The organism is Epilithonimonas sp. JDS (assembly GCF_021261315.1).
In the GTDB taxonomy this organism is placed as follows: domain Bacteria; phylum Bacteroidota; class Bacteroidia; order Flavobacteriales; family Weeksellaceae; genus Epilithonimonas.
In genome coordinates this window covers 57,672-115,342 of record NZ_JAJSAX010000008.1, presented here as the reverse complement: position 1 = coordinate 115,342, position 57,671 = coordinate 57,672, and the positions used below count along the sequence as shown (strand labels likewise).

Here is a 57,671-nt window from a genome sequence, read left to right as displayed (position 1 = left end):
TCAGTCAATTAATTCCGGCTGAAAATATTTATGTCGTTACCAATCAGGAATATGTAGAGCTTTCGCAACAGCAGTTACCTGATGTTCCGGTAAGCAATATTGTTGGGGAACCGGCAATGAAAAATACATCAGCCTGTAATCTATATATGGCAAAAAAAATTGAGGATGTAAATCCCAATGCCAACATAATCGTAATGCCTGCTGACCATTTGATCCTGAAAGAAAACGCATTTCTGCAGAAAGTGGAATTAGGTTTTAAACTTACTTCAGAAAACGACTTTTTAATTACATTAGGAATTACACCAACGAGACCGGACACAGGCTATGGATACATCCAGTTTATAAAAGAAAACAATGAAGATTTTTCCAAAGTAAAAACTTTTACAGAAAAGCCCAACTTAGAGATTGCAAAGAGTTTTATGGAATCTGGTGATTTTCTTTGGAACGCAGGTATTTTTATATGGAATGTTAAAAGTATTTTGAAGGCATTCAAAAAGTATCTACCGGAAATGACCAACCAATTCAACAGTTGCGAATATAATTGTGATGCTGAAAAGGAATGTATTAACCTGATCTATCCCATCATCAATAAAATATCAATAGATAATGGAATTCTTGAAAGAGCCAATAACGTCTATGTAATTCCTGCCAATCTCGGTTGGAGCGATCTTGGAACCTGGACTTCCGTGTATGCAAATGCCGATAAAAATGATGATAACAACGCCATTAGTTCTAAAAACGTTTTAACTTATAACTCAAAAGGTAACGTCATCAGGATTAAAAATCAGAATAAAGCAGCGGTAATTGATGGTCTTAAAAACTATATCATTGTAGACACAGAAAAGGCTTTGCTCATTTGCCCAAGAGACAATGACCAGTTGATCAAAGATTATGTTTTGGATCTTAAAAACCTGAAAAAGGGCGAACGATTTATGTAATGTGATTTATTTCGTAAAAAATATTTAACTCTTTGGTTTTCATCAAAGAGTTTTTTTATTTTTGATGAAACAAAACACAAATGCTTGTCAAAATTTACGGTGCTGCCATTCACGGCGTTTCTGCGCAAATTATTACGATAGAAGTTAATGTAGATCAAGGCGTTGGTTACCATTTGGTTGGGTTGCCGGATAACGCCATCAAGGAAAGCAGTTACAGGATTTCTGCGGCGCTGAAGAATTCCGGTTTCAAAATTCCGGGGAAGAAAATTACTATTAATATGGCTCCTGCAGATCTTCGGAAAGAAGGTGCAGCTTATGATCTGAGTCTGGCTTTAGGCATTCTCGCCGCTTCAGATTTGATTAAATATGAAACACTCAGCGATTACATCATTATGGGCGAACTGTCTCTGGATGGGAGTTTACAGCCCATTAGAGGTGTTTTGCCAATCGCTATTAAGGCGAGAGAAGATGGTTTCAAAGGCATCATCCTTCCAAAAAAGAATGCAAGAGAAGCAGCGATCGTAAATCAACTCGACGTTTATGGCATTGATAATATCAAGGAAATTATTGATTTTTTTAACGATGATGTTGCGTTGGAAAAGTTTGAGATCGATACAAGAAAGGAATTTCAGGATAAGATCGATCATTTCCCTTTCGATTTTGATGAGGTGAAAGGGCAGGAAGCTGCTAAACGCGCAATGGAAGTTGCCGCAGCGGGCGGTCATAATATTATTTTGATAGGCTCTCCTGGAAGTGGAAAAACAATGCTTGCAAAACGATTGCCGAGTATTTTGCCGACACTCAGTCTCAAAGAATCGTTGGAAACTACTAAGATTCATTCCGTTGCCGGAAAGATGGGAGCGGAGACATCATTAATCACAATACGGCCTTTTCGAGCGCCGCACCACACAATTTCGGACGTCGCTCTAGTTGGCGGCGGTAGTTATCCTCAACCTGGCGAAATTTCCTTAGCCCACAATGGCGTTTTATTTCTTGATGAAATGCCGGAATTTAAAAGGACTGTTTTGGAAGTGATGAGACAACCGCTCGAAGACAGAGTCGTTACCATTTCACGAGCCAAATTCACAATAGAATATCCGGCAAGTTTTATGCTCGTTGCCAGTATGAACCCAAGTCCCAGCGGCTACTTCCCCGATGATCCGAATAATACGTCATCCACCGTTGAAATGCAAAGGTATATGAACAAACTTTCCGGACCGCTTCTCGACAGGATTGACATTCATATCGAAGTTTCAAAGGTCGAATATGAACAGCTGACCGAAAAGAAAAAAGGCGAAAGCAGCGCCAGCATCCGAGCCCGTGTGAATAAGGCAAGAGATATTCAAAATGAGAGATACAAAGATTCCGACATCAGTTATAACGCCCAAATGGGATCTAAAGAGATGGAAAAATTTTGCGAGCTGGATGAGTATTCTCAATTATTAATCAAAGCGGCAATGCTGAAACTAAATCTTTCGGCAAGAGCCTACAGCAGAATTTTGAAAGTTGCAAGAACGATTGCAGATTTGGAAAATTCTGAGAATATACAAGGCGATCATATCTCTGAAGCCATCCAATATAGAAGTCTGGATCGTGATTTTTGGAATGTTTAGGAATTATAAGACCATATAACTTAAAATATTTATTCCTTTAAATTAAAAAAATCCAACAGTAATAATTTACTTTTTGTGAACTCTAATTTTAAATCAAAACTCCGTTTTTAGAATCAATTGGTTCCGGAAGGTCATCATGTTCGCCAATGATTTGAAGAAGATCGATCTCAATGGTTCGGCATATCGAAAGCATAGGAATATCAAACATTAATCCCCCAAAAGGGTTTTCAGAGTAATCGCCGACGAGTTCCATTATAATGTAAATCCACCCGACAATTACACAAAACGGAATACAAGTCCAGATTCCCCAATCTCCCAATTTGCTGAATTCGCTTACCAAACCTAAAGGTAAAAGAATAATGAAAATAACAATAAAAATAAATCCTGAATTTGCAAACTGTCGCGGAGAAGGGAATTTCTTTATTCTTTCCGCCTGTCCTTGATAATCATAAAAATCGTTTTGACAGGTTTGAAGTTGCATGTGTTCAAAATCTGTAATGACATTGTGTTTTTTCAAATAACTGAGATCTTTTGCCTGTCTTGAGATCAGGTAGGTAGCAAAGTTTTTATATTTTTCCTGCAATTCAAATTCGTCATCTGAAAGATATCTCTTCTGAAAAAGTGGTGTTCTGGTATAATCCGGAAATCCAGCTTTTATAAGTCTGTGTCTTTTGAAATTAATACTCCCAAAATGTCTTTCTAGACTCATGTGTTCCCATTCTGTGGGGATTAGAAGCTGATCTCTCAATGTATATAACCATGCGATATGACGATAAACTATTTGTTTTTTTAAATCTTTTATATAATGCATTTCTCCTTTTTCAGTATCGAATGCAATGAGCATGGAGGTAAAAGATCTGCTGGAGTTTACAATCGCTCCCCATATTTTCCTAGCTTCCCAAAGTCTGTCATAAGCCTGATTGCTTTTGAAACCAACAAAAAAAGCGACCGCAGTACCTACCAAAGTCAGCGGAACCAAAGGAATTGTCATCCACTGCCATTCAAAAAAGTAATAGATCGCAGCTACGAAAGTGCACCATGCAGTTAGCCAAACAAGATGCAATCCCGCAAGATTTGCAATCTGTTTGTAATTGAAATATTTTGTTGTAATCATTGAATAGAGAAATTAAGTAAACGAAGTTATCAAAAACCATACACAAAACTCTAAAAATTAGTTACTCCTTAAAATTTCCTTTACTAATTTTTTGCGCATTTGGAGGCGTTTCCTTTTCTCTTTGTCTTTTTAGAAGTACATTTTAGAAATTAAAATAATCCGCTTTCAGTTGGATTCTCAAAGTAAGCATCGATCTCTAATTTTCCAGATTTTGCTGCGGCAACAGCCAATTGATCGCAGATTTCATTTTCCGGATGTCCAGCGTGACCTTTGATCCAGTGGAATTTTGGATTGTGAAGTTGATATAATTTGTAAAATGCTTTCCAGAGATCAGGGTTTTTCACATTTTTCCAGCCACGTTTGATCCAGCCGTAGATCCATTTTTGGTTGATGGCATCCGCAACATATTTGCTGTCGGTGAAGATGTGGACTTCATTATCAGAAGTTCTTAGATTGCCTAATGCCACGATTACCGCCATCAATTCCATTCGGTTGTTGGTTGTTTTTCGGAATCCTTTGGAGTAGGTTTTCTGGTATTTTTTTTCAGGGACGCGCATAAGGATTCCGTAACCGCCTGGTCCGGGATTTCCACTGCAGGCGCCGTCTGTGTAGATTTCGACTTTTAAACTCAAAACAGAAACTTAAAATGGCATATCATCGTCATCATCATTCATCGCAGAACCGGAAACCTGATTGTTGTTCGGAAGTCCGAAAGCAGAATGCGGATCGCTTGTAATCGTGATTCTATCAAAACCTGAAGGCTCATCTTTCTGCCCGAAATTGGAAGGCGTGTATTCGTAATTGGTTCCAAGATCGGCAAACTTACCAATGTTCTTGTGGAAAGCTAAACGAACGTCTGCAGTTGCGCCATTTCTATGTTTTGCGATGATGATTTCAGCTTGGTTTTCAGTGCTCGTTTCAGCACCTTCTTCGTCATTGTCCCAAACGCCAATCTTGTAATATTCTGGTCGGAAGATGAAGGAAACGATATCTGCATCCTGCTCGATCGCTCCAGATTCACGGAGATCGGAAAGCATCGGTCGTTTTCCTGGTCTTGTTTCCACACTTCTGGAAAGCTGGGAAAGTGCAATTACCGGAACGTTAAGTTCTTTTGCAATCGCCTTTAGAGATCGGGAGATCATCGCAATTTCCTGCTCACGATTTCCCGCGCCTTTTCCCGAACTTGCTGTCATCAGCTGAAGGTAATCGACCATAATGATTTTCACGCCGTGCTGCATTACCAATCGTCGGCATTTTGCACGGAAATCGAAGATGGAAAGGGAAGGTGTTTCGTCAATATAAAGTGGCGCATTTTCCAAGGCAGAAACGTTCGTAAACAATCTTTGCCATTCTTCATCGGCCATTTGTCCTTTTCTCAATTTCTCGGAAGAGATTCCAGTTTCGGAAGAAATCATTCTTGTGATCAACTGGACGGATGCCATCTCCAAAGAGAACAATGCCATTGGAATGTTATGGTCCACGCAGATATTTCTTGCCATCGAAAGGATGAAAGCTGTTTTTCCCATCGCCGGTCTTGCGGCGATGATGATAAGGTCAGAATTTTGCCAGCCTCCAGTTTCTTTGTCCAAAGCAGTAAATCCAGATGGAACTCCAGACAATCCTTCTTTATCTTTCAAAGATTTGATTTTTTCAATCGCTTCTTTTACCAATGAATTGGCTGTGTCAAAACCTTTTTTGATGGTTCCGTTTGTAATTTCGAAGAATGATTGTTCAGCTTTATCCAGTAATTCGAAAACGTCGGTGGTTTCTTTGTAAGAGCTGTCGATCACGTTGGCGGATACATTGATCAATGACCTTAAGATAAATTTTTCCAAGATCACACGCACGTGATATTCGATGTGGGCAGATGAGCTTACACCCATCGTCAAGTCAATAATGTAATGATCGCCACCGCCAAGACTTAGTTTTTCAGTTCTTTTAAGTTCCTGAATAACAGTCATTAAATCAATAGGCGAGTTGCTTTCGTACAATTTCAAGATCGCCGCAAATATGGTTTGATGTCTTGGGTCGTAGAAAACGTCTGCGGTCAATAAGTCTATGGAATGGTCGAGCCCTTTTCTGTCAATTAGAAAAGTTCCGATCACTATTTTTTCAAAATCCAATGCATTCGGCGGCATTTTGCCATCCGAAATAGAGAGTTCCTTTGCAAAATTACCGTGAATCAAACTCGATAATGTATCCTTCTGTGCCATTGTACAAAGATATAATTTTTGAAAGTTTTATCAATTTTAGTTATGTGCAAACAACTAACATTTTGTGGACTCAAATGTTAATAAATCAAAATAATTTGTAACATTTCTACGAAAAAGTGAACTTAATAGACAGAAACATTAGCAAATTCTAAATTCCTTAAATTTAACCAAATTAATTCTCTCATGCTGCAACGGTTTATCAAATTAGAATTCAAAAGTTTTTTCCGGTCCAGTTCTTTGGCGGCCAATATTGTGATTAAGATTTTCCAGCTTTTGGGAATGCTGTATTTTTTGGCGATGTTTGTAGGGATTGCTTTTCTTGCCTACTATTTGCCAAAGAAAGAATTGCACATCGATCCGGTTTCATTTATCAGTAAGTATTTGATTTATTGGTTGGTCGCTGATCTTTTCTTAAGATATTTTTTCCAGCAAATGCCAACTCAGAATATAAAACCATTTCTGACGATGAACATCAGGAAAAGTACGCTTGTGAATTATATGATCGGCAAGACTTTCTCCTCATTCTTCAGCTGGGGCGGACTTTTCATCTACATTCCGCTTTTGGTGATCTTACTTTATAATGGACACTCTGTTGCAGGAAGCTTTGCTTGGATTTTCGCCATTATCATTCTAAGTTTCTGCAGCAATTTCCTTAATATTCTCTTGAATGGGAAAGATGCGGTGGTCTGGATTATCGGAGCCATTTTGATTGCTTTTGCAGGCTTGGATTATTACAAGATCATTTCATTATCCTCATTTTCAGAATTTATCTTTACGAAGTTTTACAATCATTGGTGGACGATTGTTATTCCTATATTAATAATGTTAGTCGGATTCTTCATCGTCAAAAAATTCATCAAAGAAAATTTCTATCTGGACAAAGGTTTGGAAATGAAACAAGAAGTAGGGAAGACAGAAAGTATTCAATTTCTCAATAAATACGGCGTTCTCGGAACATTTATCAACAACGATATCCGAATGATCAAACGTAGCAAAGCCGCAAAATCCATTGCTTTGGGAAGTTTCCTTTTTTTGTTCTACGGATTGCTCCTCTTTAGTTCTCCGGCTTACAAAACTGCTTATATGCAGCTGTTTATGGGTCTATTCGTAACGGGCGGTTTTCTGTTTATGTTTGGACAAAGAGTGCCGTCATTCGACAGTTCCTATTACCCGCTGATGATGACTTTGAATGTGCCTTACAAAGAATATCTGAAAGCCAAATGGTGGCTCATGATAAGTGCCGTGGGCATAAGTATGATTTTGGCAGTTGGCTATGTGTTTGTGAGTTGGGAATTATATTTCACTTTTCTTGCTGGCGGACTTTACAATATCGGCGTCAATTCGCAGATTGTTCTGCTTTCTGGCGCATTTAACAAAAATCCTATTGACTTAAATGCGAGAGGAAAATCTTTCGGTAAGAAAAACAATTTCAGTTTCAAAAGCATCTTAATGATTCTGCCTCAAATGGTTTTACCAATGGCGGTTTTCGGTGCTACAAAATATTTCTTAGGAACAGCTGCTGCAGTTGCCAGTTTGGCTGCTTTGGGATTGATCGGTTTTCTTTTCAGGGAAAAATTCTTTGATTTCATTGTCAAACTTTATAAGAAAGAAAAATATTCCACCATCAAAGCTTTCAAAGGAAATTAAAAAAACTAATACCTAAATCCTAATCTCTAATATCTCAATAAAAATGATCACAATAAATAACCTGTCCAAAGTCTACGAAAACAAAAAAGTCCTTAGCATCGAAACTCTTGATTTCCAAAAAGGCCAAACCATCGGTCTCGTCGGGAACAACGGCGCAGGAAAAACGACTCTATTCAGTTTGATCCTTGACTTGATCGAACCCACTTCCGGTTTTGTTAGCATCGACCAGGAAAAAGTCAACGAATCCGAAAACTGGAAAAACAAAGTCGGCGCTTTCATCGACGAAACTTTTCTGATCGGCTACTTGACTCCCGAAGAATATTTCTATTTCCTTGGCAAACTCAGAGGCCAAACCAAGATCCAAGTCGACGAATTCCTCAAAAACTTCAACGATTTCTTCAACGGCGAAATTCTGAACGCCAAAAAATATATCCGCGATCTTTCCAAAGGAAATATGAAAAAAGTTGGGATCATCGGCGCATTGATCGGAACACCTCAGATCATTATTCTCGATGAGCCTTTTGCAAATCTTGATCCTTCAACCCAAATCAAACTTAAAAATCTGATTAGAGATTGGTCAAAGAATTCCGATTCCACGTTTCTGATTTCCAGTCACGATTTGGCTCACACGACTGAGGTTTGCGAAAGGATCGTAGTCATCAACAAAGGCGAATTGGTAAGAGATATCGAAACTTCTCCTGAAACACTCAGAGATTTGGAGCAATATTTTGCTGACCAAGTCTCAGTTATTTAAAGACGAAAATCAATAAATAAAATAAAAAATGCCTCAGAAATCTCTGAGGCATTTTTTCTAACTTCTAATATCTAAAGTCTAGTTTCTTATTTCAAGCTTCCAACCATATCTTCTGGTTTCACCCATTCGTCAAATTGTTCTGCGGTCAAAAGTCCAAGGTTTACGGCTTCCTCTTTCAAAGTCGTTCCGTTTTTGTGAGCAGTTTTAGCAATTTTCGCCGCATTTTCGTAGCCGATGTGCGTGTTAAGCGCTGTCACCAACATCAAAGATTTGTCAACCAATTCCTTGATTCTCGGTTCATTCGGCTCGATTCCAACCGCACAATGGTCATTGAATGAGATCATCGCATCCGCCAACAACTGTGCAGATTGCAAGAAATTGTAAGCCATCACTGGTTTGAAAACATTCAGTTCATAATTCCCTTGTGTTCCAGCGAAAGAAATTGTAGTATCGTTTCCAAGAACTTGCGCGCAAACCATTGTAATTGCTTCATTTTGAGTAGGGTTCACTTTTCCTGGCATAATAGAAGAACCTGGTTCGTTCTCTGGAATGTGGATCTCGCCAATTCCAGATCTTGGTCCAGAAGCCAACAGTCTAATGTCCTGAGCAATTTTGTATAGAGAAACTGCCAATTGCTTCAAAGCACCGTGAGATTCCACGATTCCGTCGTGCGCTGCCAAAGCCTCAAATTTATTCGGGGCCGTTACAAAAGGAAGTCCAGTGAAGTCCGCGATATATTTAGCCACCAAAACATCATAACCTTTCGGCGTGTTCAGTCCAGTTCCAACTGCAGTTCCACCAAGAGCCAACTCTTTTAAGTGGTCCAAAGTATTGTTGATCGCTTTTTTCGCATAATCCAATTGAGCAACGTAGCCAGAGAATTCCTGACCCAAAGTCAAAGGCGTCGCGTCCATCAAATGCGTTCTTCCGATTTTCACGATATTCTGGAATTTCTTCGCTTTCTCGTCCAGCGTATTTCTCAATTTTTCCAAGGCAGGCAAAGTCTCTTTCACCACTTTCGTGTAAGCAGCGATGTGCATTGCTGTTGGATAAGTGTCGTTGGAAGACTGGGATTTGTTCACATCGTCATTCGGGTGAACCAAAGTTTTCTCACCAAGATTTCCGCCGTTCAAAACGTGAGATCGGTTGGCAACCACTTCGTTCACGTTCATATTGGATTGTGTTCCAGAACCCGTTTGCCAGATGACAAGTGGGAACTCATCATACAATTTCCCTTCCAGGATCTCGTCACAAACTTTCCCGATCAGGTCTCTTTTTTCTTGGTCAAGAACGCCTAACTCCGCATTGGTAAACGCCGCCGCTTTTTTCAGGTAAGCAAATGCATCTATGATCTCGCGAGGCATACTTCCTTCCGGCCCGATTTTGAAATTATTTCTGGAACGCTCCGTCTGTGCACCCCAAAATTTCTCTGCAGGCACTTGCACGTCGCCCATTGTGTCTTTTTCGATTCTGAAACTCATTATTTTATATTTATTTATTTTTTTAGGAGCTGTTTCCTGCTATCCGCTATTACTCCTCGCGCCAACGCCTTTACCATCGCTTGCTGTGGGGTAACCGCTACTATCGGGGCTAGGGGATTTGCCTTTTTTATTTAACTTTTCCCACCAACTTAACATTGATTTTTACAACCTTACGAAATTACTAAAAACTAAAAGTTCAGCAAAATGAAAAAAATCAAGTCAGAAATTTTGTGAGTTTTGGTAAAATCATCTACTTTTGCTAAAAATATATAGCATTATGATGTTATCAGCATTCTGGCCGGTTTACCAATTCCTTTGGACAATCTATTTCTTCACAATGATGATTTGTGGATTTTGGTGTATTTTGATGTTCTTCGGATTCATCGTACCACTTTGGTTAACAGAAGGTGTAGCGGAATATTTTGGGAAGATCAACAAGAACTTCGACCCAGAAAAGATCAGATACAAAAAGCTTTATGAGCAGGAAGGTGTAGAGGTGATCTACCAAAGACCTGCAGGTGAAAAACCAGTGAGCCACGGTCACCACCATTAATATGGCAATTTTCTTTTCGTGAGAGATTGCACTCAAAGCGAAACAATATATATTAAATCCATTCTTTTTTGAGAGTGGATTTTTCTTTTTAACCACAAAGGCACAAAAGAATTTCACAAAGAGCACAGGTAGATGTTCAATATTTTAAATTAGCTTAGCGAGCGTTGTGCAAAAACTTTGTGTCTTTGTGGTTTACAAAAATCATAGTAAAATCAAACTCTCTTTCTTGAATCTCGAGTCATTATTCTTGCCTCTTTTTTCTTGATTCTTAATTCCGTATCTTTGCACATTAAAAATTTAATATGTCCAAGTCATTAATTCCAAAACTGGAAGCGATAAAACAACGATATAATGAGGTCGCGGATCTTATCATCCAACCAGATGTGATCACTGACCAAAAAAGATATTCCACACTCAACAAAGAATACAGCGATCTGGGAAAGATCGTGAAAGTATTTGATGAATATAAAGGTGCCCTAGACACGATTGCAGAATCCGATGAGATCATTGCCGACGGTTCTGACAAAGAATTCGTGGAAATGGCGAAACAGGAGAAGTATGAAGCGATGGATAAGTTGCCTGAATATGAGGAGCAGCTTAAATTCCTATTGATCCCGAAAGATCCAACCGATGACAAAAACGTAATCGTGGAACTTCGTGCCGGAACAGGTGGCGATGAAGCCGCGATATTCGTGGAAGATGTTTACAGAGCTTACGCCATGTATTTCAAAACGAAAGGTTGGAAACACGAGATCACCGATTCCAGCGAATCTACAAAAGGTTACAAAGAATTGATCTTGAAAGTAGAAGGCGAAGGTGTTTACGGGATTATGAAATTTGAATCCGGCGTTCACCGTGTACAGCGTGTTCCGGAAACCGAATCTCAAGGTCGTGTTCATACGTCTGCGATTACGATTGCTGTTTTGCCAGAAGCGGAAGAAATTGATTTTGAACTGAATCCTGCAGACATCGAGATGCAGACGTCACGTTCCGGAGGAGCTGGTGGACAGAACGTAAACAAGGTTGAGACAAAAGTACAGTTGACGCACAAACCATCTGGTATGGTCGTGGTTTGTCAGCAAGCGCGTTCTCAGTTGGCAAACAGAGAGTTAGCAATGGAAATGCTTCGTACGAAGTTATACGATATCGAGGTTCAGAAATCTGTTGGGGATATTGCGGCACAACGTAAATCAATGGTTTCCACAGGTGACCGTTCTGCAAAAATCAAAACGTACAACTATCCGCAAGGAAGGGTGACGGATCACAGGATCAACAAATCGATGTACAATCTGGATGCTTATATGAACGGCGATATTTCTGAGATGATCGATGCTGTGATAATGGCGGAAAATGCTGAGAAATTAAAAGGAGAAGAAGAGGGAATTTCTTAAGATTTTCAATTTACTATAAATAAAAGACTGCAAATTTGCAGTCTTTTTCTATTTTACCTTATCGATTCCTCTCAGTCCATTGAATTGGATTCCATATTTCCAATTACAATAGGCGAAGAATTGATACATTCGGTATTCGAAATCTAATCCGTAGTTTTCTTTTGGATCATAGTCAATAGCGACTTCGTAAAAATTGCGGTTGATGCCGGAATAGAATCTGGAATTCCATTCGTTGACTAAGATTGTATTTCTCGATTTGAGACTTGATTCAGTGAACATTGATTTTGGCTGTGCTCTGGTTGCCACGAAGTTTTCATATTCCGCATCGAAAACCGTGATTTCCCATTCGTCGGCAGAATCGGTTTTCTTTTGGGTTGTGATGGATGGTTTTTGATCTTCTGATTTTGGTTTTGAACCTGTGGAGCAAGAACAGATGAAAGCGGAAAGTATGGCGATTGCGATTATATTTTTCATTTTTGAGATTTGTTTTTGGAGTTTAAATTTCTCGCAGATTTTTCAGATTCGGCAGATTTGTACTTAAAGACAATTGCAAAGCCTAAGGCTCTAAGTTACATAAGTTATTTTAAAGCTCATTTTGGAACGGAGAATCTCTCGCAGCCCGACTTGAACGGATCCCGATGTAAAATCGGGAGGGAGTGGAAGGCGGAAAGAGCTGCCCAAATAATTTTTATCTGAAGTAAACAAAAAACCGTTCCAAAGATTTGAAACGGTTGATATGTATTTGAAATTGTAGAAATATTAAGGTGCCGGATCTTTTTGCAGAACTACAAACGCCGGAAAGTGATCGGAATAACCGCCGGTGAACTGATCGCCATTCCAAGAACGGAACGGATAACCTTTGTAATTCCCTTCTTTATTAACCAAATAAGCTGGTGCAAAAATCTCAGCTTTGAAAACCGTGTAATCTTTTCTCAATTCTTTGTTTGGCGAATATAAATTAGCGGAAACAATGATCTGATCGAATAAGTTTGGTGAATCCTGATAGGCTAAAGATGCCACACCATTCTTATATAATGGATACATCAAATTTAAGTAAGGCGTCGTTTCTGAAAGATCTTTCGGATTTCCGGCTGCTTTCAGATAGTTTTTTAAACTTGGGCTGATGGGATCATCATTGAAATCACCCATCGCAAACATTTTTGTAGAAGGATCCAATGCCTGTACGCTGTCCATTTCTTTTTTAAGGATTGCCGCTGCAGCATTACGTTTTGGAAGAGAAGCAGCTTCTCCGCCTCTTCTGGATGGCCAGTGATTTAGGAAGAATGCTACTTTTTCGTTGTCCAGGAAACCGGTCAATACAACAATATCTCTGGTGTATTCTCTTTTACCTTCGTCGCCGAAAATTTTCACTTCTTTTTTCCAAGATTTGGATGGCGTGAATCTTCTTTTCTGATAAATGAAACCAACGTCTATACCTCTGTAATCGTAAGAATTAAAATGAACAACACCATAATCATACTTTGCAATCGCTGGTTCTTTCACGATATCTTCCATTACCTGACGGTTTTCTACCTCTATCATACCTACCACGACAGGCGCTGTGTTGGTGTAAGCTCTTCCCATTTCGGAAATAACTTTGGCTTCGTTTTCTAATTTTTGTTTGTAGATCTTGTAGTTATAGTTTTTACCACTTTTTGGAGTGAACTCTTCAGATCCGCCTTGGATTCTTACCACTTTCTTACCTTTAAGTGCTTGATCGTTCCACGGGCCAGCATAATCTTTTTCTGTTACTTCAAGATATTTTATGGAATCCAAAGGCACACTTCTGTGAAACGCAGGGTTGCCGATGTCCTTCGTTCCATCTATATAATCAGCGGAACGAACGGTGTCCCAAAGATTTTCAACATTCAGAAATCCTACGGTAGCAGCACGCACCTGTCTTTTTTGCTGTGCTGATAATAAGGACAAACTTAAAATAGCAATTAAGCTAAAAATATTTTTCATAAGTAGATTTTATTGTTTTTTATGCTCTTATGGTATCGCTACAATTTTTACAATGTTTGAGTTTTTCAAATCATGGCGATTTCATAAAATAAAAATATGTAAGGCTACAAAAGTAATTTTTTTTGGAGTGTGGCAAAATAAAAATTTCAAGTTTTTGACAATTGATATTAGCGTTGCAAATAATTGACAATTTGTTAAAACAAATAAAATGTTAAAAAGTTTTAATTATCGAAAATTTATTTACATTTGCGTTCCGTGCGTAACGGACTGTATATTAGAAAAAAAGAGCAAACAAAACCTAATTGATTTATGATTAAAAAATTATCATTAATCTCCTTATTTACAATGCTTCCGGCATCATTTTACTATGCACAGACTACGGTTTTTGCATACCTGAAAGATGCTGACGGGAAACCCGTGGAGAAAGCACAAGTAGATCTAAAAGGAGAAGGTAATGGTGTCTCGGCAGACAAAATTGGATATTTTCAGTTTGTAGATCTGAAAACCGGACATTATCAGATTGTGGTAACGAAACCAAATTTCGAGACAAAAACTTTGGAATTTGACATTACTACAGAAAAAAGAAAAGACCTGGGAGTCATTACCCTTTATTCCACATTGACCGGAGCAGATCAAGGCCTTGCAATCCTTGATAACGGTGATGATGAAGGAAGTGGTCAAACTTCGACAGTTGGATTATTACAATCCTCTCAAGATGTTTTCAACAGGATAGCAAGTTTTGACCTTGGCGCTTATTGGTTCAGACCGAGAGGTGTTGACGGTAGAACTTCCGAAAACATGATGAATGGTGTTTCTATGGTTAAATCTGATAATGGAAATGTAGATTTTTCTAATTGGGGCGGTCTGAACGAAATTGTAAGATACCCGGAAATTGCTGCAAATCATTCACCTTCAGAATATGCATTCGGAGGAAACAGCGGTGTTATTTACAAAAATACAAAAGCAAGCGAATACAGAAAGGGCTTCCAAGCTGTTTACTCTATCACAAATAGAAATTACAGACAAAGAGTTTCTTTGAGATACACTTCCGGAATGTCTAAAAGCGGATGGGCTTTCACCTTAATGGGTGCTAAAAGATGGGCAGAAGAAGGAATCCAGGACGGAACTTTCTATGATGCTTACGGGACTTACTTAGGTGTTGAGAAGAAATTCAGTGACAGACATACTATGACTTTCAATGCATTTGCTTCACCTACAAGAAGATCTACTTCCAGTCCAAATACTCAGGAAGTTTATGATTACAGAGGTGTACATTACAATTCTTATTGGGGATGGCAAAATGGAGAGAAAAGAAGTGAGAGAGTTAGAAAAACATTCCAGCCTCTTTTCCAACTTCAGGATTTCTTGAAGATCAACAAAAACTCAAATTTATGGACTTCTGTTTCTTATCAGTTTGGTAAGGACAAAGGATCCAGATTGGATTGGCAGAATGTTGTAAACCCTTCTCCAACCTATTACAAAAACTTGCCAAGTTATCCATTAAATAGTATCCAGTACAGTATTTCGAATATTGGGACCAATACAACACCTGCAGATTATGCTACTCTTAGGGATGAGTACAACACATTGCTCAACGCTTGGCAAAATAATGACCAAAGTATTACCCAGCTCAACTGGAATAATATGTATGCAGCCAACCAAAAAAGTCCTACAGGAAGCGCAAGATATTTTCTTGTAAATGATGTAAGTGATGATAAAATATGGAATGCAGCAACTCATTACACTTATAATTTTACAGATAAATCAAGATTTATATTGAACTTATCTTACCAAAATTATCGTTCAGAATATTATAGAGAAATCAATGATCTTCTTGGCGCAGATTATATGCTGCATATGGACCCTTTTGCATCGTCGAACAGACCAGGATCATCCGGACTTTACAATGTGGATGATACCAATGTTCAGAAACACGTTGGAGATAAAGTGACTTATGATTATATTCTAAGAAGACAGGAAGTTAAAGTAAATCCAGGATTCAAATTTTCTACAGGAAATTTTGATGTATTTGTAAGTGGTTTATTTGGATATTCAACATCCAACAGAGAAGGACTATTCAGACATTATTTATATCAGAACACTTCGTTTGGTAAGAGTCAGGACTTTAATTTCTGGAATTATGGCTTAAAAGGACAAGTTGTTTATAAAATTAATGGAAGAAACTTCTTGGTTTATAATGGAGCTTACTTCTCACAGGCACCATTCCTAGAGGATATTTTTATTAATCCAAGAAACAATAACTATTCTGCACCAGGTGTTAAAAATGCAGTTATCAGTGCAAATGACATCAGTTATATAGTTTCATCACCTTTTATGAAACTTAGAGTTACCGGTTATTATGTTGATACACAAAATGATACCAGTGTTCAAAGATATTTTGTAGATGGATTAAGGCTTTCCTCAACTGAAGGAGATGAAGGTGCCTCAGATATTGAAGCCAGTGCTTTTGTGACTCAAACAATGTCCAATGTAGACAAAAGAAATATGGGAGCTGAACTGGGTGTGGATGTCAAAATCCTACCAACATTATCTTTCCAGGGTGTTGCAAACTGGGGTGATTACACCTACAGAAACACACCAACTGTTTATGTGGCATCAGACGTTTTGGCAGCTCCTTACTCCAATCTGGGAACATCTTATATCAAAGGTATGAAGGTAGGAGGAACACCACAAAAAGCGTTCTCCGCTGGTTTAAGATATAGCTCTCCAAAATACTGGTGGGTTGGCGCCAACTGGAATTATTTAGATGATAACAACTTGGATCCAAGTGCATTATTGAGAACCGAGCAGTTTATCCAGAATAATTACAGTAACGTACCTTTCGAGAATCTTGATCAGGATAAAGTTAATTATTATATGGCTCAGAAAAAACTACCTTCTGCGCATTTCTTCAATGCAAACGTTGGTAAATCTTGGATATTTGGTAAATATTATTTACTAATTTCAGCTTCTGTTAATAATATATTTGATAACACAAATTATATAACCGGAGGATTTGAGCAAATCAGAAATGCGGATGGTGATATCAACTTTGAGAACGAATTTAATAGTAAAAACCCAAGTTTTGCTCCAAAATATTGGTACACACAAGGGCGTTCATATTTTGTAAACCTACAAGTAAGATTCTAAAAAACAACCAATAAAACAGAAAAAAATGAATATAAAGAATATTTTAAAAATCAGTCTAGGTGCTGCAATTGTAGCAGCAACACAGATTTCTTGCGTCCATGATGACAATTGGGACGCACCAGAAATCACATGTACAAACAAATTTGATGCGCCAACAAAAACGATGGCTCAGGTGGTAGAAATGGTTGCTGCAGGTGACACACTTACAATCCCAAATAAGCCCACTTCAGAGCCGATCATTTTCGATGGTTATGTAGTTTCTTCTGATGAAAGTGGAAATTTTTATAAAACTATTTCATTCCAGGATAAACCGGAAAATCCCACAATGGGTCTTCAGATTGAGGTTAACAAATCTATGAACTATGCAGATTTCCCAGTGGGATCACATATCAGAATTAAAGCTAATGGATTGGTTTTAGGAACTGATGCAGGTGTTGTGAAATTGGGGGCAAGAGATCCGAATTACAGAATTGGTAGATTACCTCAGACTATTATCGGTAGATATATGTCTGGCGTTTGTACTGGTAATGGATTGGAAATTGTCAATATCGTTCCACAAGAAGTGACTTTAGCGCAAGCAGCAGCTCCTAAATATGTCAATACTTTAGTAAAAGTCAAAAATGTTCAGTTCGGATCTAATGCAGTTGGGAAATTGTTAATGGATAAAGATGCTTCGGGTACATTTGTTGACACAAATAGAGATTTGGTTGATACAAGTGGTGGTGCTATTTTAAGAACTGACGGATTCTTCAAAGCTACAACTTATGCTATTCCTAATAAGAGTGGCGAAATAACTTTTGTTGTTAGTAAATTCAATTCTACTTATCAGAATGTTATCAGAAATGTTAGCGATATCAACCTTACAAAAGATCGATTTGCCACAGGTATTTTAGGTGGTTCTGCAATCACTTACTCTGGTGCTTTCACAGAAAACTTTGAAAGTTATGCCGTAGATTTTTCTGGATTCCCAAAATATCTTAACTATTCTTATGTTGGTACTCCAAACAGATACTGGCAAGTTAAAACTTTTAGCAATAACAAGTATATTCAGATGTCGGCGAATGCAGGTAGTGGTAGCTATCAAACATTCTTTATAGTTCCTGTAGATTTTACAGCGGCTAATACATTGGCATTTAGAGTTAACGTTGGATTCTACAATGGAGATGCTTTGAAAGTTTATACAACTACTAATTATACACCAGGTTCTGATATCTCAACGGCAACTCTTACAGATATAACGTCCAGTTTCACAATTCCAAAAACTCCGACTACAGGATACGGAACTTTAGCGCCAGCAGGTACTTATAATCTTCCGGCTGCACTTACAGGTAATGGATTTATAGTATTCAAATACGAGGGTGCTAATCCAGGTGTTACAACAACTATCCAATTGGATGATATTGTTGTTAACTAATTAAGATTACAACCAAAAATAAAAAAAGACCGCTAGTTGCGGTCTTTTTTCGTTTCAAAATATCCCAGAATTCTGAGTCTTCATTTTCCGCCAAAGTTTCCTTCCAAAAAATAAAACCAAGACGATCAATACAATCGCAAAAATGAAAGCTATCACAGGTAGGAAAATAGAAAGAACGGACATCAATCCAGCGCCGGCAGTTTCTGTGGTGGCGACAAGATTATTCCCAATTCCGCCAGTCGTTGCAGTGGAGGCGGCTCGCGTTCCTGCAAAGCCTGAAGCAATCGTTGCAGCAGTTCCACCACCTGCAATCAGTGCTAATGCCCATTGCGGAAATGTTCCCAATTCCATAAATTGACTGGCAAACAGAACAGAGCCTGCAACAGTTGCCAAAGGAATGGATAAAGTGTCAAGGAAATTATCTACAACCGGAATATAATAAGCAAGAATTTCGATCACAGTTGCAACGCCGGTCGTAATGAGTGTCGGCAATCCCGAAAGCCATTCGAAGTTATCACTCATCGGAATCCAGCCTGCATACGAAGCAAGGCTTACAGCAAATAATGGTAAGAAAACCCGGAATCCGGAAGCCGCAGCCAATCCTATTCCGATAAAAGTGCTCAGTAAGTAAGGTAAAATATCAGCCATTTGTAATTTTGTTTGAGATTAAAATTACAAATAAATTAAGAATAGCAATAATTTTAATTAAATCGTAGAGCGTTTGAAAATTCCAATTTCTAAAATCTAGCTTCTAGTTTACTCCGATTTCTTTTTACAAAGTTTTAAAAACTGATTTTCCACAACGGCAAAATTCTCCGGCATTTCCTTGGAAGTCCAGAACATCATCACAATAGATTTTTCTTTGAAAGCTTCCAGATAAACAGCTTTGTTTAATCGGTAAGATTCTCGCAGTAAGCGTTTTATGCGATTCCTGTCAACTGCCTTTTTGAAAAATTTCTTACCAACAGAAACACCGATTCTATGATTAGGAACGGAAAAACTTTCATTTGATTTGACGTGAATCACACGGATATTGTCAACAGTCAGCCACTTGCCTTTCTTAAAAAGATGGTCGATCTCTGATTTTCTTTTCAGTTTTTCGTGAGTGGGGAAACCGTTTATTTTCATCGGAAAATTATTCTTTTCCGGTTAAATAATTAATGACTTCAGCCGCTGCGTACAATCCAAAGATCGCAGGAATGAAGCTGATTGTTCCGTAAAAAGAGCGTTTAAAATTAGCGCCGTCAGTCATTTTCAGACTTTCTTCATCCTGCAATTCTGTTGAGAATACACAACGGAAACCCTTATCTATTTTCTCTTTTTTAAGACGTTTTCTCACTTGTCTTGCCAATAAACAATTATTGGTTTTATGGATATCGCGAACCATCACTTTGCTGGGATCAGATTTTCCTCCGGCACCCATCGATGAAACAAGTTTGGTTTTACTTCTTCGGCAGGCAATGATCAAAGCGATTTTCGGAGTCAAAGAATCGATGCAGTCCAAAACATAATCGAATTTTTCTGATTTTACGAGTTCTGCCATTCTGTCCGGCTCCAGAAACTCATTGATTTTCGTCAGGTCAAGCTTTGGATTAATGTCCATCAATCGGTCGCCGACCAATTCTACTTTGTGTTGTCCGATGGTGGAGTGAAGCGCCGGCAATTGACGATTTATATTGGTAATGTCCACAACATCACCATCCACAATTACCATTTTTCCGATACCCGCTCTTGCCAGAAATTCGGCTGCGAAAGAGCCAACACCGCCTAAACCTACGACTAAAACCTTAGCATTCTGAAGTTTTGCGATGCCTTCTTCTTTGATCAATAACTCGGTGCGCTCCAGCCAAAATTTATCCATTCTTAATGATATGATTTAAGTTTTCCCACATTTGATTTTTCAGATTTTCCAGAGAGATAGATTTGATCCCGGACACTTTTTCATAAAGTTTAATAATCTCAAAATCAGAGTCGTCCGTTTCCAGAAACAATCTATGGATGGGAATGTTTTTAATTATATTCTGCAAAGATAAGTTTTCTAATGCTGCATATCCAAAACTGAGGTGAAAGCCGACTTCCAAAAGTTCGGCAGCAATATTTTCTTTTTTATTAAATCCGTGAATGACCAAAGGCACTTTAGCATTTTTATAATGTAAAATCTGAGAAAATCTCCTCACACAATGGATGATGATTGGCTTTGTAATCTCTTCTGCCCAGGAAATATGAGCCTGAAAAATCTGCTTTTGCAGATCTTCATCCACAGAAATCAATCCGTCCAATCCACATTCGCCAATGGCAAGGCAATTTTCGGAAATTGAAATATTTTTAATCTTTTCAAAATCAGATTTCCAGTTTTCTGTAATATCTTTTGGATGAAGACCCACAGAGAATTTTCCAATTGGAATTGCTTCATTACAATCGAGATTGTAAATCCCGTTTTGATTTGGTTTATGATGATGAAAGTCCAGAAAATCCATACTCAAAGATATGAAATTAATGTTTTTCTTAGTTTATTCTAACGTCATGCCTGATGTGAAATTCCAGCAAAAAATAGAAGAAATGTAGAACAGAAATAGCTGCCCAAATTATTATTTTGATAATGATAAAAATGATTTGTTAATTTATTGTAATAAATCAAAATAAATGTTAATTTTACATTCTATCTTTGAATTAAATGAAGAAAAAATTTACTGAAAAACAAATCAACATTCTGGATGTCGCAGAAGAGCTAATCGCTAAAAAAGGCTTTGATGGAACGTCTGTGCGCGATATTTGTACAAAAGCCAACATCAATGTGGCGATGATATCGTATTACTTCGGGTCTAAGGAAAAGATGATGTCTTACCTTTACCAATACCGTGTCCAGCGTACCAAGGAAAGTTTTTCTGAGTTTGCTCAAACAATAAAAGAAGGTAAGCCCGAGATGCAGATGAAGGAAATTATCAATTATATTGTTTCGCTGCTTTTCAAATACAGCTATTTTCACGGTTTTGTGACGCAGGAAATCAGAACTCAGGACAATGTAAAAGATGATTTGCTTGAGTTTTACCAGATTTGTGTTGCCAGAATCGACGATATTGTAAAAAAAGGAATTGTTTCCGGGGTTTTTCATAATGCACCGAAATCCGAAGATGTCTTGACGATGATTATTGGTTCAACTCTATTTGTGATTAGAAATCGCAATTTTTATGAATTGTATATTCCTGCCACAAACGAAGCGCAGTATATGAAAGAAGCGGAGCAAAAATTGAGAAGCAGCATTCTTCTAAGCGTTTTTGCGCTGCTGGATTATGACACAGATTAGTTTGTCAGTTTTAAAGCTTCATTAATATAAAATTCAACTTCTCCCGGACGGTTTTTCGAATCTCTAGTTTTGCCTTCTTTATTTCCCAGCCGCACGATGATCATATCGTACTCTGGAACGACGATGACGTACTGGCCGTGAAGTCCGCGGAGATAATAGTGATGGATTTTCGCATCGTAATTAGTCCAGACACCCATTCCATAAATTCCATTTGAATTTTCTGTAGGAGTAAGCATTTGATCTACGAAAGTTTCATTGATCAAAGGAATTCCGTCCACTTTTCCTCTGTGAAGAAGCAGAGATCCCAGCTTTGCAAAATCTCTGGCGTTGGACTGGATGCAGCAAAATGTTTTTTCTATTCCTGTTTCGTCCGTAGACCATTCTGCATTTTGCTCCATTCTAAGTGGTTTCCACAATTTTGCTGAAGCATAAGATGCCAATGGCATTCCGACTGCTCTACCGACAGCAAATCCTAAAAGTTGTGTTGCACCGCTTTGGTATTCGAATTTTTCACCGGGAATTTGTTTCAGATTTTTCTGGAAAACGACATCGGCTAAAGAAAATCCGTAGTAAGCTGCCGCATTTGGAGAAAATGGATTTTTGTAATTTTCCTTCCAGTCCAATCCTGCTTCCATTGTTGCGAGATTCCTTAATGTTAGATTATTTCCAAATTCTTTGGCAGCAAAGTCAGGATAAAAATCAGAAAACTTCTGATTGACATTCATAATTCTGCCATCATCAATTGCTTTTCCTAAGAGTAAAACGGTCACTGTTTTTGCCATTGAAAAGAAATTGCTAGCAGTATTTTTTTTGTAACCATCCCAATATCTTTCCTGCAAAAGTTTTCCGTGCTGAATAAACAGAAAAGAAACAGATTCTGTTTCTTTCAGATGCTTTTCTAATTCCGGAGATAATGATTTTTTATTATAATTAAGGTCTGCCGGCCAAGGCTTGGAGTTGCCTTTGGAAATGGTGTGAGAAGGAAAATACGTTCCGTCATCGATTGTTGAGCTTGATTCTCCTCTGAGATATGTCAGGCGTACGCCACGAAAAAGATAATTATATCCGGAAATATAAATGGTCAGAATGATTCCGGCGATTGCTAATAGAAATATATTAAGAGGCTTTTTCAGCATTTCGAAAACTTTACTGTAAAAATAAATTTATTTTCCTCAAATAACGATAAATTTGTTTGGAATGATTTTCGATTTTTCTTTTGATTATGAATGATGATTTAAAAAAACAACAACTTCGGAATCACAAAATGCTCGCGACAGGATTATTTGTCCTGATGGCGATCACATTTGTTGGGATGACGATTCTTCAAAAACAAAATCATTCGCATTGGATTGGTTATATCCGCGCATTTTCCGAAGCAGCAATGGTTGGTGCGTTGGCAGATTGGTTTGCGGTGACAGCGCTTTTCAACTATCCTTTGGGAATCAAAATTCCGCACACCAATCTGATTGAGAATTCTAAAGAAAAAATTGGCGATAACCTGGGGAATTTCGTGGTGGAGAACTTTCTTTCGCCTCAAAATATCAGACCATATATTCAAAAACTAAAAGTTTCGGTTTACGCTGGTGAGTGGCTTTCAAAAGAGAGAAATCAAACTGTTTTGATCAATGAATTGTCATCTATTTTAATTAATATCATCAATAAATTGGATGATGAAACCGTCGTAAGATTCATCACGAACAAAGCCGAGGAAATGGCGGATTCCATCAAGCTTAATTCAATCATCGGAAATGGGATCGAATATATCCTTAATAAAAACGATCATCAAAGATTGATCACTGGACTTAGTTCTCAGATCAAAAATTACATTCTGGAAAATCAGCAACTGGTAACAGAACGCGTGGAAAAGGAAAGCTTCTTCTTCATTCCAAAATCGGTGGATTCCAAAATATCAGAAAAGATCACAAGAGGTCTGAGTGATTATTTCCGGGAAGTAGAAGAGGATTTAAAACATCCCTTGAGAACGGAAATCACAAACAAGATTTTCGAATTTTCAAAAGAATTGAAAGAAGAACCAAAATGGGAATCGGAATTTGAGACCATCAAATCTGAGTTTCTGCAAGGTGAAAAACTGAATCAATACTCCAATGACATCTGGCAATCTTTAAAATCATCTTTAATAACAGAATTGACGGATCAGGATTCTAAACTCAAATCTTACATTAAAAAAAATCTCGACGAGTTTGTTTCTAATCTTCAAAACGATGAGCAATTCCAAAACCGAATTGACAGCTGGGTGCGATTGACCGCTTACAAATATATTCTCAAAAACACCAAAGGTTTTGGCGAATTGATCAGCACAACTGTTGGAAATTGGGAAGGAAAAGAACTCAGCAGAAAGCTGGAGCTGGAAGTTGGGAAAGATCTTCAGTTTATCCGAATCAACGGAACTATTGTTGGTGGTTTGGTTGGATTAATCATTTATATGGTTGCGAATTTTATATAAAAAAAGCCTCCGATTTTGGAGGCTTTCAATTTTTATTTCTGTTCAAGAATTTTCTCGATAATCTTATGAGTGATCATATAAGTTGGTTTCACACCAGTCAATCCAAGTCCGCCGGAAGATAGTGTACTTCCCGTTTCCAAAGGGTTATCCGAAGCGTAGTAGGCATACATCACGAATAGATCCGGAGAAATGTGATGACGAATTTTGCTCGCCACCTGAATGGCTTTTTGATAATGCGCACCTTCCATTTCCAGTCCGATGGCTTTCCAAGATGTTGTCATAAAGTAAGACAAAATATCTTTGTTCTGAAGAGATGTTCCCAAGACGGTTACCATTGGTCCTTCAAAAGCTTTCACTTCATCATCTTGGAAATCTTCCAGTTTCAATGCATTCTCGAAAGTATAATTGTCTGCCGTTCCTTCGAAGATGTGAGACGTTGGAATCATAATGTCGCCTTTTCCACCAGTTAAGATTCCGGCTTTTCCCATAATGGAAACGGATTTCACTTTCATCATATAAACTTCGCCATTGACTTCGTAAGGTCTTAGTAATTCGTCCATCACTTCAAAAGCCTGTTCTCCAAAAGCATAATCGAAAACTAAAATAACGTCTTCTCCATTATATTTCTGTCCTGAGAAAACCGAATTTTTAAGTTCAGTCTTGGCAAGGTCGATGATCTGAACATCAATATTACTTCCACTGTGGTCATCGATGTAGATCATTCCTTCTTTTAAAGCGTGATCTAATACTTTGGTTTGAAGGTCTTTCTTATTACTGATGTCTGCGAAAAGTTTGTAATCCACTTCTTTCGTTCCTTTTTTACTCAGCGCGTCGTTGGCAAAAAGCATATTCTTCACGGAGTGCATATTCGCACTGATGATGTGAAGCGGACGCATATGAAGATTGTTCTCTACCAAAACCTGCTTGATCTTGTTTGCCCATTTCTCTCCGAAAAGGTGGTGGCCAACTCTTTCTTGTAGGATTGATGAGAAATAGATCTCTCTTTCACTCACTTCTTTCCAATCGGTCAAACTCACTTGTCCTAACCAATAGATGATCTTAAACAAACGGTCAGGATTGTTGTCATCGCCGAAACTATTATAAGCGTTCAAAGTTTCATCAAAGGTTCTTCCCAAGAAAGAAGAAAGATGGATCAATGCAACTTCTTTTTCTTTTCGGCTGTGTTTTTTCTCGCCTTTCGCAACTTCTTCAATGATTTTCCAAATTCTTCTTGGTCTTCCATCTTCGCTTAGGTCAAAACCGATGTTTCTGATTTTGTCTGCTTCCAGATATAGGAAGGTAAGGTGAGTTAGAATATCGTAGATCTCGGAACGTCCCAAGAGAACTTCGATGTTCATTTGGTGTTCGTCGATTCTGTAGCAGTTTCTACGTCTTTTCTTTGGAACGATCGGTTCGAAGCTTCCTTTGTCAAAACCTTCGTCAGAAGTTAGGTGGATGAAAGAACATTCCTCGATGCCTTCCGGAAGACGGTCAAGAACATAAAGTAAACCGTCCAGCTCTATCTTGTTGGGAATGCTCATACTTCCGTAGATCTCAGGGTTGATGACCATTAAGAGTTTTCTTAATGATTCGCCCGAAACACCTGAAGGTTTGAAAAATCCTCTGTAAAATAAGTGTCGCATAGACACGTATAATCTTTCGATAGCCTCTGTGGTTTCTCTTGCTCTTGAATTTGCCATATATTAAAATTTTTATAAAAGTCTGCGAAGTTACGAAATTTAATTTAAATAATTAATTTATTGATTTTCAGTTGTTTGATTGTGTATTTTGTAAATCAGCAATTGGTCTTAAAATTAATATTTCTCACTAATACTGAGAAAGGATTCTTAAAATAAATTTTATTCATATTTCGATAACAATAATAAAACATATTATTTTTTATTTTAAATTCAATCGGTGTTAATTTTAAAGGGGTGGATGGTGGTTTGGAATTTAAATCAAATAAAAACAGCTGTAATTTTTAAGGGGTATTTTATTTTGAATTCATATTTTTTGTAAATTTGCCACGTTTAAAACAACAAAATTTTATGTCAACATTAAGATTTAAAGCCTTAGCCGAGCTTCCTTTCAGAAATTACAGAAGAGATAATTTCGTAGAAGTTCCTGCAAAACTATCCGAATTGTTTTGTCAAAACGTATTCTCTGAAGAAACAATGAGAGAATATCTTACAAAAGATGCTTTCCAACTGTTAATGGAAGCTTCTAAAAAAGGAACAAAAATCCAAAGACACATCGCTGATCAGGTGGCTGTTGCTATGAAGGATTGGGCGTTATCAAAAGGTGTAACACATTATACGCACTGGTTTCAGCCTTTGACAGGAGCAACTGCAGAGAAACACGATTCTTTCTTCACACCAATTGAAGGTGGTAGAGCGATCGAGAGATTCAGTGGTGGAATGTTGATCCAGCAGGAGCCAGATGCTTCTTCTTTCCCGAATGGCGGCATCAGAAATACTTTCGAAGCAAGAGGTTACACCGCTTGGGACCCGACTTCTCCAGCTTTCATTATGGGAACTACACTTTGTATTCCTTCTATCTTTATTTCGTACACAGGTGAAACTTTAGATTATAAAGCACCCTTGCTAAGAGCACTTAACGCTGTTGATGAAGCAGCAACAGATGTTTGTAAAGCTTATTTCGATAAAAATGTAACCAAGGTTTCTCCAACGCTTGGGTGGGAGCAAGAGTATTTCTTGGTCGATACGGCTTTGTTCCAGTCACGTCCGGATTTGGTTTTGACAGGAAAAACTTTGCTTGGACATTCTCCTGCAAAAGGTCAGCAATTAGATGACCATTATTTCGGTTCGATTCCTACCAGAGTTCTTAACTTTATGAAAGAGCTGGAAATCGAATGTATGAAGTTGGGTATTCCTGTAACTACAAGACACAACGAGGTGGCTCCAAACCAATTCGAGTTGGCACCAATGTTTGAAGAAGCGAACGTTGCTGTTGACCACAATTCATTATTAATGGACATTATGGCAAGAATTGCTCACAAGCACCACTTCCATATTTTATTTCACGAAAAACCATTTGCCGGAGTCAATGGAAGTGGAAAACATAACAACTGGTCTTTGGCAACAGACACAGGTGAAAACCTATTAAGTCCAGGAAAAAATCCAAAGAAAAATCTTCAGTTCCTTACTTTCTTTGTGAACACTTTGAAAGCAGTACACGATTATGCTGATTTATTAAGAGCATCTATCGCATCTGCGAGTAACGATCACAGATTGGGAGCTAATGAAGCGCCGCCAGCAATTATCTCTGCTTTCATCGGAAGTCAGTTATTCAGAGTTCTTGAGGAATTGGAAAAAGTAACGGACGGAAAATTATCTCCAGAAGAAAAAACGGAATTAAAACTGAATGTTGTTGGTAAAATCCCCGAGATCCTTTTGGATAATACCGACAGAAACAGAACGTCTCCTTTTGCCTTCACAGGAAACAAATTCGAGATCAGAGCGGTTGGTTCTTCTGCAAACTGTGCGGAAGTAATGACCGTGATGAACGTGATCGCTGCAAAACAATTGAGAACTTTCAAAACTGAAGTGGACGCTTTGATCGAGACTGGTCTTAAGAAAGATGAGGCGATCTTCAATATCCTTAGAGAATACATCAAACAATCTAAGAGCATTATGTTCGAAGGTGATGGTTATTCTGACGACTGGGCACAGGAAGCGAAGAAAAGAGGTTTGAACAATCTTAAAACAACGCCTGAAGCTTTGAAGCAGGAGATGGAGAAAAAATTCGTTGATCTTTACGAAGAATTAGGAATCTATTCTCACAGAGAGTTTGAAGCTAGAAACGAGATCAAGTTGGAGAAATATTCTACTGTGATCGATATCGAAGCTAGAGTTTTGGCAGACATTGCAAGAAATCACATCATTCCGGCAGCTCTTAATTATCAAAACAGATTGATCGAGAATGTTAAAGGTTTGAAAGAGATCTTCAGTGAGAAAGAATTCAAAACTTTGGCAAAAGAGCAATTGAGTTTGATCTCTGATATTTCTGGCAATGTTTCTCAAATCAAACTAGGTGTTGATTCATTACTTTCAGCTAAAGAAAAAGCGAAAAATACTTCAGGAAGTCAAAAGCAAGCTGAGGAATATTGTAACGTTGTGAAACCTCTTTTTGACAACATCAGAGACGCTTCTGATGCGTTGGAAATGATGGTGGATGACGAGCTTTGGCCAATGACCAAATATAGAGAATTGTTATTTACGAGATAGACAAACTCGAAAACGTTAAAGTATCTTAACTAAAAATAAAAGCGCAAAGTCTAAATAAAGGCTTTGCGCTTTGTTTTTCTTTAACATTCCGCGTAAGACTGTTAAAATATGTTAAACCGACGGCTGCCCAGTTTGAATTGGGAGACCCTTCCGATGGTAATGGCTAAATTTGCTATGCAATCACAAAAAACCATTACAAGTCTAACAAATAATTAAATATATATGAAGAAAAGAGTTCTAGTTTATTTCTTATTTGTAGCCACATTCTTTTCACTGCAATCTTGCGTTTCCAACTATGTGGTTTCTAATACACAAACATACAAATCCGATGCCAAATTTGCATCTTTGAATGTTAAAGCAGTTACTAATAATTCTAACAACGACAAAGGTCAGCAAGTCTTAGCAGCAATCGCTAATACAAACGACGTCATCAAAAGATCTGCAATAGAAAATGCGATCAAACACAGCAACACCATCGATAACATCCTATCCGAAGCTGAAAGTTACCTAGGAACTCCTTACAGATACGGAGGAACTTCCAGAAGCGGAATAGATTGTTCAGCATTCGTGTTGTCCGTATTTGGAGCAGCAGCTGGGATGGATCTTCCAAGAGTTGCAGCAGACCAGTCACAGGAAGGAGATTCTGTACACAGAAGCGAATTACAAAAAGGAGATTTGGTATTCTTCTCCCATGGAAGAAGAATCTCACACGTTGGGATCGTAGAAGAGGTTACGGCAGACGGACAGATCAAATTCATCCACGCAGCCACTTCCAAAGGCGTGATGGTTTCATCACTGGATGACAACTATTGGGGACCAAAATTCAGATTCGCAAAGCGGGTTGTAAGAGAAGACAGATTAACTGTATTAAATAATTAGAGAGACTGAAAATATTCAGAAAAAACCTCAGAATTCATTTCTGAGGTTTTTTATGTTTCTAAACTTAAAAGAATTGTAAAAAACTCTCAAACTCTCCAACACTCCAACACATTATTTGGAGCTGTTTCCCGCTTTCCGCTATTACTCCTCGCGCCATCGCTTTTCCCATCGCCTGCTGTGGGGTAACCGCTGCAATCGGGGCTAGGGGTTTTGTTATTTAATATTGGTTTGGTCAATAATTACAAAGCCTTATTTAATCAATAATCAAATCCTCAATCTTGGCTTGTACCTCTGGACTTTTCAATCTTAAAATAATAAAATATAATTCCGGAAATTGCTGAGAGATTTGATTCCAGTTTTGATTCAGGTCATAAATATTTTCAATGCCCTGCAAAAGACTACCTAAAAAGTGTGCCTTCCTCTGAATCAAACCTCTGAATCCATACGCACCCAAAACCTGCAGAAAACGCATCATCTTCATCCAATTGAAAGATTCTTTCAAAGCTTTCCTGTCAGATTCATCCCAAAAAGACAAATAATAATCCAGCATTTCTTCTTTGAAATTAGCCGGAAAATTAGCTTTCGCCTGGTAAAGAAGCGAGATAACATCATAACCAGCCGGACCTTCCATCGCAGACTGATAATCGATGAAGAAAACCTCATCATTCTCATTCACCAAAATATTCCTGGACTGGAAATCCCGGATCATCAATGTTTTTGGATCAAGCGTCTGAATAATCTCAGATATTTTCTTGAATTCTTTTAGCAAAGTCGATTTATGATATTCGATTTCCAGAACATCAATCAGAAAATTCTTGAAATAATAAAGATCGTGTGTGATTGGCAGATCATCATAACTTTCATATTCAAAACTATTGCGAAAATCTACTTTTCCCAAAGTCCTGGTCTGAAGTTCGAAAAGATTCTTCAGACTTTTTTTCACCAGACTTTTCACCCTTTCTGATAATCCTTCTTCAGAAATAACTTCCGACAGCGTTTTATCTCCAAGAAATTCCTGAATGTATAGGTTTCTTTCATCGTTAATTAGAAAAATTTCAGGCGCATTAAGCTGTAAACTTTTAAACAGATCCGAAAAGTAAAAGAAAGCTTCATTCTCCCGAATATTTTCGTTGTAAGTGATGACATATTTCCTGTTTTGAAAAGATCCGATATAATTAATTCTGGAAGATCCACTCTGCGGCAGCGCTGCAAATGAGTCTGCTTTGTGTCCTAAAAAATCCTCGAAAAAATCCTGATGTGCATACATAACACAAAGTTAATTAATAATCGAATTTTGAAACACTAAAAATCGTAATTTTGCGGACGATGAAAGATTTTTTACCGGTTCTAAAGATTTTATTACGATTCGTAATAATTTATATTGTTTTCGTGTTGCTGTATCAGTTTTACCTCAATAGCTATGAGAATGATGTGGTAGATCCATTCACAAGGTGGGTTGGTGTTCAGGTCGCTGCTTTGCAGGGTTTTGTAGGATTTCCAACAGTCTTGGTTGATCATCTGAAACTTCACAGTATCCTGTTCCAGACGAATGGAAAATTCACGACCAGAATGGTAGAAGGCTGTAATGTGATCTCGGTTGCTATTCTTTTTGCGGCATTTATCTTTGCTTTTTACAAAGGCGCAAAAACTTTTCTGTACGTTTTTGGCGGACTAATTCTTCTTCATTTCCTCAATGTTTCCAGAATTGCATTGCTCAATATCATTTATATCAAATATCCACAGTACGAGAAAGTGGGTCACGATTATCTTTTTCCTGCCATCATCTACGGTGGTGTGATTATTCTTTGGCTTGTCTGGATTCAATTCTTTGCGCTCAAAAAGAAGAATGACTGAAGGAATTTTAAAATTTATCGAAATTAAAATAGAAATATTAAAAGGCGAGATCAATATGATTTCGTCTTTTGTTTTTATTTTAACAAATATTTGTTTTTTTTAAGAAAAATTAAAACAGCCGTTTTTCTTTTATTTTGTACTTTTACACCCTAACACACACATAGATAAAAATGAAAAATAAATTTATTCTCATTTCGAGGACTTTCCATGTCCTATTTTTGAATCATTCTGTATCCAGAACACCACGATTCATTTTATAGAAAATTTCCTGTTTAAGTAAAAATTTGTTTTGTTTTTTCGACTTCAAAAATCAGAAAACACGAAATCGATTTTTAGTCATTTATTAAATTTTTTGTAAAATGATTATCTTCAAATCAATTTTGCAATGTCCAAATAATTCTGATTATGCTTAGGTATTTTTGGATTTTATTAGGCATTCTAGGATTAATAGGGATTCGTGTATTGGAAGATGTGATTTTTTACGATCCATTTCTAATGTTCTTCAGATCTGCAGACCACAGTGCCATCTTGCCAGACTTCCATTGGGGAAGGTTGATATTTTCATATCTTTTAAGATTTGGACTCAATACCTTGTTTTCACTTTTGATTATCCACTTTTTATTTTTAAAGAAAGAATGGACAAAGCAGGCGGGCGTATTGATCACTCTAATTTTTGTAATAGTTTTCCCTATTTACCTTTTCTGCATCTATGACAAATTCCAGTTTGGATATCTGTTTTCATTTTATATCAGAAGATTTGTGATTCAGCCGTTGGCTTTACTTTTAATCGTCCCGATTTTTTACTACAGGAAAAAGACACAAGAGCATCTATCCTGACATATTAAATTATTTTAAAATGTAATTTTTTCAATGATAATTAATTATATTTGAAAAAATAACCTATGAAAACCAAACAATTTTTCTGTTGCTTTAGTTTTTTTCTGCTTTCTGTCAGTTGTTCAGATTATATTGATAATGCAAGGATTTATGCGGAAGGAAAAATAACCACTGAGAATGGCCAAGGTGTGAGTACGCCTTTGAAGATTACAAATAGTTTTTTAGTTTCTGAAGGAATTTCGAAATCCGATGGTACTTTTGGCTTAGGCGGTCCTGCGACGGTAGACAGTGCAAATTTGTTTGTTGGTCGAAAGGTATTAAGTTTTTCTGCTAATGTAACTGGTTGCAGGATCAATTACGATTCACTTTCCATAAAACTTCCAAGTGGCCAAGGTTATACAAAATTTGATAACATAACTGTAGAATGATGAGAAAATATCTATTATTTATACTGATGTTGGCTGTCTCATTCTCTAATGCTCAAGAGAAAGTAAAGCAAAAAGCAAGGTTTTCCATAGATCTAAAAGGTAATTTAGGCATTCCTGTTGGAGATAATTTTATGGCAGATGGACTGAAAACTTTTAGTGGATATGGTTTAGGTTTTCAAGCTGTTTTTGTCAAAGATTTTGGATTGGGTGTAGAGTTCAACCAGATGTTTTCTAGTGTTAAAGATGTGAGTGTTTTTGGTGCTTTGGAAGATCCCCGACTCACAGATTTATCATTTTACCTAGTCTATCTGCACTCTTTTGGAGAAAGTGGATTGGACGTAGAGGCAAAGGCAGGTATCGGATCTCTGTTCCTGAGAAGCGAATCTATCGATTGGGGAGACAAGTTCAGGCAGTACGGGAATCAGTATATCCTTGGCGCAAAAGTTCTTTACACGATTTCGAAACCGAACAATGTTCAGATCTTCTTCGGACCAAAATTATACTTTTTCACTTCTGATATCAATTTTGAAAATAAGAAATTAGAAAAATATTATTCTAATGCTACGATCCTGAATTTGAATCTGGGAGTTAGATTTAATTTCTAAAAATTCTCTACCGTGTGCTTGTCCGGCTGGGAAATATTCTCACCAGTCCAGTCAACTTTTTTAACAAATTCGTGTTGACGCACAGGACAATTACTGATCTGACAGATGGCGCAGGATATTGGTTTGCAGTCATCCATATGGAAATTAAATTCCACGCTGCGATCCGTATTTTCTGCAATGAGTTTGATCATTTCTTCCATTTCATTGTGAGCCGTTCTCAATTCAAAATACCACGGCAAAGTTAGGTGAGCATCAATATGAAGCCGGCTTCCGAATTGCTGGATTTTCATATTATGAACATCAATCCATTCCGTTTTCCGGTTTTCATCTAGAAATTTGGCAAGATTTCCCAACATAGTAGGATCTGCTTCATCCATAATTCCGCTGAGAGAATGGCGGACAATTTTGTATCCAACGGTGATAATGTAAATGCCAAATATCAAGGCCACGACAGAATCTATCCAAACAATCTTTGTAAAGTAAACCAAAACCAAACTGATGACAACGCCCAAAGTTGTAAAAGTATCTGACTGCAAATGTTTCCCGGAAGAAATCAAAACCACAGAATTCTGCCGTTTCCCTTTCTGAATAGAAATATATCCCAAAACATAATTCGCTATGGCTGTTGCCGCAACGATCCAAATTCCCCAATCGACTTTGCTGATGACTTTGCCGAGTATCAAACTGTTGCAGCCTTCGTAGATGATCATAATGCCTGCAATGCTGATCAGCGATCCTTCTATGGCAGAAGTGACAAATTCCACCTTTCCATGACCATAAGGGTGATTTTCGTCCCTTGGTTTTGCTGCGAGATATAAGGCATAAAGTCCCATGAATGCGCTGATGACATTCACAATACTTTCCATCGCGTCCGAAAATACAGAGTCTGAATTGGTCAGTTTCCACGCAACTATTTTTCCAACAAAAAGGATGATGCCGACAGCGGCGATCCATTTCTGAAATGTAATATTGGAGTTTTGTTGTTTGCTTTTTTCCATTGCTAAAAAAAGAATCTTCGAGGTTTTCGAAGATTCTTTGATTTTTGTTAGTTTAAACTAAGTTGTTTGCTACCAGATATTCTGCAATCTGAACTGCGTTTGTAGCAGCGCCCTTTCGGAGATTGTCTGCCACAATCCAGAGGTTGAGTGTTTTCGGCTGGGAGAGATCTCTTCGGATTCTTCCTACAAAAACATCATCTTTTCCTTCGGAATATAAAGGCATCGGGTAGTGGTTGTTTTTCACATCGTCCTGAAGTGTAACACCTGGTGTTTCAGAAAGGATTTTTCTGACTTCATCAAGATCAAATTCATTTTCGAATTCGATGTTCACGCTTTCGGAATGTCCGCCCTGTACGGGAACTCTTACTGCAGTTGCTGTCAGATTGAAAGTATCGTCGCCCATAATTTTCTTAGGCTCTTTCATCAATTTGATTTCTTCTTTAGTATAATCATCATCAGAAAAAACATCGCAATGCGGCAATGCATTTTTGAAGATCTGATAAGGATAAACTTTCTCAGGAGTTTCGCCTTTGATCTCGGCATTTAATTGATCTACAGCTGCTTTCCCGGTTCCGGTTACAGATTGATAAGTAGAAACTACAACTCTTTTGATATCATATTTAATATTCAAAGGGTGAAGCACCATTACCAATTGGATGGTAGAACAATTAGGGTTAGCGATGATCTTGTCTTCCTTAGTCAAAACATTCGCGTTGATTTCCGGAACTACCAATTTCTTGGTCGGATCCATTCTCCAAGCTGAAGAATTGTCGATTACAACTGTTCCGACCTCCGCAAATTTGGGAGCAAATTCCAATGAAGTGTTACCGCCAGCAGAAAAGATGGCGATCTCGGGTTTGACTGCAATAGCGTCGTCCATGCTAACGATAGTGAATTCCTTGTCCTTGAACTTGACCTTGTTGCCAACAGATCTCTCTGATGCTACAGGAATTAATTCGGTGATAGGAAGATTTCTCTCTTCCAAAACTCTCAGCATAACTTGTCCAACCATTCCGGTTGCGCCTACTACAGCTACTTTCATTTTTTATAATTGATTAAAGATTAATGATAATAATTTTATCCGAAAACTCTTGCCCAAGGAAAAGCAAACACAAAAAGTGCAATTGCAACCAATCCTAAAGACATTAGTCTTATTGTTAATTTGTCAGCGGTTTTTAATTTTTTGTTGACGATGGTCATCAGAATAGCCGCGATCAACATAGAAAAAGGATGTTCTATAAATGTAAATCTTAAAGAAGGATTTTTCATTAATCCACCCATTCCAATTTGCTTAATTGTATCAAGAAATGATGATGTTCCTAAAAGCATAATAATTCCTACTAAAAACTGAACGTGAAAGAAAATCATTGTAAACAATGTTACTTTTCTAAGTGCTTTTGAAATATTACCACTGTAACCGAACATTGTTACCAACAAAAGAACTAAAAATGCAGCAACCAAAGCCAGTTCCAGATAAGCGAAACCTTTGTGTGCATTCAACAAAATGTAATGTAAATCCATAATAGAAATTTTAGAATGACAAAGATAAAAAAATCCCGACAGATAGCCGGGATTTTGTGGTTTATTAAAATCTAAATGTTTTAGAAGTTGAAAGATAATGTAGCTGACCAAGTTCTTCCATATCCGAAGTAAACTTGGTTGGATTGTTTAACGCCATTCCAAGTTGGAATTGCTTGGTAAGCTGCAAATGCGGCTGTATCATTAGCTCCTGCACTTGTTTTGAAATCATCCTGTGTTAGATTTGCTAATACATTTGTATTGGACTCGGCAATATATACTTTGTCTAACAAGTTGTAAACATTTCCTCTCAATGTGAAATATTGTTTAGGATCATGCAATTTGATCTTAAATGTAAGACCTAAATCTACCAATCCGAAAGTTGGAAGTTCTAATGCTCCGTTTTGTCCGGCTCTTTCAGTTCCGAAATTAAGTAAGTTTAAGTTAGCATATAGGTTTTTTGCACCTCTGTAATTAGCGTCGAAGCTAACCCAATCTGTTGGTTTGAAGATAAATCCTACAGCAGCAGTCTGTTGTGCAGAACCACCTACTTTTACTTTGTCTAAATATAGAGTTTGAGAATCCGAACCGATCTGCTCATTGGTCTCTGTAAATAAGTTACCCTGCGCATTTCCCTCATAGTAAAAATCTCCTATAGAGATCATACCCGTGAAAGATAACATTTTGTGAACGTTTGCTGTAACTTCTAATTCTGCTCCCTGGTGAATTTCTGTAATTCCTTGAATATTTGCGTAAGCAGTTGTAGTACTAATGGTAGCAGCAGGATTACTTGGATCAGGATAAGTTAATGAAATATTACTTCTTCTTTGGAATCTGTCTTTCCAAGATGTTCTGTACACGTTCACATTTGCATTGAAGATCCCGGAACGGAAACCGTAACCAGCTTCTATACCAAATATCTTCTCATTGGTGAGATTTGGATTAAGGAAGTTTTTGTTATTTGGATAAACTGCATTCAAAAAAGGTTGTTTAGAGTAGTAACCAATATTTACGAATGCGTTGTGATGCTCATCAAAGTTATAGTTCGCACCAGCTTTTGCGTTGTACCCAACAATGTTCTCAAAGCCTGTTTTTGTATTAAGCGCAGGATTTGCCGCTGTTGCCTGAATGATTGCAGGATTTGTCGCAGATGTTGCATAGCCTGCTTTTTGTCCATTAAGCAAAGTAACACCATCGATGATGAAACTGTCAATTCTTTGAAAAGACTGATTCGATAATGCTCCCGAAACAAAGGCAGATAATTTGTCATTGGAATATTCCAATTGTCCAAAACCACCGTACCATAGAACTTCACCGTCATTGTTATAACCAATCATATCATCTTGACTGTTGATTTTTCCACCAAACGGATTCCAATTTGGCTTAGGTGCGAAAACATTGCTTACAGTTCTTGGAGTTGCAGTATACACATTTCCGGGTGCTGTAAAGAAGTTTTGATTAGTCGCATCTTTGTAACCAGATGCTCCGTATAAATCAGATGCTACTTGATAATGATATCCATAGTAGTAACGGTCGTCTGTTCCAATTGTAAAGTTTAAATTATCATTGATCTTGTGGTTGAAACTAACAATAGCACCAAACCAGTTATGTGAGTTGATAGAAGATCTTCTAATTAATGTACTTTGTGCTCCCGCAGTATTCAAATTAATAGCTCCATTGGCAGCAAAAATACCATCATAATTTATTTGTCCTTCTGCTGTTCTTGGGTACGAAGTAATATTGTAATTTGAAGCAGTAGTTGTACCTGGCGCTATGGTTCTCACACTTCCAATATCTCCAGTTCCTCCACCTCTACCAAAAGATCCGTAGAAAACAGAGTTTAATTTGGATTTCTCAGAAATGTTCCAGTCCCAGTTTAAAGACAATACTGGTTTGTGATAATAATTTACACGGTTAGATAAAACCTCTCCATTACTATATCCCCAATCTGGATTGTATCTTGTATTAGGATCTCCGTTATTGTCAGGATTATATCTGATGTAATTTTGAATAGTGGAATATGTTGATCTCTGGTTATGCCATTGTGGAGCGCCTGTAATCGTAAATTGGAAATCATGTTTACCGGTTTGGTATCCTAATGCCCAGTAATAATTGTATCCTTCAAACTGAGTTCCATCTGCGTACATACTTCCTGCAGTTCTGCTCATCAAGAAAGATGTTGCCCATCCGTTTGCATTTTTACCACTGTTGTATGAGAATAATGATTTATGAAAATCATCATTACCAACACCTACTGAAACAACTGCACCTTCTTTTTTGTCTGCGGCTCTTGTCAAAATGTTTATTGTACCTCCTACAGAAGCGATTGCCAACTTAGAAGAACCTAAACCTCTTTGAACCTGCATAGAAGAAGTTACGTCAGAAAGACCAGACCAGTTACTCCAATAAACAGCACCATTTTCCATATCGTTTACTGGCATACCATTTACCATTACGGCAATGTTTTCTTGAGTAAATCCACGAATAACAGTTTTTCCGTCTCCAAAACCACCACCACCTTTTGTAGCATATACGGAAGGTGTAGTGTTCAGAATCTCAGGGAATTCCTGATTTCCCATTTTTTCAACAATTTGTGCTTCTTTGATTGTAGAAACAGCAACAGGCGTTTTTCTGTCTTTTGCGATATCAGCAACGCCAGTTAACACTACTTCATCAATACTAGTGTCTTTGCTAAGTGTATCTTGAGTAGATTGGGCAAAGTAAAAACTTGCCGTACTCATCGTCAGCATAAGGACTAATGCCGGTTTTTTCGATAACATTTTCATTTATTTAAGATTTATGCCGCAAAAGTCTTAAAAAAATCAATAGGTTCTGTTAATATAGTGTTAAATTTTTAACGCCTTGAGACTCAGGTCGATATTGCTAGAAGAATGGGTTAAAGCACCCGCAGAGATAAAATCTACACCAGTTTTCGCCACCGAATTTAACACATCACGTGTAATTCCGCCGGAAGCTTCGGTTTCTGTTTTTCCATTCACGATTTTTACCGCTTCTGTCATCATTTCCACGGGCATATTATCAAACATAATCCTGTCAGCGCCAGATTTTACAGCTTCTTCTACTTCTTTTAAGTTACGGGTCTCCACTTCAATCTTAAGTTTCAGTTTATTTTTTTTGACATAATCTTTCGCCATTTTCACAGCGTTGGTGATGCTTCCGTTGTAGTCGACGTGATTGTCCTTTAGCATTATCATATCGTACAATCCATATCTGTGATTGGTTCCGCCACCAATAGCAACGGCCCATTTTTCACAAACTCGGAAATTAGGCGTGGTTTTTCTAGTATCGAGAAGTTTTGTTTTGGTTCCTATTAATCGGGAATCCCAATCGTGCGTCATTGTTGCGATTCCACTCATTCTTTGCATACAATTCAGCACCAATCTTTCTGTTGATAGAATCGACCTTGCTTTTCCGGTAACAATGAAAGCAATATCACCTTTTTTAGCAGATTCTCCATCTTTGATGAAAACCTCAACTTTCAAATTCTTATCAAAATTCTTGAAAATAATTTCCGCCAATTCCACTCCAGCCAGAATGCAATTTTCTTTTACTATAAGTTGTGCTTTTTGCTCCAAATCTTTCGGAATCGTGGAAAGTGTAGAGTGGTCGCCGTTTTGGATGTCTTCTTCCAGAGCGGTTCTTATGAATTCCTTTAAAACTTTATCACTAGCGTACGCTGGTCTTTTCATTTTGTGTTGATGTTTTTATTAAGTTCATTTTCAATTTCTTCGATGCTTGGCAAGGAAGATTTAAAGTTATCTGGTAAGATTTTTCTTAATTCATAGGAAGAGATTCCCAAAGGTTTGTGCAAATCGGTCAAAGAATATTCTGCAATGATGTCGTCTTTCGTTTTACAAATAATCAATCCAACCGTCGCATTATCATTTTCGTCACGCAATTGCTTATCGACAGACGTGACATAAAAATTGAGTTTTCCTTCGTGCTCCGGCTCAAATTCTCCAGATTTCAGTTCGATGACGACGTATCTTTTTAATTTAATATGATAGAAAAGTAAATCTAAGAAAAAACTTTGGTTCCCAACTTTCATTTCTACCTGCTTCCCGACAAACGCAAATCCATTGCCCAATTCAATCAGGAATTTCTGGATATTATCAATCAAAGCATTTTCCAGTTCTCTCTCTTTGAAATTTTCACTTATATTAAGGAAATCGAAAATATAAGGGTCTTTCAAAGTTTGTTTTACCAGTTCGCTATCGTAGTCAGGAAGGGTTTTGGAAAAATTGGTAATTGCTTTTCCTTGAGATTGGTAGAGATTTCCAGAAATCATATTCAACAGAACCGCTCTGCTCCAACCGTTTTCTATGGTTTTATTAATGTAAAATATCGCTTCCTGTACGTTTTTACATTTCGTAAAAATCTGAATATGATGACCCCAAGGAATTAAAAAAAGTTTCTGAGGGAATTCGCCAACAAGTTGTTGCCGATTTTGATTTTCCTCACTTTTAAATTCTACAGCAACTTGCTGGAGATTTGAGTTATCATCACTTTTGAAATCGTTAACAAGTTGTTGCTGATTTGTAAGTTCTTGATAATAAAATAAATAGAATCTTTCAAAGAGTTTTATATTGCTCTCGGAGAAACCTTTAATCTTAGGAAATTCAGTTTTTAAATCATTGCTCAATTGCTTGAAAAATCCCGAACCATAAGTGTTCTCAAAACTTCTTTCCGAAATTTCCTTTCCCAAATCCCAATACATCTCTATCAAAGCAGAATTCACCTGAATGGCCGCTTTGATTTGACTTTGCTGGATTTTCTGTTTCAAATCTGAAATCCAACGGAAGTACTGTTCATTGTTTTCCTTAAGCATATTTCAGTTACTCATTAATCAAAAGCGGTTTCGTAGCCAAATCCTTATTGTAAAAAGCACCTTTATTCTCTTTCATTTCCAAAGATTGCTTGATAATCAAATAAGAAATATTCACAAGATTCCTCAATTCCGAAAGTTGTGGCGAAAGGATGGAGTAATTATAAAGTTCTGTCACAGCTTCGTAGATTTCGCGCTGTTTTTTCTTGGCCAATTCCAATCTCGCATTGCTTCTGACTATCGCAACCAAATCGCTCATCATTTCCTGAAGTTGCTTTCTGAGGTAGGTCACGAGAACCATTTCGTCCATCATTTTCATTCCCTCTTCATTCCATTCCGGAACAGCTTTTAGGTCATCGAAGTTGAAATCATTTTCTTTCAAAAGTTCCACCGTTTTCATCGCCGCGTTGTGGCCAAAAACCAAACCTTCCAATAAAGAATTTGAAGCTAAGCGATTCGCGCCGTGAAGTCCGGAATTGGTGCATTCTCCAACTGCGAAAAGATTTTTGATGGAAGATTGCCCGTTTTTATCCGTATCAATTCCGCCCATCAAGTAATGACAAGCCGGAACCACGGGAATCAACTCTTTCATCGGGTCGATGCCTTCATCCATACATTTTTTGTAGATATTCGGGAAGTGATGGATGAATTTTTCCTTGTCCATTTCTCGACAATCCAAGCCAACGTAATCGTCTCCGCTGATTTTCAATTCATTGTCAATGCCTCTTGCAACGATGTCACGGGAAGCCAATTCCTCTCGCTCATCATACTTTTGCATAAAAGGTTTGCCGGATTTTGTTCTCAGCTTTGCACCATCGCCACGAACGGCTTCGGAAATTAGAAACAACATTCCGTCACGTTTGGAATACATTGCTGTTGGATGAAACTGGTAGTACTGCATATTCGAAACCTTGCCGTGTGCTCTGTGAACAAAGGCAATTCCGTCTCCGGTCGCAATGATTGGATTGGTCGTGTTTTTATAAACGTGACCTGCGCCTCCGGTTGCAACCAGAGTTATTTTCGAAGTTATTTTCTTGATTTTTTTATTCTTTTCGTCAAGGACGTAAGCGCCGTAACAATCGAGGTTTTCCTTTTCGAATTTTTTGTTTGGAACGTGGTGTTGCGTAATCAAATCGATGACGTAATGATGCGCCAACATTTCGATATTGGGAGAATTGTTGACCGTTTCCAGAAGTGCTCTTTCAATTTCGAAACCTGTGATGTCTTTGTGATGCACGATTCGGTTTTCCGTGTGTCCGCCTTCTCGTCCGAGTGAATACTGACCTTTTTCTTGGTCAAATTTCGCGCCCCATTCCACGATTTCATTGAATCTGAGTGGCGCTTCTTCCACTACCATTCTCACGATTTCCGGGTCGTTGATGTAATCGCCGGCTCGCAACGTATCGTCTATATGTTTTTGAAAATTATCTTTGGAAAAATCTGTGACAACGGCCAATCCGCCTTGCGCATATTTTGTATTGCTCTCATCCTCATTGCCTTTTGTCACGATGATGATTTTTGTGTCTGGCAATTGTTCGGAGATTTTGATGGCGTAAGAAAGGCCTGAGATTCCGGAACCGATTACGAGAACGTCTGTTTTTATCATAAATAATAATTACTGCCCTCAAAAATATCTGAGGAAATTCAAAAGAATAAAGTTATAAGAATTTGATGAACTTATCCGCAGGTTTTCTCACTTTTTTGAAGTTTTGGAAATTATCATCTTCCGCTCTGTAACCTAAGGTCAGAACAACCGCGATTTTCTCACTTTCTTTATCGATTTTCAAAACGTCTTCCAAAATGTCTTGTCTGAAACCTTCCATCGGGCAACTGTCGATATTTTCCTGTGCCGAAGCCATTATCAAAGAACCAAGAACAATGTAACTCTGTTTCTCCGACCAGCTTTCCATTTCCTGAGAAGTCTGATTTTCCAATTGCGAATTGATATTATTTCTAAAAGCTACCAATTGTTCCAAAGTCACGCCTCGCTCATTAATAATATGACTGAAATAATTATCGACATATTCCTTATTGATATTGGTCTTCGAAACCAAAGCAATCAAATGAGAGCAAGTCGAAATCTGCGATGGATTGTAAAATGCCGGAATCAATTTCTGAATCGTCTCCTCATTCTCCACCACCAAAAGATGATAGGGCTGAAGTCCTTGTGAGCTGACTGACAATCTTCCAGCTTCCAAAATATTGTTCAGTTTTTCGGAGGAAATCTTTTTTCCGTTAAATCTTTTTACGGAATATCGCCAGTTAAGCGCTTCTAAATAATTCATATGCAGAAACTTATTGATTTTTAAAGGTCAGATGCAATCGCTTTTTTATCCATCGGTATTTAATTTTTCAAGTACAACGATTTCATATAACAAATATAAGGATTTGATTTTGGGTTTAGAATGATTTTAAATAATGGACAATTTTAAACCGATTTTTTTAAACCACTCAAAGAAAAGCCTTTATGATAAAGGATTTCCTAATATTTCCATTTAATCGATTTTAAATCAAATCATTAGCCAAGAAAGCCCTGAAACCAAAAAGTTATAAACATTAAGTACAATTGTGGGCAAAAGTGGTAAAATGTGGTAGAAATTTATATAAATTTGCTCCAAATGAAAAACTTCATTGGAACATACGAGTGTAAAATAGATGACAAAGGGCGCATCAAACTGCCTGCTTCACTTACGAAGCAGATGGAACACTTTGCAGATGAGCCATTTATCGTGAAGCGTTCGGTGTTTCAAAAATGTCTGGAAGTTTACCCGATGGAACCTTGGGACAGATTGATGGCAAAGATAAATGCACTCAATCGATTCGTCAAGAAAAATGCGGATTTCATCAGAATGTTTACCGCCGGTGTGAAAACTGTAGAAATGGACAACGTCGGTCGTTTGCAAATCAGCAAAGATTTGACGCAGTTTGCCAACCTCAACAAGGAAATCGTCATCACAAGTGCTGGCGAACTTTTCGAGATTTGGGACAAAGAATCGTACGAACAGGTTATCGCAGTAAGTGAAATTGATTTCGCAAACCTGGCAGAAGACGTAATGGGAAACCTGGACGAAATTAATAATCAAAATTTGTAAAAAGTATCAATGTAAAATGTATTCACGAATCCGAATCATTAATACGTAAATACTTTCGACATCAATACAAAAATCTAAAATATGTATCATAATCCAGTCTTGCTGAAACAAAGTGTAGATGGTCTGGTAACCAATCCGGACGGCATCTACGTGGACTGCACTTTCGGTGGTGGCGGACATTCCCGTGAGATTCTCAGCCGACTTTCGGACAAAGGGAAATTGTACGCTTTTGACCAAGATTTGGATGCTTTGAAGAATACGATTGACGACCCGAGATTTACTTTGATTAATCAGAATTTCAGGTTTTTGGAGAACTCATTGTTGGCTTACGGCGTGACAGGCGTTGATGGGATTTTGGCGGATTTGGGTGTTTCTTCCCATCAGTTTGATGAGGCGGAACGTGGATTTTCCATCAGAAGCAACGCGCCTCTGGATATGAGAATGAACGTCATGCAAGGTCTTGATGCAAAGAAAATCATCAATGAATATGAAGAGGAAGATTTGGCGAATGTGTTATATATTTATGGCGAACTGAGAGAATCCAGAAAGTTGGCTAGAGAAATCGTTCATCACAGAAAAACTAAAAAAATCAATACGACGGATGAATTGAAATCACTTTTCAGTTACATCCCAGCTTTTAAACAGAATAAATTCTTCGCTCAGATTTTTCAGGCAATTAGAATTGAAGTGAATCAGGAATTGGAAGTTTTGAAGGAATTATTGGTTCAATCTTACAAAGTTTTGAAACCGGAAGGCAGATTGGTAATGATTTCTTACCATTCGCTGGAAGACAGATTGGTAAAACGTTTCCTGAAAAACGGAATGTTTGAAGGTGAACCGGCAAGAGATATCTATGGGAATTACAAGAAAACTTTTGAATTGTTAAAGACAAAAGCTATCATTCCAGACGATAAAGAGATAGAAGAAAACTCACGCGCACGAAGCGCAAAAATGAGAATAGGAACGAAAATATAAATGATAAACGATAATTGATGAGCGATTACGTTTCATCTGATTATCATTTATCAATCATCATTTATCAATTATAAAATAAGTTGGCAAAATTAACTCAGAACAGACAGAAGAAATTAACTTTTATGGACATCATAAAAGGGAATTTTCTTAATAGGGATGAAGTAAGAGCGCATTATAAATATTTCCTGTTCATTTTCGGATTGTTGCTAGTGATGATTTATACAAACCACCACGTTAACACAAAAATTGAAACGGTTAATAAACTGAAAGAAGAAACAGAGGAATACAAATCCAGAAATGCTTACGCACAAAGCAGACTGATAAAAATAAGAATGGAATCCGAGCTGGGAAAAGAAATGGTAGAGGATTCACTGGTAAGTTTGGACAGCCATCCACTCAAATTATTGATAAAATTAGACAGTACAAATGAGAAGTCAGAATAACGATTACGAAAAGAAACGAGGCAACGCACTCAAGTGGGGCTACCTTTTTGTTTTAGGGGCCTTCGTTTTGTTTGTAGTGTTTTTGGGTAGAATTTTGGTTCTTCAGAATACCAATGTTCAGGAGTTTGAGGATAATTACATCAGCAAAAACTACCGCGAAGCCAAACTGAAAGCGGCGCGTGGAAATCTCTACGCATCAGACGGTTCCATCTTGGCGACGACGGTGATGCGTTATGATGTTTACCTGGATTTCAAGTCGATGAGAGACACGATTTATTCCAATAATGTAGCGGCATTGACCGATTCTCTCAGCAAAATGTTCGACAAGCCGAGAAGTTATTTCAGAGCAAAATTAGACGCCCAAAATACGAAGAACAATCAATATTATCTCTTGGCAAAAGGCCTTGACTTCGATGAATACGACAGAATCCGCAATTTCCCAATCTTTAATAAAGGGAAAAATAAAGGCGGTTTCATCGTGGAAAGAAATTTCCACCGCGAGTTGGCAACTGTTCAAATTGGTTCAGGAACAATTGGCGCTGATAATGGCGAATCAAAATCAGGATTGGAAGGCGCCTTTAGTAAATTTTTAACTGGAATCGATGGAAAAAGATTAGAGCAAAGAATTAATTCATCCCAATGGAAACCAATTGATTACTGGAAAGTTCAGGAACCAATTGATGGTCAGGATGTTTATACAACTTTGGATTTGAGAATTCAGGATATTGCGCATTCGGCTTTGGAAAATCAACTGATAAAATTTGACGCAGACCACGGAAGTGTTGTTGTGATGGAAGTGGCAACGGGAAAGGTGAAAGCTATGGTCAACCTGAGAAGAACCGAGCCGGGAATGTATGTTGATGCTTACAATTACACCGTAAAAGATGCGCAGGAGCCAGGTTCGACTTTCAAAACCGTGTCACTTTTGGCAGCGATGGATGATGGTTTCATTGATGAAAATACGAAAGTCAACATCGGAAACGGAATCTGGAATTACGCCGGACAAAGAATTACCGATGGTCACGGCGGCGGAACTTATGATGTGAGTGATGTTTTGGCAAAATCCAGCAATGTTGGCGCGGCGAAATTAATCACAGCACATTATGCAGACAAGCCGGAAGTTTTCATTGATCATTTGAAACGCTGGAAAATGTTTGATAAAATGCAGATCGAATTACCCGGAATTGCAAAACCATCCATCCAGACACCTCAGAGCAAAAGATGGAATAAAGCAACATTGGCTTCTTTGGCTTACGGTTATTCATCAAGTTTTCCATTGTTACAATTGGTCACGTTCTATAACGGAATTGCCAACAAAGGCAAAATGGTAAAACCACTTTTCATTGATAAAATAATGAAAGACGGAAACACTCTATACGAAGCGAAACCGGAAGTAATGGTCAAAAAAATGGCATCGGACAAAGCGATCCAAATGATGACAAGTGCTTTGACCAAAGCTGTTGAGAAAGGAACCGCGAAAAGTATTTATACACCAAATTTAAAAATCGCAGGGAAAACAGGAACCGCCAGGATTTTATATTGGTTGCCTGGACCGATGCGTTATCAGGCTTCGTTTGCTGGATTTTATCCTTCGGACAATCCGAAATATACTTGTTTTGTAGTAGTCAATCAGCCAGATACATCAAAAGGATTTTATGGAGGCTCGGTTTCAGCGCCGGTTTTCAAAGAGATTGCAGGTAAGACATTTTTGAAAACACCTTTAAATGTTGAGAAAGAAATGTTGGTGGAGCATAAAGTCAACCTCAACAAAATGGTTGTTCCAAGTGTGAAACTGAATGTCAGAAAAGATTCAATGCCAAATGTGGTTGGAATGATCGGTAAAAATATTATTCCGCAATTGGAAAATATGGGTTACAGGGTTGATTATAAAGGTGTTGGTAAAATAAAGGGTCAGTTTCCAGCAGAAGGCGCTTACATCGGAAAGAATCAGAGAATATATCTGGAACTTCAGAATTAAAATTAATAGAAAGTCTTGAAAAGACGATTTAATAAAGGATAGGATAAAATCCTATTAATGAATATGAATTTAGAAAAATTATTACAAAGAATCCAGGTTTTGGAAACAATCGGAACTCTCGAAAGAGAAGTGTCGGAATTGGCTTTCGACAGCAGAAAAGTTGTTGAAGATTCTTTGTATGTAGCGTTGAAAGGAACAGTTTCCGACGGACATTCTTACATCAATTCTTCCATCGAGAAAGGTGCGAAAGTGATTGTTTGTGAAGAATTGCCTGCTGAAATTAATGACGAGGTAACTTACATTAAACTTGAGGATTCTTCAAAAGCACTAGGGCATTTGGCTTCTAACTTTTACGGAAATCCTTCAGAAAAATTACAATTAATCGGTGTTACCGGAACCAACGGAAAAACGACGGTAACGACTTTGTTGTTTGATATTTTCAGAACGTTGGGATATCAATCGGCTTTGATTTCGACTGTTGAATATAGAATCGGAGACGAAATTATTCCTTCAACTCACACAACGCCAGACGTCATCAGATTAAATCAAATGTTGGCGAAAGCTGTCGAAATCGGTTGTGAATATGCTTTTATGGAAGTCAGTTCTCACGGGATTTCTCAAAATAGAACGGAAGGTTTACACTTCAAAGTGGCTGGTTTTACGAACATCACGCACGACCATTTGGATTATCACAAGACTTTCCAAAATTACATCTACGCAAAGAAAAGATTCTTTGACGAGTTGGAAGATTCGGCGGTTGCCATCACGAATGCTGATGACAAAAACGGTTCGGTAATGCTTCAAAATACAAAAGCGAAAAAGAAAACCTTCGCTTTGAAAACAATGGCAGATTTCCACGGAAAAGTGCTGGAAGTGGATTTCAACGGAATGTTGCTGAACTTTAATAATAAAGAATTCTGGACAACTTTGACGGGGAAATTCAACGCTTCAAATCTACTTTTAGCTTACGGAATTGCCTTAGAATTAGGAATGAACGAAGATGAGGTTTTGCAGGCGATTTCTGTTCTTCAACGAGTGAACGGACGTTTCGAAACGATAAAATCCAATGGCGGAATTTTCTTCGTGGTTGATTATTCTCACACGCCGGATGCCTTGGAAAATGTGTTGGACAGCATCAATGAAATCAGGACCAAAAACGAAAGATTGATTTGTGTTTTCGGTTGCGGAGGCGACAGAGACAAAACCAAACGTCCGGAAATGGGTGACATTGCTACCAAAAAATCGACTTTGGCAATCATCACTTCGGACAATCCGAGAACGGAAGACCCAGCGCAAATCATAAAAGAAATCGAAGCTGGAATCCAGCCTCAGAATTTCAGCAAATACACTTCGATTCCAGACAGAAGAGAAGCGATAAAAATGGCCATCAAGTTTGCTGAGCCAAAGGATATCGTCGTAGTTGCAGGAAAAGGCCACGAAACGTATCAGGAAATCAACGGCGTGAAACATCATTTTGATGATAAAGAGACGATTAGAGAACTATTACAATTAATGGGAAAATAAGAAAATATGCTGTATTATCTCTACGAATATTTGACCGCTCACGGAATCCACGTTCCAGGGATGAACTTGTTTAAGTACATTTCGTTCCGCGCGGCGATGGCAGTTTTGTTTTCGCTGATTATTGCGATGGCTTACGGGAAAAAGATAATCAATTACCTCAGAAAAAAGCAAATGGGGGAATTGGTGAGAGATCTTGGTCTGGAAGGTCAAAAGCAGAAAGAAGGAACACCTACAATGGGTGGTTTGATCATTATTTTGGCAACCATCATTCCGGTTTTACTGTTTACCAGAATCACCAACGTTTACATCGTTCTTTTGATTATCTCAGTTTTGTGGATGGGCGCAATTGGTTTTCTTGATGATTATTTGAAAAAAGTTAAAAAGAATAAAGATGGATTAAGTGGGAAATTTAAAGTAATCGGACAGGTTGGTTTAGGCTTAATTGTCGGAGTTACAATGTATTTCCACCCCGATATTGAGGTTAAGAGAAAGTATGCAGACGCAACGGTTATCAATAGAAACAATGTGGAACAAAACTTTATGGATGAGGAAAAAATTCCTGTCTCTACGGTTCCATTTACAAAGAATAATGAATTTGATTATAGTGGAATTCTTTTCTGGATGGATGATGCAAAAGCACACGAATGGGCTTGGATAGTTTTCATTCCAATTGTAATTTTCATTGTAACAGCTGTTTCCAACGGCGCCAATATCGCCGACGGAATTGACGGTTTAGCAGCCGGAACCAGCGTCGTCATTTTGCTTACGTTGGCATTTTTCGCTTATGTTTCAGGAAATATCATTTTCGCAGATTATCTGAATATTATGTTCCTGCCGCATATGGGAGAGACGACTATTTTTGCCCTCGCTTTGGTCGGAGCAGTGATTGGATTTTTCTGGTACAATACTTATCCAGCACAGGTCTTTATGGGTGATACAGGAAGTTTGATGTTGGGTGGAGTGATTGCAGTTTTGGCAATTATTCTTAGAAAAGAATTATTGATTCCAGTTTTGTGCGGAGTTTTCCTGATAGAACTTTTATCCGTCATCTTACAGGTTTGGGTCTTCAAATACAGAAAGAGAAAATACGGGCTGGAATATGCTCAGAACAATAGATTATTCAAAATGTCACCGCTTCACCACCATTATCAGAAAGAAGGTTTCCACGAAAGTAAAATCGTAAACAGAATGATAATCTTAGGCGTAATGCTGGCTATTATTTGCTTAATCACTTTAAAAACGAGGTAACTTTAAATTAAACAATTGAGAAATTAAGGAATTAAGAAATTACAAAATCTCTTAATCTTTAAATCTCTTAATCAATTACAAATGAGAGTAGTAATACTTGGTGGCGGAGAAAGCGGTGTTGGCGCAGCATATTTGGCGAAGGCTAAAGGCTTTGACGTGTTCCTTTCGGATATGGGAATGATTCGTGAGAACTACAAAAAGGAGCTGGACGAACTGGGCGTTGATTATGAAGACGGAAAACATTCTGAAGAAAAAATCCTGAATGCCGACTGGATTATCAAAAGCCCCGGAATTCCGAAAAAAGCCGAGATGATTTTAAAGATTCAGGAAAAAGGAATCAGATTGTCTTCTGAGATTGAATTTGCTTCAGAATTTACAGATGCGAAAATTATTGCCATCACAGGAAGCAACGGGAAAACCACCACGACTTCTTTGATTTATTATATTTTAAAAGAAGACGGGTTCAATGTTGGTTTGGGTGGAAACATCGGAAAAAGCTTTGCCAAGCAAGTTGCTGAGGAGAATTTCGATTACTATGTTTTGGAAGTGAGTAGTTTCCAATTGGATGACATTCAAAACTTTAGACCTTATATTTCATTGTTGTTGAATTTGTCTAAGGACCATCTGGACCAGTACAATTACAATTATGAAGAATATGCCTTAGCTAAATTCAGAATTGCTGAAAATCAGGAAGCTAACAACTTTTTCATCTATAATAAAGATGACGAAATGAGCAAGTTAATCCTAGGAAAACTCGATTTGAAAGTAACCAAAGTGCCTTTCTCATTGAACGAAAGATTAGAAAAAGGAGCATTTTCGATTGATGAAAATTTCGTAGTCAATATCAACGATGGCTTCACAATGAACATCGACGAATTGTCCTTGTTGGGAAAACATAATGTTGCCAACAGCCTGGCGGCAAGTATCGCTGGTAAATTATTGGAAATCAGCAATCAAAGTATTAGAAATTCATTGATGACTTTCCAGGCGGTTGAACACAGATTGGAACCCGTTTCCGAAATCAACGGCGTGAAATTCATCAATGACAGCAAGGCAACGAACGTGAATGCAACTTATTTCGCTTTGGAAAGTATGAAACAACCTGTCGTTTGGATTGTCGGCGGAAAAGACAAAGGAAACGATTATACGGAAATAGAAGATTTAGTTAAAAGAAAAGTGAAGGCAATTGTCTGCTTAGGAATTGATAATCAGAAAATTATCGATTTTTTCAAAGGCAAGAAAACACAGATTTATGACACTTCCAGTATGCAACAAGCAGTAGAAGTTTCCAAATCGGTGGCAGAGAAAGGAGACATCGTTTTGTTGTCGCCTTGTTGCGCAAGTTTTGATTTGTTCAATGGTTACGAAGACCGAGGCAATCAATTCAAAAATGAAGTATTAAAAAGCGAAAAGCCAATGGCTATCAGCTAATTGTAAAATAAAATGGAACAAACGACAGACAACAAATTCGAGCTGCTGAAAGGAGACAAGGTCCTTTGGTCGGTGATCATTTTGATCTCCCTGCTTTCGGTATTTCCGGTTTATTCCGCAAGTTCGAATCTGGAATATATTGTGAATAACGGGACCACAACAGGTCACGTTTTGAAGCATATCATTTTCGTATTGATCGGTCTGGGAATTATGCGTTTTGTAGGAACTGTGAAGTACGAATATATTGGTAAACTGAGTTCCATATTACTTTTATTTACAATTGGATTGCTGTTGGTCACGATGTTCACTGGACAAAAAATCGAAGGTGCGAGTGCATCACGTTGGCTCAAGATCCCGGGAACACCGATTTCGTTTCAGCCGTCATCCTTCGCATATTTGATGTTGATCATTTACCTCTGCAGATATTTGACCAAGAAAATCAAGAGAGAAAGATTACCGATTGAGAACATATTCTATATTTTCGGACCAATATTAATTGTATTCGGATTGGTTGCAAAAGACAACGGTTCCACAGCTTTGATGATTCTGATGGTTTCCATCGCCATCTTGATTGTAGGACAATTGGCTTGGCAGTATGTTGCAGGATTTATCTCATTGTCCGTGGTGTTTGTGGTGATGTTTCTACTCGTCGCACTCAATACGAATATGATTGGCGGAAACCGTGTCCATACGTGGATGAGCCGTATCGAAACCTTTACCAGTTCCAAGAAAAATGCAGACGTCGAGGACGAAAGTATCAAGGCAAAAAATTATCAGGTGATGCAAGCCAAAGCAGCGATTGTTCACGGTGGCTTCAACGGAATTGGACCCGGGAAAAGTGCTTTGAAACAGACTTTGCCACAATCGGTTTCGGATTTTATTTTCGCAATCATTGTGGAAGAATATGGTTGGATTGGCGCTTTTGTTTTGATAAGCCTTTATATGATAATGATAATCAGAATCGTAATGATTGCCAGTAAGATGCCTGCGTTCTTCGGCTCGTTGCTGGTGCTGGCGATTGGCTTGATGATTTTCATTCAGCTCACAGTGAATATTGCGGTGGCCGTGAATCTAATTCCGGTTACTGGTCAGCCTTTACCGTTGATAAGTTATGGAGGAACATCGATGTTGGTGACCTACATTCAGCTGGGAATTATTCTTAATGTAAGTTCCAGAATTCAGGTTTATGATGAAGAAGGTTTGGGCAAAAGACAAAGTTTGGAAGAAATAAATGACATAGCTTAAAGTTGGAAGACGGAAGTCCGAAGATGGAAGCCAATTGAGTTCCAGAGGAACGAAAGATTTATCAGCGTTGGAATTTATTCCAATGAAAATGAGCAAGAAGGAATTTATTCCAACGAAATTGAAAAAAATGAACGAAAAACTGAAAATATTATTAAGTGGTGGCGGAACAGGTGGACACATCTTCCCGGCAGTTGCGATTGCTCAGGAAATCCAGAAAAGATTTCCCGATGCTGAGTTTTTGTTCATTGGTGCCAGCGGAAAAATGGAAATGGAAAAAGTGCCTCAGGCCGGATTCAAAATCGAAGGTTTGAACATCGCCGGATTCGACAGAGGAAATCTTCTCAAGAATCTCGGACTTCCATTAAAAGTGATTTCAAGTTTGTTGAAAGCTAAAAGAATCATCAAAGATTTCAAACCGGATTTTGCGGTTGGAACGGGTGGTTTTGCAAGTGGCCCAGCATTGTACATCGCTGCGAAAGTGGGAATTCCAACTTTCATTCAGGAACAGAATTCCTTACCTGGAAAGACCAATGTTTTCAATGCCAAAAAAGCGAAAGCTGTTTTCACGGCTTATCCGGATATGGAGAAATTCTTCTCAGGAACTAAAACTTATTTCTTAGGAAATCCAATCCGTCAAAACATCATCACAGATTTCATGGACAAAGATTTGGCTAAGGAAAAATTAGGCTTGGATAAAAATAAATTAACAATTCTCTCAGTCGGTGGTTCACTCGGTTCCAGAACTTTGAACAACGGTTGGAAGGATAATTTAGATAAATTAAAAGAAAGAGATTACCAACTCATCTGGCAAACTGGAAAAACAGATTTTGCGGAGATAACTTCCAGCATCCAACCTCCAGCTTCCATCCAGATTAAGGAATTTATCTCCGATATGGCATTGGCTTATTCGGCGGCAGATGTGATAGTTTCCAGAGCAGGCGCAAATGCGATTTCGGAATTGGCTGTTGCGAAAAAACCGGTTTTATTGGTACCGTTTCCGTTTGCTGCAGAAGACCATCAAACCAAAAATGCTTTGACCTTGGTTGAGAAAAATGCGGCGAGAATGGTCAAAGATTCTGAGATGAAGGATAAATTCTGGAACACGCTTTCCGAGATTTGTGAGAATGAGAATCTGAGAAATAAAATGTCAAAAAATCTGGAGTTTTTTGCAAAGCCAAAAGCAGCGGAAGGAATTGTGGATGAGATAATTAAAAATGTAAAAAGTAAAATGTAGAAAGTACATTGTACAATATACTTTCTACATTAATACAACAAATAAAAAAATGAGCATCTTAAATAAATATCAAAACTTCTATTTCATCGGCATCGGTGGGATTGGGATGAGCGCGCTCGCGAGATTTTTTCAGGCGAACGGCAAAAACGTTTTGGGCTATGACAAAACACCAACGAAACTGACGGCTCAACTCGGTTTTGAAGGGATTGATATTTCATTTGAAGATGTGATAGATGAGAAAATCGTAGCATTCGACAAAGAGGAAACTTTGGTGATTTACACGCCAGCAATCAAAAAATTAGCGATTCTGGATCATTTCGCTAGCGAAAGTTTTGAGATTTTGAAGCGTGCGAAAGTTCTTGGTTTAATAACCGAAAACACAGATTGCATCTCTGTTGCAGGAACACACGGAAAGACGACAACTTCCACTTTGATTGCGCATTTGTGCAAGGAAGCCAATCTTCCGTCATCCGCATTTTTAGGTGGAATTTCTGAGAATTTCAAATCGAATTTTGATTATAACGGAAACGAGTTTTCTGTAGTTGAAGCCGATGAATACGACAGAAGTTTCCTGAATCTTTCACCAGATTGGGCTGTTGTAACGTCGATAGATGCAGACCATTTGGATATCTATGGCGATAGAGTTCAGATTGAAGATGGATTCAGACAATTTGCGTCCTTGGTTCCGAATGATAATCAGTTGTTTGTGAGAAAAGGAATTGCGATTGGACGAGATCATTTGACTTACGCGGTGAACGAGGAAGCAGATTATTACTCCGATAACTTGAGAATGGACCACGATAAAATCTACTTCGATTTCCACACGCCAACGGAAGAAATCAATGATTTTGTCTGGGAAATTCCAGGAATTCACAATGTTGAAAATGCAACGGTCGCTTTGGCAATTCTCAGCAATTTAGGCGTTGATTTCGAAACTTTGAAGAATGCAATCGCGAGTTTCAAAGGCATCAAGAGAAGATATACGAAGCACATTTTCGACAACGGAAAAATTTATATCGATGATTACGCGCATCATCCAACAGAACTAAATGCCGTAATTGGTTCCATAAAAACCTTCTATCCGACCAAGAAATTGTTGGTGGTTTTCCAACCGCATTTGTTCAGCAGAACGAGAGATTTTGCGGAAGATTTTGCAAGAAGTCTGGAAAAAGCTGATAACCTATTGCTTTTGGACATTTATCCGGCAAGGGAACTTCAGGAAAATTACGAAGGGATCACCTCAGCGTGGTTATCGGACAAAATTGAAATTGACAACAAGAAAGTCTGCACATTACAGGAGACTTTTGAATTGATAAAAGAAAAGGAATTCGACATCCTTTTGACGGTCGGAGCAGGAAACATCGATACGCTTTATGACGGCATCGTGGAATGGCTTCCGAGTTTAGAAATTGTAAAAAAGTATTAACGTAAAATGTATTAATGACTTCCATCGTGAATACGTGAATACATTTTACATAAATACAACAAATAAAAAAATGAAGAACAAGTGGAGAATATTGAAGATACTCGTGACAGTGGTCCTTTTTGGATTTCTGCTCAGTTTCTCATTGAAGCGTTTCAACGATGCTAAGATGGAAAACGTGTCTATCAATATGAACCAAGGCAAAACGCCGGTTTATTTTGTGGATGAAAAAGACATCAAAGAATTGGTGAAACAATACAATCCGACGAGAAAAATAGGTGACATCAACATTCCGGAATTGGAGAAGAAAATCAATCTGATTCCTTTTGTGGACAGCGCCAATGTTTATCTTAATCTGAATGGAAATTTGAATGTGGACATCAAACAAAGAGTTCCAGCTTTCAGATTGAATAAGGACGGAAAAGATTTCTATGTCGATAAAAAAGGCGTTGAGTTTCCGATTTCGAAAAACTTCTCACTGCCAAGTATGTTGGTAATGGGCGACGTGAAACCTTCGGAATATGAAGCGTTGGGAGACCTAATTGAGAAGATTGACAAAGATGATTTCAGCAAAAAATATTTCATCGGAATCACTAAGGAAAAAGAGGATTACAATCTCTTGACCAGCGATGGAAATTACAAAGTTGAAATCGGCGACCTCGATAATATCGATTTAAAGGTAAGAAGTTTTAAAACCTTTGTTGAGAAATATCTTGTGGACCAGAATACGCAGAAGTACAAGAAGATTTCATTGAAATACGATAATCAGATTGTCACAACGCTGAATCCTTATTTCAAAGAAAATGACAGCATTCTAAAAAATGCACCAAAAATTGAGTTAAAGACGGAAGATGGAAGTCAGAAACTGGAAGCGAAAAAGTCGGAATCCAAACCAGAAGTAAAAAAACCAGAACCGAAAAAAGAGATTAAGAAAGCAGAACCCAAAAAGGAAACTGCAAAACCGAAAAAAGTAGAGAAAAAGCCGGAAGCGAAAAAAGTTTCTACCAAGAAAAAAGAAACCGCTTCCAAAACAAATGATAAAAAGAAAAAAACAAAAGTAGTTGTAGAATAAGAAAAAGTCCCATCGGGACGACAAATATTACAGGATAGGGTTTCAACCCTATCAATTGTAGAATAAGAAAAAGTCCCATCGGGACGGAAGATATAATAGCATAGGGTTTCAACCCTATGAACAATAAGAAAAATCAAATCGAACATATAATGGAAAATCAAGAGTATTCAGTAGGTCTGGACATTGGGACAACCAAGATTGTCGCCATTGTCGGAAGACGAAACGCTCACGGGAAAATTGAAATTCTGGGCGTTGGAAAAGCAAAAAGTTTAGGCGTTCACAAAGGAATTGTCAATAATATTTCCCAAACCATCAACTCCATCAAGTCCGCTGTGGCAGAAGCACAGTCCAGCGCTGGTGTGCCTATCACCAAAGTGACGGTCGGAATTGCTGGCAAACATATCCGTTCGCTTCAGCATTCGGATTATATTATGAGAGACCATCCGGACCAGTACATTACGGAGGAAGATATCGAGAAACTAAAAGACCAGGTGAAGAAGTTGGTGATGCTTCCGGGTGAAGAAATCATCCACGTTTTACCTCAGGATTATAAAGTGGATTCCGAAGGCGAAATCCAGGAGCCAGTCGGGATGCACGGCAAAAGATTGGAAGCCAATTTCCACGTGGTGGTGGGACAAATGGGTTCTATCAGAAACATTGCGAGATGCGTTCGTGAAGCCGGTTTGGAAATGGAAGCCTTGACTTTGGAACCTTTGGCATCGTCCGAAGCAGTTCTTACAAAAGAAGAAAAAGAAGCAGGTGTTGCCATCGTAGATATCGGCGGTGGAACAACGGATATTGCGATTTTCAAAGACAACATCATTCGTCATACTTGCGTGATTCCTTACGGTGGTGGGATTATTACCGATGATATCAAGGAAGGATGTTCAATCATCGAGAAACACGCGGAGCAACTGAAAGTGAAATTCGGGTCGTCTGTTCCTGAATTGGAAAAAGACAGCACTTATGTGACAATTCCAGGATTGCACGGTCGTCCGGACAAAGAAATTTCGTTGAAAGTTTTGGCTCAAATCATCAATGCAAGGGTTGAAGAAATTCTTGAGATGGTGAATACCGAATTGAAAGCTTACGGCGCATTCGAACAAAAGAAAAAACTGATTGCCGGAATCGTTTTGACAGGCGGTGGTTCCAATTTGAGAAACCTTCGTCAATTAGCGAACTACACCACAGGCTTCGACAGCAGAATTGGTTTTGCTAATGAATATGTGGCAAACGACAAAAATCAATATTTGAAAGGTCCGGAATTTGCAACTTCCATCGGTTTGTTAATGGAAAGTTTGAAAATCCGAGACAAGAAAATGCTGGTGACAGAAGAAGAAATCATTGAAGAATTGAAACCTCAAATCGAAAACGCAATCCAAGCGCAGACTCAGACTCAATCTCAGGAAGTCCAAACGCCTCAGGTTCAGAATGACATCGTAGAGATTGCGAAACACAAAGCAGAAGTGAAGAAAAACCGACCAACCTTCGGACAATCACTGATGGACAAAGTCAAAAAATTCTTTGAAGAAGTAGAAGATTAAAAAACATAAATGATAATTGATAAACGATGACTGATTCATCACTTATCATTTATCAATCATCAACTATAAAAAACATACCATTATGGACAATATATCAAATACACAAGGTTTTTCCTTTGACCTACCAAAAGGGAATTCTGCCATCATCAAAGTGATTGGTGTTGGTGGCGGTGGAAACAACGCTTTGAAGCATATGTACGAGAAAGGGATTTACGGCGTAGATTTCGTAATCTGTAATACCGATGCACA

The 57,671-nt window shown here is 38.0% G+C and carries 50 protein-coding genes (2 of these 50 cut by a window edge); 29 read left to right on the top strand and 21 right to left on the bottom strand.

Annotation, left to right across the window (positions count from 1 at the left end; all coding sequences use genetic code 11):
• Window positions 1-938 carry the 3' portion of a mannose-1-phosphate guanylyltransferase gene (locus tag LUD75_RS17345; protein ID WP_232707071.1) on the top strand. 142 nt of this gene lie to the left of the window's left edge, so 938 of the gene's 1,080 nt are visible here — the last part of the coding sequence; its start codon lies beyond the left edge, outside the window; its stop codon occupies window positions 936-938.
• Between the two features lie 80 nt (window positions 939-1,018).
• Window positions 1,019-2,551 (top strand): YifB family Mg chelatase-like AAA ATPase, encoded by a 1,533-nt coding sequence (locus LUD75_RS17340; protein ID WP_232707070.1) that lies wholly within the window; start codon window positions 1,019-1,021, stop codon window positions 2,549-2,551.
• An 88-nt stretch (window positions 2,552-2,639) separates the two neighbouring features.
• Here LUD75_RS17340 and LUD75_RS17335 read toward each other — a convergent pair whose 3' ends face one another.
• The 3 genes from LUD75_RS17335 to dnaB form a co-directional block, all read right to left on the bottom strand.
• Window positions 2,640-3,665 carry a bestrophin family ion channel gene (locus LUD75_RS17335; protein ID WP_232707069.1) on the bottom strand — a complete coding sequence of 342 codons (1,026 nt, stop codon included), beginning with the start codon at window positions 3,663-3,665 and terminating at the stop codon, window positions 2,640-2,642.
• A 149-nt stretch (window positions 3,666-3,814) separates the two neighbouring features.
• On the bottom strand, window positions 3,815-4,297 hold the full coding sequence (rnhA, locus tag LUD75_RS17330; protein WP_232707068.1) for a ribonuclease HI: 483 nt from the start codon (window positions 4,295-4,297) through the stop codon (window positions 3,815-3,817).
• Between the two features lie 9 nt (window positions 4,298-4,306).
• A complete protein-coding gene (gene dnaB, locus LUD75_RS17325) occupies window positions 4,307-5,878 on the bottom strand; it encodes a replicative DNA helicase (protein WP_232707067.1) in 1,572 nt (523 codons plus the stop codon).
• 183 nt (window positions 5,879-6,061) lie between these two features.
• On the opposite strand from dnaB, the gene LUD75_RS17320 reads away from it, so the two are divergent.
• Both LUD75_RS17320 and LUD75_RS17315 read left to right on the top strand, forming a co-directional pair.
• The gene (locus LUD75_RS17320; protein ID WP_232707066.1) at window positions 6,062-7,525 is read left to right on the top strand and encodes a DUF5687 family protein; all 1,464 of its coding nucleotides are present in this window, start codon (window positions 6,062-6,064) and stop codon (window positions 7,523-7,525) included.
• 43 nt (window positions 7,526-7,568) lie between these two features.
• Window positions 7,569-8,279, top strand: coding sequence for an ABC transporter ATP-binding protein (locus LUD75_RS17315; protein ID WP_232707065.1), 711 nt, complete (start codon window positions 7,569-7,571; stop codon window positions 8,277-8,279).
• An 86-nt stretch (window positions 8,280-8,365) separates the two neighbouring features.
• On the opposite strand, the gene fumC is transcribed toward LUD75_RS17315, so the two are convergent.
• Window positions 8,366-9,760, bottom strand: coding sequence for a class II fumarate hydratase (gene fumC / locus LUD75_RS17310; RefSeq protein WP_232707064.1), 1,395 nt, complete (start codon window positions 9,758-9,760; stop codon window positions 8,366-8,368).
• 277 nt (window positions 9,761-10,037) lie between these two features.
• On the opposite strand from fumC, the gene LUD75_RS17305 reads away from it, so the two are divergent.
• Entirely contained in the window at window positions 10,038-10,313 is a 276-nt protein-coding gene (locus LUD75_RS17305) for a hypothetical protein (RefSeq protein WP_034973808.1), read from the top strand.
• Between the two features lie 302 nt (window positions 10,314-10,615).
• On the top strand, window positions 10,616-11,704 hold the full coding sequence (prfA, locus tag LUD75_RS17300) for a peptide chain release factor 1 (RefSeq protein WP_034963888.1): 1,089 nt from the start codon (window positions 10,616-10,618) through the stop codon (window positions 11,702-11,704).
• Between the two features lie 48 nt (window positions 11,705-11,752).
• Here prfA and LUD75_RS17295 read toward each other — a convergent pair whose 3' ends face one another.
• Window positions 11,753-12,178, bottom strand: coding sequence for a DUF6146 family protein (locus tag LUD75_RS17295; protein ID WP_232707063.1), 426 nt, complete (start codon window positions 12,176-12,178; stop codon window positions 11,753-11,755).
• 285 nt (window positions 12,179-12,463) lie between these two features.
• A complete protein-coding gene (locus tag LUD75_RS17290; RefSeq protein WP_232707062.1) occupies window positions 12,464-13,669 on the bottom strand; it encodes an endonuclease in 1,206 nt (401 codons plus the stop codon).
• 309 nt (window positions 13,670-13,978) lie between these two features.
• Here LUD75_RS17290 and LUD75_RS17285 point away from each other — a divergent pair, with 309 nt between their 5' ends.
• Together LUD75_RS17285 and LUD75_RS17280 are read left to right on the top strand one after the other, a co-directional pair.
• On the top strand, window positions 13,979-16,819 hold the full coding sequence (locus LUD75_RS17285; protein WP_232707061.1) for a TonB-dependent receptor: 2,841 nt from the start codon (window positions 13,979-13,981) through the stop codon (window positions 16,817-16,819).
• Between the two features lie 25 nt (window positions 16,820-16,844).
• Entirely contained in the window at window positions 16,845-18,233 is a 1,389-nt protein-coding gene (locus tag LUD75_RS17280; RefSeq protein WP_232707060.1) for a DUF5689 domain-containing protein, read from the top strand.
• A gap of 54 nt (window positions 18,234-18,287) precedes the next feature.
• On the opposite strand, the gene LUD75_RS17275 is transcribed toward LUD75_RS17280, so the two are convergent.
• The 4 genes from LUD75_RS17275 to LUD75_RS17260 form a co-directional block, all read right to left on the bottom strand.
• A complete protein-coding gene (locus LUD75_RS17275; RefSeq protein ID WP_232707059.1) occupies window positions 18,288-18,881 on the bottom strand; it encodes a DUF4126 domain-containing protein in 594 nt (197 codons plus the stop codon).
• Between the two features lie 108 nt (window positions 18,882-18,989).
• The gene (gene rnpA, locus LUD75_RS17270) at window positions 18,990-19,361 is read right to left on the bottom strand and encodes a ribonuclease P protein component (protein ID WP_232707058.1); all 372 of its coding nucleotides are present in this window, start codon (window positions 19,359-19,361) and stop codon (window positions 18,990-18,992) included.
• A 7-nt stretch (window positions 19,362-19,368) separates the two neighbouring features.
• Entirely contained in the window at window positions 19,369-20,094 is a 726-nt protein-coding gene (locus LUD75_RS17265; protein WP_232707057.1) for a tRNA threonylcarbamoyladenosine dehydratase, read from the bottom strand.
• Window positions 20,087-20,710 (bottom strand): TatD family hydrolase, encoded by a 624-nt coding sequence (locus LUD75_RS17260; protein ID WP_232707056.1) that lies wholly within the window; start codon window positions 20,708-20,710, stop codon window positions 20,087-20,089. The genes LUD75_RS17265 and LUD75_RS17260 overlap by 8 nt, the downstream gene beginning before the upstream one ends.
• A gap of 197 nt (window positions 20,711-20,907) precedes the next feature.
• Here LUD75_RS17260 and LUD75_RS17255 point away from each other — a divergent pair, with 197 nt between their 5' ends.
• A complete protein-coding gene (locus tag LUD75_RS17255) occupies window positions 20,908-21,537 on the top strand; it encodes a TetR family transcriptional regulator (protein ID WP_232707055.1) in 630 nt (209 codons plus the stop codon).
• Here the strand turns inward: LUD75_RS17255 and LUD75_RS17250 are convergent.
• Entirely contained in the window at window positions 21,534-22,673 is a 1,140-nt protein-coding gene (locus tag LUD75_RS17250) for a serine hydrolase (RefSeq protein ID WP_232707054.1), read from the bottom strand. The two genes, LUD75_RS17255 and LUD75_RS17250, sit on opposite strands and share 4 nt — an antisense overlap.
• Before the next feature lie 86 nt (window positions 22,674-22,759).
• On the opposite strand from LUD75_RS17250, the gene LUD75_RS17245 reads away from it, so the two are divergent.
• Window positions 22,760-24,001, top strand: coding sequence for a DUF445 domain-containing protein (locus LUD75_RS17245; RefSeq protein ID WP_232707053.1), 1,242 nt, complete (start codon window positions 22,760-22,762; stop codon window positions 23,999-24,001).
• Between the two features lie 32 nt (window positions 24,002-24,033).
• Here LUD75_RS17245 and LUD75_RS17240 read toward each other — a convergent pair whose 3' ends face one another.
• Window positions 24,034-25,701 carry a hypothetical protein gene (locus LUD75_RS17240; RefSeq protein ID WP_232707052.1) on the bottom strand — a complete coding sequence of 556 codons (1,668 nt, stop codon included), beginning with the start codon at window positions 25,699-25,701 and terminating at the stop codon, window positions 24,034-24,036.
• A gap of 348 nt (window positions 25,702-26,049) precedes the next feature.
• Between LUD75_RS17240 and LUD75_RS17235 the strand changes: the two genes are divergently transcribed.
• Together LUD75_RS17235 and LUD75_RS17230 are read left to right on the top strand one after the other, a co-directional pair.
• On the top strand, window positions 26,050-28,248 hold the full coding sequence (locus LUD75_RS17235) for a glutamine synthetase III (RefSeq protein WP_232707051.1): 2,199 nt from the start codon (window positions 26,050-26,052) through the stop codon (window positions 28,246-28,248).
• Window positions 28,249-28,470: 222 nt separating this feature from the next.
• Window positions 28,471-29,127 (top strand): NlpC/P60 family protein, encoded by a 657-nt coding sequence (locus LUD75_RS17230; RefSeq protein WP_232707050.1) that lies wholly within the window; start codon window positions 28,471-28,473, stop codon window positions 29,125-29,127.
• 253 nt (window positions 29,128-29,380) lie between these two features.
• Here LUD75_RS17230 and LUD75_RS17225 read toward each other — a convergent pair whose 3' ends face one another.
• Window positions 29,381-30,394: a phosphotransferase gene (locus LUD75_RS17225; RefSeq protein ID WP_232707049.1), complete on the bottom strand. Its 1,014-nt coding sequence runs from the start codon at window positions 30,392-30,394 to the stop codon at window positions 29,381-29,383.
• A 59-nt stretch (window positions 30,395-30,453) separates the two neighbouring features.
• On the opposite strand from LUD75_RS17225, the gene xrtF reads away from it, so the two are divergent.
• From xrtF to LUD75_RS17205, 4 genes are all read left to right on the top strand, one after another.
• Window positions 30,454-30,981, top strand: a complete 528-nt coding sequence (xrtF, locus tag LUD75_RS17220) for an exosortase family protein XrtF (protein WP_232707048.1) — start codon at window positions 30,454-30,456, stop codon at window positions 30,979-30,981.
• A gap of 405 nt (window positions 30,982-31,386) precedes the next feature.
• On the top strand, window positions 31,387-31,818 hold the full coding sequence (locus tag LUD75_RS17215; RefSeq protein ID WP_232707047.1) for an exosortase F system-associated protein: 432 nt from the start codon (window positions 31,387-31,389) through the stop codon (window positions 31,816-31,818).
• A 65-nt stretch (window positions 31,819-31,883) separates the two neighbouring features.
• Window positions 31,884-32,246 carry a hypothetical protein gene (locus LUD75_RS17210; RefSeq protein ID WP_232707046.1) on the top strand — a complete coding sequence of 121 codons (363 nt, stop codon included), beginning with the start codon at window positions 31,884-31,886 and terminating at the stop codon, window positions 32,244-32,246.
• Complete coding sequence (locus LUD75_RS17205) at window positions 32,243-32,851, top strand: hypothetical protein (RefSeq protein WP_232707045.1); 609 nt, start codon at window positions 32,243-32,245, stop codon at window positions 32,849-32,851. The genes LUD75_RS17210 and LUD75_RS17205 overlap by 4 nt, the downstream gene beginning before the upstream one ends.
• Here the strand turns inward: LUD75_RS17205 and LUD75_RS17200 are convergent.
• The 8 genes from LUD75_RS17200 to LUD75_RS17165 all read right to left on the bottom strand — a co-directional run bounded on the left by LUD75_RS17200 (window position 32,848) and on the right by LUD75_RS17165 (window position 42,498).
• On the bottom strand, window positions 32,848-33,849 hold the full coding sequence (locus LUD75_RS17200) for a cation diffusion facilitator family transporter (protein WP_232707044.1): 1,002 nt from the start codon (window positions 33,847-33,849) through the stop codon (window positions 32,848-32,850). The genes LUD75_RS17205 and LUD75_RS17200 overlap by 4 nt on opposite strands.
• A gap of 52 nt (window positions 33,850-33,901) precedes the next feature.
• Complete coding sequence (locus LUD75_RS17195; protein WP_232707043.1) at window positions 33,902-34,891, bottom strand: aspartate-semialdehyde dehydrogenase; 990 nt, start codon at window positions 34,889-34,891, stop codon at window positions 33,902-33,904.
• A gap of 35 nt (window positions 34,892-34,926) precedes the next feature.
• The gene (locus LUD75_RS17190; RefSeq protein WP_232707042.1) at window positions 34,927-35,370 is read right to left on the bottom strand and encodes a hypothetical protein; all 444 of its coding nucleotides are present in this window, start codon (window positions 35,368-35,370) and stop codon (window positions 34,927-34,929) included.
• Window positions 35,371-35,450: 80 nt separating this feature from the next.
• Window positions 35,451-38,153: a TonB-dependent receptor gene (locus LUD75_RS17185; RefSeq protein ID WP_232707041.1), complete on the bottom strand. Its 2,703-nt coding sequence runs from the start codon at window positions 38,151-38,153 to the stop codon at window positions 35,451-35,453.
• A 60-nt stretch (window positions 38,154-38,213) separates the two neighbouring features.
• Window positions 38,214-39,077 (bottom strand): carboxylating nicotinate-nucleotide diphosphorylase, encoded by an 864-nt coding sequence (nadC, locus tag LUD75_RS17180; protein WP_232707040.1) that lies wholly within the window; start codon window positions 39,075-39,077, stop codon window positions 38,214-38,216.
• Window positions 39,074-40,216 carry a PDDEXK nuclease domain-containing protein gene (locus LUD75_RS17175; RefSeq protein ID WP_232707039.1) on the bottom strand — a complete coding sequence of 381 codons (1,143 nt, stop codon included), beginning with the start codon at window positions 40,214-40,216 and terminating at the stop codon, window positions 39,074-39,076. The genes nadC and LUD75_RS17175 overlap by 4 nt, the downstream gene beginning before the upstream one ends.
• 7 nt (window positions 40,217-40,223) lie before the next feature.
• Window positions 40,224-41,819, bottom strand: a complete 1,596-nt coding sequence (gene nadB / locus LUD75_RS17170) for an L-aspartate oxidase (RefSeq protein ID WP_232707038.1) — start codon at window positions 41,817-41,819, stop codon at window positions 40,224-40,226.
• Between the two features lie 52 nt (window positions 41,820-41,871).
• Window positions 41,872-42,498 (bottom strand): NAD(P)H-dependent oxidoreductase, encoded by a 627-nt coding sequence (locus LUD75_RS17165; protein WP_232707037.1) that lies wholly within the window; start codon window positions 42,496-42,498, stop codon window positions 41,872-41,874.
• Between the two features lie 333 nt (window positions 42,499-42,831).
• Here LUD75_RS17165 and mraZ point away from each other — a divergent pair, with 333 nt between their 5' ends.
• The 13 genes from mraZ to ftsZ form a co-directional block, all read left to right on the top strand.
• Window positions 42,832-43,305: a division/cell wall cluster transcriptional repressor MraZ gene (gene mraZ, locus LUD75_RS17160; RefSeq protein WP_232707036.1), complete on the top strand. Its 474-nt coding sequence runs from the start codon at window positions 42,832-42,834 to the stop codon at window positions 43,303-43,305.
• Between the two features lie 81 nt (window positions 43,306-43,386).
• Window positions 43,387-44,280: a 16S rRNA (cytosine(1402)-N(4))-methyltransferase RsmH gene (gene rsmH, locus LUD75_RS17155; protein WP_232707035.1), complete on the top strand. Its 894-nt coding sequence runs from the start codon at window positions 43,387-43,389 to the stop codon at window positions 44,278-44,280.
• 122 nt (window positions 44,281-44,402) lie between these two features.
• Window positions 44,403-44,723, top strand: coding sequence for an FtsL-like putative cell division protein (locus LUD75_RS17150; RefSeq protein WP_232707034.1), 321 nt, complete (start codon window positions 44,403-44,405; stop codon window positions 44,721-44,723).
• A complete protein-coding gene (locus LUD75_RS17145) occupies window positions 44,707-46,701 on the top strand; it encodes a penicillin-binding transpeptidase domain-containing protein (protein WP_232707033.1) in 1,995 nt (664 codons plus the stop codon). The genes LUD75_RS17150 and LUD75_RS17145 overlap by 17 nt, the downstream gene beginning before the upstream one ends.
• Window positions 46,702-46,764: 63 nt before the next feature.
• Window positions 46,765-48,225, top strand: a complete 1,461-nt coding sequence (locus LUD75_RS17140; RefSeq protein WP_232707085.1) for a UDP-N-acetylmuramoyl-L-alanyl-D-glutamate--2,6-diaminopimelate ligase — start codon at window positions 46,765-46,767, stop codon at window positions 48,223-48,225.
• 6 nt (window positions 48,226-48,231) lie between these two features.
• Window positions 48,232-49,473, top strand: a complete 1,242-nt coding sequence (mraY, locus tag LUD75_RS17135) for a phospho-N-acetylmuramoyl-pentapeptide-transferase (protein ID WP_232707032.1) — start codon at window positions 48,232-48,234, stop codon at window positions 49,471-49,473.
• Window positions 49,474-49,554: 81 nt separating this feature from the next.
• Window positions 49,555-50,904: a UDP-N-acetylmuramoyl-L-alanine--D-glutamate ligase gene (gene murD / locus LUD75_RS17130; RefSeq protein WP_232707031.1), complete on the top strand. Its 1,350-nt coding sequence runs from the start codon at window positions 49,555-49,557 to the stop codon at window positions 50,902-50,904.
• Between the two features lie 12 nt (window positions 50,905-50,916).
• Window positions 50,917-52,149, top strand: coding sequence for an FtsW/RodA/SpoVE family cell cycle protein (locus LUD75_RS17125; protein WP_232707030.1), 1,233 nt, complete (start codon window positions 50,917-50,919; stop codon window positions 52,147-52,149).
• 127 nt (window positions 52,150-52,276) lie between these two features.
• Complete coding sequence (gene murG / locus LUD75_RS17120; RefSeq protein WP_232707084.1) at window positions 52,277-53,383, top strand: undecaprenyldiphospho-muramoylpentapeptide beta-N-acetylglucosaminyltransferase; 1,107 nt, start codon at window positions 52,277-52,279, stop codon at window positions 53,381-53,383.
• A 49-nt stretch (window positions 53,384-53,432) separates the two neighbouring features.
• A complete protein-coding gene (gene murC / locus LUD75_RS17115; RefSeq protein WP_232707029.1) occupies window positions 53,433-54,809 on the top strand; it encodes a UDP-N-acetylmuramate--L-alanine ligase in 1,377 nt (458 codons plus the stop codon).
• A 70-nt stretch (window positions 54,810-54,879) separates the two neighbouring features.
• The gene (locus tag LUD75_RS17110; RefSeq protein WP_232707028.1) at window positions 54,880-55,878 is read left to right on the top strand and encodes a cell division protein FtsQ; all 999 of its coding nucleotides are present in this window, start codon (window positions 54,880-54,882) and stop codon (window positions 55,876-55,878) included.
• 149 nt (window positions 55,879-56,027) lie between these two features.
• Window positions 56,028-57,422, top strand: a complete 1,395-nt coding sequence (ftsA, locus tag LUD75_RS17105; protein ID WP_232707027.1) for a cell division protein FtsA — start codon at window positions 56,028-56,030, stop codon at window positions 57,420-57,422.
• 82 nt (window positions 57,423-57,504) lie between these two features.
• Window positions 57,505-57,671, top strand: partial view of a cell division protein FtsZ gene (gene ftsZ, locus LUD75_RS17100; protein WP_232707026.1) — the start only. It continues 1,714 nt past the right edge of the window; the window shows 167 of its 1,881 coding nt (coding positions 1-167); it begins with the start codon at window positions 57,505-57,507; its stop codon lies beyond the right edge, outside the window.

What these genes read in the sequence shown, in the direction of transcription:
- nadC (WP_232707040.1), bottom strand. Translation starts at nt 39,077, where the DNA reads ATGAAAAGACCAGCGTACGCTAGTGATAAAGTTTTAAAGGAATTCATA.
- LUD75_RS17145 (WP_232707033.1), top strand. Translation starts at nt 44,707, where the DNA reads ATGAGAAGTCAGAATAACGATTACGAAAAGAAACGAGGCAACGCACTC.
- LUD75_RS17235 (WP_232707051.1), top strand. Translation starts at nt 26,050, where the DNA reads ATGTCAACATTAAGATTTAAAGCCTTAGCCGAGCTTCCTTTCAGAAAT.
- nadB (WP_232707038.1), bottom strand. Translation starts at nt 41,819, where the DNA reads ATGATAAAAACAGACGTTCTCGTAATCGGTTCCGGAATCTCAGGCCTT.
- LUD75_RS17185 (WP_232707041.1), bottom strand. Translation starts at nt 38,153, where the DNA reads ATGAAAATGTTATCGAAAAAACCGGCATTAGTCCTTATGCTGACGATG.
- LUD75_RS17215 (WP_232707047.1), top strand. Translation starts at nt 31,387, where the DNA reads ATGCTTAGGTATTTTTGGATTTTATTAGGCATTCTAGGATTAATAGGG.
- LUD75_RS17245 (WP_232707053.1), top strand. Translation starts at nt 22,760, where the DNA reads ATGAATGATGATTTAAAAAAACAACAACTTCGGAATCACAAAATGCTC.
- LUD75_RS17290 (WP_232707062.1), bottom strand. Translation starts at nt 13,669, where the DNA reads ATGAAAAATATTTTTAGCTTAATTGCTATTTTAAGTTTGTCCTTATTA.
- LUD75_RS17225 (WP_232707049.1), bottom strand. Translation starts at nt 30,394, where the DNA reads ATGTATGCACATCAGGATTTTTTCGAGGATTTTTTAGGACACAAAGCA.
- LUD75_RS17255 (WP_232707055.1), top strand. Translation starts at nt 20,908, where the DNA reads ATGAAGAAAAAATTTACTGAAAAACAAATCAACATTCTGGATGTCGCA.
- LUD75_RS17165 (WP_232707037.1), bottom strand. Translation starts at nt 42,498, where the DNA reads ATGAATTATTTAGAAGCGCTTAACTGGCGATATTCCGTAAAAAGATTT.
- LUD75_RS17200 (WP_232707044.1), bottom strand. Translation starts at nt 33,849, where the DNA reads ATGGAAAAAAGCAAACAACAAAACTCCAATATTACATTTCAGAAATGG.
- LUD75_RS17230 (WP_232707050.1), top strand. Translation starts at nt 28,471, where the DNA reads ATGAAGAAAAGAGTTCTAGTTTATTTCTTATTTGTAGCCACATTCTTT.
- LUD75_RS17295 (WP_232707063.1), bottom strand. Translation starts at nt 12,178, where the DNA reads ATGAAAAATATAATCGCAATCGCCATACTTTCCGCTTTCATCTGTTCT.
- LUD75_RS17280 (WP_232707060.1), top strand. Translation starts at nt 16,845, where the DNA reads ATGAATATAAAGAATATTTTAAAAATCAGTCTAGGTGCTGCAATTGTA.
- murD (WP_232707031.1), top strand. Translation starts at nt 49,555, where the DNA reads ATGAGAGTAGTAATACTTGGTGGCGGAGAAAGCGGTGTTGGCGCAGCA.
- prfA (WP_034963888.1), top strand. Translation starts at nt 10,616, where the DNA reads ATGTCCAAGTCATTAATTCCAAAACTGGAAGCGATAAAACAACGATAT.
- LUD75_RS17250 (WP_232707054.1), bottom strand. Translation starts at nt 22,673, where the DNA reads ATGCTGAAAAAGCCTCTTAATATATTTCTATTAGCAATCGCCGGAATC.
- LUD75_RS17335 (WP_232707069.1), bottom strand. Translation starts at nt 3,665, where the DNA reads ATGATTACAACAAAATATTTCAATTACAAACAGATTGCAAATCTTGCG.
- xrtF (WP_232707048.1), top strand. Translation starts at nt 30,454, where the DNA reads ATGAAAGATTTTTTACCGGTTCTAAAGATTTTATTACGATTCGTAATA.
- LUD75_RS17275 (WP_232707059.1), bottom strand. Translation starts at nt 18,881, where the DNA reads ATGGCTGATATTTTACCTTACTTACTGAGCACTTTTATCGGAATAGGA.
- LUD75_RS17210 (WP_232707046.1), top strand. Translation starts at nt 31,884, where the DNA reads ATGAAAACCAAACAATTTTTCTGTTGCTTTAGTTTTTTTCTGCTTTCT.
- rsmH (WP_232707035.1), top strand. Translation starts at nt 43,387, where the DNA reads ATGTATCATAATCCAGTCTTGCTGAAACAAAGTGTAGATGGTCTGGTA.
- murC (WP_232707029.1), top strand. Translation starts at nt 53,433, where the DNA reads ATGAGCATCTTAAATAAATATCAAAACTTCTATTTCATCGGCATCGGT.
- LUD75_RS17285 (WP_232707061.1), top strand. Translation starts at nt 13,979, where the DNA reads ATGATTAAAAAATTATCATTAATCTCCTTATTTACAATGCTTCCGGCA.
- murG (WP_232707084.1), top strand. Translation starts at nt 52,277, where the DNA reads ATGAACGAAAAACTGAAAATATTATTAAGTGGTGGCGGAACAGGTGGA.
- LUD75_RS17175 (WP_232707039.1), bottom strand. Translation starts at nt 40,216, where the DNA reads ATGCTTAAGGAAAACAATGAACAGTACTTCCGTTGGATTTCAGATTTG.
- LUD75_RS17260 (WP_232707056.1), bottom strand. Translation starts at nt 20,710, where the DNA reads ATGGATTTTCTGGACTTTCATCATCATAAACCAAATCAAAACGGGATT.
- LUD75_RS17125 (WP_232707030.1), top strand. Translation starts at nt 50,917, where the DNA reads ATGGAACAAACGACAGACAACAAATTCGAGCTGCTGAAAGGAGACAAG.
- mraY (WP_232707032.1), top strand. Translation starts at nt 48,232, where the DNA reads ATGCTGTATTATCTCTACGAATATTTGACCGCTCACGGAATCCACGTT.
- LUD75_RS17150 (WP_232707034.1), top strand. Translation starts at nt 44,403, where the DNA reads ATGGACATCATAAAAGGGAATTTTCTTAATAGGGATGAAGTAAGAGCG.
- LUD75_RS17190 (WP_232707042.1), bottom strand. Translation starts at nt 35,370, where the DNA reads ATGGATTTACATTACATTTTGTTGAATGCACACAAAGGTTTCGCTTAT.
- LUD75_RS17315 (WP_232707065.1), top strand. Translation starts at nt 7,569, where the DNA reads ATGATCACAATAAATAACCTGTCCAAAGTCTACGAAAACAAAAAAGTC.
- LUD75_RS17340 (WP_232707070.1), top strand. Translation starts at nt 1,019, where the DNA reads ATGCTTGTCAAAATTTACGGTGCTGCCATTCACGGCGTTTCTGCGCAA.
- fumC (WP_232707064.1), bottom strand. Translation starts at nt 9,760, where the DNA reads ATGAGTTTCAGAATCGAAAAAGACACAATGGGCGACGTGCAAGTGCCT.
- ftsA (WP_232707027.1), top strand. Translation starts at nt 56,028, where the DNA reads ATGGAAAATCAAGAGTATTCAGTAGGTCTGGACATTGGGACAACCAAG.
- LUD75_RS17265 (WP_232707057.1), bottom strand. Translation starts at nt 20,094, where the DNA reads ATGGATAAATTTTGGCTGGAGCGCACCGAGTTATTGATCAAAGAAGAA.
- LUD75_RS17320 (WP_232707066.1), top strand. Translation starts at nt 6,062, where the DNA reads ATGCTGCAACGGTTTATCAAATTAGAATTCAAAAGTTTTTTCCGGTCC.
- mraZ (WP_232707036.1), top strand. Translation starts at nt 42,832, where the DNA reads ATGAAAAACTTCATTGGAACATACGAGTGTAAAATAGATGACAAAGGG.
- LUD75_RS17140 (WP_232707085.1), top strand. Translation starts at nt 46,765, where the DNA reads ATGAATTTAGAAAAATTATTACAAAGAATCCAGGTTTTGGAAACAATC.
- LUD75_RS17110 (WP_232707028.1), top strand. Translation starts at nt 54,880, where the DNA reads ATGAAGAACAAGTGGAGAATATTGAAGATACTCGTGACAGTGGTCCTT.
- rnpA (WP_232707058.1), bottom strand. Translation starts at nt 19,361, where the DNA reads ATGAAAATAAACGGTTTCCCCACTCACGAAAAACTGAAAAGAAAATCA.
- LUD75_RS17195 (WP_232707043.1), bottom strand. Translation starts at nt 34,891, where the DNA reads ATGAAAGTAGCTGTAGTAGGCGCAACCGGAATGGTTGGACAAGTTATG.
- dnaB (WP_232707067.1), bottom strand. Translation starts at nt 5,878, where the DNA reads ATGGCACAGAAGGATACATTATCGAGTTTGATTCACGGTAATTTTGCA.
- LUD75_RS17205 (WP_232707045.1), top strand. Translation starts at nt 32,243, where the DNA reads ATGATGAGAAAATATCTATTATTTATACTGATGTTGGCTGTCTCATTC.
- LUD75_RS17240 (WP_232707052.1), bottom strand. Translation starts at nt 25,701, where the DNA reads ATGGCAAATTCAAGAGCAAGAGAAACCACAGAGGCTATCGAAAGATTA.
- LUD75_RS17305 (WP_034973808.1), top strand. Translation starts at nt 10,038, where the DNA reads ATGATGTTATCAGCATTCTGGCCGGTTTACCAATTCCTTTGGACAATC.